Origin of the sequence: Aeromonas sp. Y318-1, from assembly GCF_027706125.1 — a bacterium.
GTDB classification, from domain to species: Bacteria; Pseudomonadota; Gammaproteobacteria; order Enterobacterales; family Aeromonadaceae; genus Aeromonas; species Aeromonas hydrophila.
On sequence record NZ_JAPDCM010000012.1, the window covers coordinates 115,344 to 173,014 of the forward strand.

The 57,671-nt window shown below is 62.8% G+C and carries 36 protein-coding genes and 1 tRNA gene (2 of these 37 cut by a window edge); 10 read left to right on the top strand and 27 right to left on the bottom strand.

What is annotated here, in order from left to right:
• The 18 genes from flhA to OKB87_RS17935 form a co-directional block, all read right to left on the bottom strand.
• On the bottom strand, window positions 1–1,818 hold the 5' portion of the coding sequence (gene flhA / locus OKB87_RS17850) for a flagellar biosynthesis protein FlhA (RefSeq protein ID WP_011705285.1). The gene continues 285 nt to the left of window position 1, outside the view; the window shows 1,818 of its 2,103 coding nt (coding positions 1–1,818); the start codon lies at window positions 1,816–1,818; the stop codon falls past the left edge of the window.
• Window positions 1,819–1,925: 107 nt separating this feature from the next.
• Window positions 1,926–3,056 carry a flagellar biosynthesis protein FlhB gene (gene flhB / locus OKB87_RS17855; RefSeq protein ID WP_270828176.1) on the bottom strand — a complete coding sequence of 377 codons (1,131 nt, stop codon included), beginning with the start codon at window positions 3,054–3,056 and terminating at the stop codon, window positions 1,926–1,928.
• A gap of 134 nt (window positions 3,057–3,190) precedes the next feature.
• Window positions 3,191–3,982: a flagellar biosynthetic protein FliR gene (gene fliR / locus OKB87_RS17860; RefSeq protein WP_270828178.1), complete on the bottom strand. Its 792-nt coding sequence runs from the start codon at window positions 3,980–3,982 to the stop codon at window positions 3,191–3,193.
• 67 nt (window positions 3,983–4,049) lie between these two features.
• Window positions 4,050–4,319, bottom strand: a complete 270-nt coding sequence (gene fliQ / locus OKB87_RS17865) for a flagellar biosynthesis protein FliQ (protein ID WP_011705282.1) — start codon at window positions 4,317–4,319, stop codon at window positions 4,050–4,052.
• Window positions 4,320–4,346: 27 nt separating this feature from the next.
• On the bottom strand, window positions 4,347–5,126 hold the full coding sequence (gene fliP / locus OKB87_RS17870) for a flagellar type III secretion system pore protein FliP (protein ID WP_016350054.1): 780 nt from the start codon (window positions 5,124–5,126) through the stop codon (window positions 4,347–4,349).
• A complete protein-coding gene (gene fliO / locus OKB87_RS17875; RefSeq protein ID WP_017778741.1) occupies window positions 5,113–5,496 on the bottom strand; it encodes a flagellar biosynthetic protein FliO in 384 nt (127 codons plus the stop codon). Before fliO ends, fliP begins: the two co-directional genes overlap by 14 nt.
• Window positions 5,493–5,885 carry a flagellar motor switch protein FliN gene (gene fliN, locus OKB87_RS17880; RefSeq protein WP_011705280.1) on the bottom strand — a complete coding sequence of 131 codons (393 nt, stop codon included), beginning with the start codon at window positions 5,883–5,885 and terminating at the stop codon, window positions 5,493–5,495. The genes fliO and fliN overlap by 4 nt, the downstream gene beginning before the upstream one ends.
• Window positions 5,886–5,936: 51 nt before the next feature.
• The gene (fliM, locus tag OKB87_RS17885; protein ID WP_270828179.1) at window positions 5,937–7,007 is read right to left on the bottom strand and encodes a flagellar motor switch protein FliM; all 1,071 of its coding nucleotides are present in this window, start codon (window positions 7,005–7,007) and stop codon (window positions 5,937–5,939) included.
• Between the two features lie 9 nt (window positions 7,008–7,016).
• Window positions 7,017–7,535 (bottom strand): flagellar basal body-associated protein FliL, encoded by a 519-nt coding sequence (gene fliL, locus OKB87_RS17890; protein WP_011705278.1) that lies wholly within the window; start codon window positions 7,533–7,535, stop codon window positions 7,017–7,019.
• A gap of 57 nt (window positions 7,536–7,592) precedes the next feature.
• Window positions 7,593–9,620 carry a flagellar hook-length control protein FliK gene (locus OKB87_RS17895; protein ID WP_270828180.1) on the bottom strand — a complete coding sequence of 676 codons (2,028 nt, stop codon included), beginning with the start codon at window positions 9,618–9,620 and terminating at the stop codon, window positions 7,593–7,595.
• 91 nt (window positions 9,621–9,711) lie between these two features.
• Window positions 9,712–10,152, bottom strand: coding sequence for a flagellar export protein FliJ (gene fliJ, locus OKB87_RS17900; RefSeq protein ID WP_011705276.1), 441 nt, complete (start codon window positions 10,150–10,152; stop codon window positions 9,712–9,714).
• A gap of 26 nt (window positions 10,153–10,178) precedes the next feature.
• A complete protein-coding gene (fliI, locus tag OKB87_RS17905) occupies window positions 10,179–11,510 on the bottom strand; it encodes a flagellar protein export ATPase FliI (RefSeq protein WP_011705275.1) in 1,332 nt (443 codons plus the stop codon).
• 72 nt (window positions 11,511–11,582) lie between these two features.
• Window positions 11,583–12,389, bottom strand: coding sequence for a flagellar assembly protein FliH (fliH, locus tag OKB87_RS17910; protein WP_270828181.1), 807 nt, complete (start codon window positions 12,387–12,389; stop codon window positions 11,583–11,585).
• Between the two features lie 64 nt (window positions 12,390–12,453).
• On the bottom strand, window positions 12,454–13,515 hold the full coding sequence (gene fliG / locus OKB87_RS17915; RefSeq protein ID WP_011705273.1) for a flagellar motor switch protein FliG: 1,062 nt from the start codon (window positions 13,513–13,515) through the stop codon (window positions 12,454–12,456).
• On the bottom strand, window positions 13,508–15,220 hold the full coding sequence (gene fliF, locus OKB87_RS17920) for a flagellar basal-body MS-ring/collar protein FliF (RefSeq protein ID WP_016350050.1): 1,713 nt from the start codon (window positions 15,218–15,220) through the stop codon (window positions 13,508–13,510). Before fliF ends, fliG begins: the two co-directional genes overlap by 8 nt.
• Before the next feature lie 57 nt (window positions 15,221–15,277).
• Complete coding sequence (fliE, locus tag OKB87_RS17925; RefSeq protein WP_011705271.1) at window positions 15,278–15,595, bottom strand: flagellar hook-basal body complex protein FliE; 318 nt, start codon at window positions 15,593–15,595, stop codon at window positions 15,278–15,280.
• 202 nt (window positions 15,596–15,797) lie between these two features.
• On the bottom strand, window positions 15,798–16,574 hold the full coding sequence (gene befA / locus OKB87_RS17930; protein ID WP_270828182.1) for a beta cell expansion factor BefA: 777 nt from the start codon (window positions 16,572–16,574) through the stop codon (window positions 15,798–15,800).
• A 226-nt stretch (window positions 16,575–16,800) separates the two neighbouring features.
• Complete coding sequence (locus OKB87_RS17935) at window positions 16,801–17,892, bottom strand: HD-GYP domain-containing protein (RefSeq protein ID WP_270828183.1); 1,092 nt, start codon at window positions 17,890–17,892, stop codon at window positions 16,801–16,803.
• Between the two features lie 270 nt (window positions 17,893–18,162).
• On the opposite strand from OKB87_RS17935, the gene rimO reads away from it, so the two are divergent.
• Complete coding sequence (rimO, locus tag OKB87_RS17940) at window positions 18,163–19,491, top strand: 30S ribosomal protein S12 methylthiotransferase RimO (RefSeq protein WP_011705268.1); 1,329 nt, start codon at window positions 18,163–18,165, stop codon at window positions 19,489–19,491.
• A 149-nt stretch (window positions 19,492–19,640) separates the two neighbouring features.
• Here rimO and rtxA read toward each other — a convergent pair whose 3' ends face one another.
• The 3 genes from rtxA to rtxH all read right to left on the bottom strand — a co-directional run bounded on the left by rtxA (window position 19,641) and on the right by rtxH (window position 34,608).
• The gene (gene rtxA, locus OKB87_RS17945) at window positions 19,641–33,710 is read right to left on the bottom strand and encodes an MARTX multifunctional-autoprocessing repeats-in-toxin holotoxin RtxA (protein ID WP_270828185.1); all 14,070 of its coding nucleotides are present in this window, start codon (window positions 33,708–33,710) and stop codon (window positions 19,641–19,643) included.
• Between the two features lie 17 nt (window positions 33,711–33,727).
• Window positions 33,728–34,123: a protein-lysine palmitoyltransferase gene (locus OKB87_RS17950; RefSeq protein WP_270828187.1), complete on the bottom strand. Its 396-nt coding sequence runs from the start codon at window positions 34,121–34,123 to the stop codon at window positions 33,728–33,730.
• An 86-nt stretch (window positions 34,124–34,209) separates the two neighbouring features.
• On the bottom strand, window positions 34,210–34,608 hold the full coding sequence (rtxH, locus tag OKB87_RS17955) for a protein RtxH (protein ID WP_076361215.1): 399 nt from the start codon (window positions 34,606–34,608) through the stop codon (window positions 34,210–34,212).
• Window positions 34,609–34,940: 332 nt separating this feature from the next.
• Here rtxH and OKB87_RS17960 point away from each other — a divergent pair, with 332 nt between their 5' ends.
• From OKB87_RS17960 to OKB87_RS17980, 5 genes are all read left to right on the top strand, one after another.
• Window positions 34,941–37,004, top strand: a complete 2,064-nt coding sequence (locus OKB87_RS17960) for a peptidase domain-containing ABC transporter (RefSeq protein WP_270828190.1) — start codon at window positions 34,941–34,943, stop codon at window positions 37,002–37,004.
• Entirely contained in the window at window positions 37,001–38,365 is a 1,365-nt protein-coding gene (locus OKB87_RS17965) for an HlyD family type I secretion periplasmic adaptor subunit (RefSeq protein ID WP_270828192.1), read from the top strand. The genes OKB87_RS17960 and OKB87_RS17965 overlap by 4 nt, the downstream gene beginning before the upstream one ends.
• Window positions 38,366–38,367: 2 nt before the next feature.
• Window positions 38,368–40,536: a type I secretion system permease/ATPase gene (locus OKB87_RS17970; protein ID WP_270828194.1), complete on the top strand. Its 2,169-nt coding sequence runs from the start codon at window positions 38,368–38,370 to the stop codon at window positions 40,534–40,536.
• A gap of 138 nt (window positions 40,537–40,674) precedes the next feature.
• On the top strand, window positions 40,675–41,349 hold the full coding sequence (locus tag OKB87_RS17975; protein WP_016350040.1) for a response regulator: 675 nt from the start codon (window positions 40,675–40,677) through the stop codon (window positions 41,347–41,349).
• Window positions 41,349–42,731 (top strand): ATP-binding protein, encoded by a 1,383-nt coding sequence (locus OKB87_RS17980; protein WP_016350039.1) that lies wholly within the window; start codon window positions 41,349–41,351, stop codon window positions 42,729–42,731. The genes OKB87_RS17975 and OKB87_RS17980 overlap by 1 nt, the downstream gene beginning before the upstream one ends.
• 302 nt (window positions 42,732–43,033) lie before the next feature.
• Here the strand turns inward: OKB87_RS17980 and glk are convergent, their stop codons facing one another.
• Window positions 43,034–44,002 carry a glucokinase gene (glk, locus tag OKB87_RS17985; RefSeq protein ID WP_270828195.1) on the bottom strand — a complete coding sequence of 323 codons (969 nt, stop codon included), beginning with the start codon at window positions 44,000–44,002 and terminating at the stop codon, window positions 43,034–43,036.
• Between the two features lie 349 nt (window positions 44,003–44,351).
• On the opposite strand from glk, the gene OKB87_RS17990 reads away from it, so the two are divergent.
• Together OKB87_RS17990 and pyk are read left to right on the top strand one after the other, a co-directional pair.
• A complete protein-coding gene (locus OKB87_RS17990; RefSeq protein ID WP_005298732.1) occupies window positions 44,352–45,206 on the top strand; it encodes a MurR/RpiR family transcriptional regulator in 855 nt (284 codons plus the stop codon).
• Window positions 45,207–45,369: 163 nt separating this feature from the next.
• Window positions 45,370–46,809 (top strand): pyruvate kinase, encoded by a 1,440-nt coding sequence (gene pyk / locus OKB87_RS17995; protein WP_060388857.1) that lies wholly within the window; start codon window positions 45,370–45,372, stop codon window positions 46,807–46,809.
• 66 nt (window positions 46,810–46,875) lie between these two features.
• On the opposite strand, the gene OKB87_RS18000 is transcribed toward pyk, so the two are convergent.
• The 4 genes from OKB87_RS18000 to OKB87_RS18015 form a co-directional block, all read right to left on the bottom strand.
• A complete protein-coding gene (locus tag OKB87_RS18000; RefSeq protein ID WP_017408448.1) occupies window positions 46,876–47,922 on the bottom strand; it encodes an efflux RND transporter periplasmic adaptor subunit in 1,047 nt (348 codons plus the stop codon).
• A gap of 15 nt (window positions 47,923–47,937) precedes the next feature.
• Window positions 47,938–51,000, bottom strand: a complete 3,063-nt coding sequence (locus OKB87_RS18005; RefSeq protein WP_270828196.1) for an efflux RND transporter permease subunit — start codon at window positions 50,998–51,000, stop codon at window positions 47,938–47,940.
• A gap of 170 nt (window positions 51,001–51,170) precedes the next feature.
• Window positions 51,171–53,495, bottom strand: a complete 2,325-nt coding sequence (locus OKB87_RS18010) for an acyl-CoA dehydrogenase (protein ID WP_270828197.1) — start codon at window positions 53,493–53,495, stop codon at window positions 51,171–51,173.
• Between the two features lie 48 nt (window positions 53,496–53,543).
• On the bottom strand, window positions 53,544–54,197 hold the full coding sequence (locus OKB87_RS18015) for a TetR/AcrR family transcriptional regulator (RefSeq protein ID WP_011705252.1): 654 nt from the start codon (window positions 54,195–54,197) through the stop codon (window positions 53,544–53,546).
• Window positions 54,198–54,683: 486 nt separating this feature from the next.
• Between OKB87_RS18015 and OKB87_RS18020 the strand changes: the two genes are divergently transcribed.
• Window positions 54,684–55,424: a phosphatase gene (locus tag OKB87_RS18020; protein ID WP_270828198.1), complete on the top strand. Its 741-nt coding sequence runs from the start codon at window positions 54,684–54,686 to the stop codon at window positions 55,422–55,424.
• 85 nt (window positions 55,425–55,509) lie between these two features.
• Window positions 55,510–55,585 (top strand) — tRNA-Thr (locus tag OKB87_RS18025).
• A gap of 116 nt (window positions 55,586–55,701) precedes the next feature.
• Here the strand turns inward: OKB87_RS18025 and OKB87_RS18030 are convergent.
• Window positions 55,702–57,671 carry the 3' portion of an FdhF/YdeP family oxidoreductase gene (locus tag OKB87_RS18030; protein WP_270828199.1) on the bottom strand. It continues 319 nt past the right edge of the window, so 1,970 of the gene's 2,289 nt are visible here — the last part of the coding sequence; its start codon lies beyond the right edge, outside the window; it ends in the stop codon at window positions 55,702–55,704.

Consider the following 57,671-nt stretch of genomic DNA (forward strand, 5'->3'; position numbering starts at 1 on the left):
CAAGGTGATCACCGGCAGTTCGGGATCCGGGCCGGCAATCTCCTGCACGATCAGCCGGCGCAGGGCGATACGGCAGGCCGCCGTCAGCACTTCCGGATCCTGGCTGCGCGGGGCATATTCCACCAGGGTCTGCAGGATAGTGCGCATATCGCGGATTGGCACGCCTTCATTAAGCAAATTCTGCAACACCTTCACCAGGTTACCCATGGTGATGACCTCAGGAACCAGCCCTTCCACCAGCTTGTTCTGGTGCTTCCCAATCATGTCGAGCAACTGTTGTACTTCGTCATGGCCCAGCAACAGGGCGGCATGGTTGGAGAGGATCTGGCTGAGGTGAGTGGCCACCACGGTCGCGGTATCCACCACCGTGTAGCCAAGGGTCTGCGCCTGGGAGACCTGCTCCTTGGCAACCCACACCGCCTCCAGCCCGAAAGCGGGATCCCGGGTCGCAACCCCCTGGATCTGGCCAAACACCTGGCCCGGATTGATGGCCATTTCCTTATCATGGTAAACATTGGCCTCGCCGGTACTGACTCCCATCAAGGTGATGCGATATTGGTTCGGGGCGAGATCCAGGTTGTCGCGGATATGTACCGCAGGCACCAGAAAACCCAGCTCCTGGGAGAGCTTCTTGCGCACCCCCTTGATCCGGTTGAGCAGCTCGCCGCCCTGGTTGCGATCCACCAGCGGGATGAGTTGATAACCCACCTCCAGCCCGATGATATCCACCGGCATCACGTCGTCCCAGCTCAGGTCTTTCTGCTCATGGGTCTGCTCCGTGCTCGCCGGCATCAGCTCGCCCTTGGCCGCCTTGGCCGCCAGCTGTTTCTCGCGGCGCAGCAGCCACCAGGCACCGGCAGCGGCGATGGCCCCCAGACTGAGGAACGCCAGATGGGGCATGCCGGGTACGCTGCCCATCATCAGCAGGATACCGGCCGAAATGATCAGGGCTTTGGGATTGTCGAACAACTGGCCCAGCACCGCGGTGCCCATGTCCTGATCCGTGTTCTGGCGGGTCACTATGATGGCGGCGGCGATGGAGAGCAGCAGCGACGGGATCTGGGCCACCAGACCGTCACCGATGGCGAGCAGGGTATAGATCTGGGCCGCTTCGCTGAAAGTGAGCTGGTGCTGCACCATGCCGATGATGAAGCCGCCCAGGATGTTGATGAAAAGGATCATGATCCCCGCCACCGCATCCCCTTTCACGAATTTCGAGGCACCGTCCATGGAACCGTAGAAGTCGGCTTCCTGGGTCACGTCCTGGCGGCGCTTCTTGGCCTCTTCCTGATTGATGAGACCGGCGTTCAAGTCCGCATCGATGGCCATCTGTTTGCCGGGCATGGCATCCAGGGTGAAGCGGGCGCTGACTTCTGAGATCCGGCCCGCACCCTTGGTGACCACCACGAAGTTGATGATCATCAGGATCATGAAGACGATGATACCGACCGTGTAGTTGCCGCCGATCACCACGTTGCCGAAGGCTTCGATCACGTGGCCGGCCGCCGCACTGCCGTTGTGGCCTTCCAGCAACACCACCCGGGTAGAGGCGACGTTGAGTGCCAGCCGCAGCAGGGTCGCTATCAGCAACACGGTCGGGAAGGCGGCAAATTCGAGCGGGCGGCGGGTGTAGACGGCTACCAGCAGCACCACGATGGAGAGCGCGATGTTGAAGGAAAACAGGATATCCAGCATCAGCGGCGGAATGGGCAGCACCACCATGCCAAGAGAGGCCAGCACCAGCAGCGGCGTCCCCAGGCCCTTGGTCAACAGCCACTTGTACTCTTTAATTCGGCCCAATGATGCCTGGAGTTTCATCGTTTTTCTCAATCTCAAACCGCTGATGCCAGATTAAAGCAAACATCAAGCCAATAATACAAGGCATTGAAATACAATGATTTTATTTTGACTGTGTCAGAAGTTTGTCATTTGCGGAATTCGGTTGGAATGGGCAGATCCTTGGCCAGCGGGTTGGGACGGCGACCACGGCCACGACGGAACTTCTTGAGCTGATAGACATAGGCCAGCACCTGGGCCACGGCGGCAAACAGCCCTTCCGGGATCTCGTGACCAATCTCGGTGGCGTGGTAGATGGCGCGGGTCAACGCCGGGGACGGCATCACAGGGATCTCGTACTCCCTGGCTATCTCTCTGATCTTCATCGCAATTTCATCGGTGCCCTTGGCCACTACCTTGGGCGCGCTGCCCGGCTTGGCCGTATCGTACTTGAGCGCCACCGAGTAGTGGGTCGGGTTGGTGATCACCACGTCCGCCTTGGGCACATCCCCCATCATGCGGCGCATCGCCATCTCCATCTGCAAGCGGCGGATCCGCCCCTTCACCTCGGGTTTGCCTTCGCTGTCCTTGAACTCGTCCTTGACCTCCTGCTTGGTCATCTTGAGCTGGCGCATGTGGTTCCACTGCTGGAACGGCACGTCGATGGCCACGATGGGAATGAGGGCGCAGCAGAGGATGATCAGCATCCACAGCAGCAGATCCAGCGCGTCTATGATGCCGCCTGGGTAGCCCTCGAGGGAGAGATTGAGCAGGTGGTTGAACTGGCTGGAGAGCATCCACCAGGCAAACAGGGAGATGAACACCACCTTGGCGATGGACTTGACCAGCTCGACCAGGGATTGCACCCCGAACATCCGCTTGATGCCGTTGAGCGGGCTCAGCTTGCTCCACTTGGGCAGCATGGCTTCGGAAGAGAAGTTCATGCCCCCCATCAGGGTGTTGCCGACGAAGGCGGCGATGGCCACCAGCATGAACAGCGGACCGAGGGGGTGCAGCAGCTCCCGCAGCAGGGCCGGCAACATGGTCATCATGGCATTGGGATCGAACGCCTGCTCCCGATCCAGGGTAAAGCCCATGGTGAGCACCTTGACCATGGCGCCAGCCAGGCTCTCCTTGACCATCAGCAGGCCAAACACGGCAGCCAGCAGGACGCTGGCGGTACCCAGCTCCTTGGATCGTGCAATCTGCCCTTTTTCCCGGGCTTGTTGCAGTCGTTTGCCCGTGGGTTGTTCGGTACGTTCCTGATCGGTATCAGCCATGCTGACCCCCGTACAGGTCGAGGCAATCAGGCATCAAAGCTGCCTGAACGCCGTTGTTGAGTAGCACGAAGCCAACAGAGCAGACCCAGGCGGTCTGCCCCGCGCAATGGAGCCCCCAGCCTGCCGCCGGCATCTTACTGGCCCCCCAGACACTGGGTGCCGATGAGGGTGCAGCTGGTCTCCTGCACCCGCTCCCACATGCTGTCGAAATGGCCGAGGAAACCACCTATGGTCAACCAGAGGATCAGCAGGCCCGACATCATGCTGACCGCAAAGCCGATGCTGAAGATGTTGAGCTGGGGTGCGGCACGGGTCATGACGCCGAAAGCAAAGTTGATGAGCAGCAGGGCGACGATGGCAGAGAGCGCCATCACCAGCGAGGCCTGATACATGACCCCGAGAAAACCGATCAGATCGCGAATGGAGGGCAGGCTGAGGCCGCTGTCCGAGACCGGCAGGGTATCAAAGCTCAGCACCACCATGCGCAGCATGATGAGGTGACCATCCACCGCCAGAAACACCAGGGTCGCCAGCATCAGGTAGAACTGGCCCACCACCGGTGCCGACTGGCCGTTCATGGGGTCCACCAGGGTGGCAAAACCCAGGCTGGTCTGCATGGCGATGATCTGGCCGGCCATCACGAAGCTCTCCATCAGGAACTGGGTCATGAGGCCGAGCGCGACCCCGATGAGCAACTGCTGGCCCAGCACCAGAAAACTGCCGACCGAGAACAGCTCGATCTTGGGCATGGGGGGAAGCAAAGGGGCAATCATCAGGGTCAGCGCCAGCGCCAGGCTGATGCGCACACGGGCCGGTGTCAGGCGGCTGCCAAACACCGCCATCACCATCAGCAGCCCGCTCACCCGCGCCAACGGCCAGACGATGGAAGACAACCACTCCATGATGAGAGCGATTGTGTAGGTCATCCGGGCACCTTGCGGGCCATCGAGGCCGGCAACGGGCGCAGAAGGGCGCCCTGCTCGAGCGGGCCCTTCATCCCACCACCTCCGGAATTTGGCTCACCATCAGCAGGAAGAAGTCCATCAGACTCTGCAAGCCCCAGTGCGCCCCCGCCCCCAGCGCAAACAGGGTGACGATGAGACGGGGCAAAAAGCTCAAGGTCTGTTCGTTGATGGAGGTGGCCGCCTGGAAGATGGCCACCAGCAGGCCCACGCAGAGGCTCGGCAGGATCACGGCACACACCATGATGGTGACCAGCCAGAGCGCCTCGCGAAACACGTCGATAAAGGTTTCAGGACTCATGCCGTTCGCTCCTTGCGTTGCTCGCCCTTAACCACCGGCGCCCAGCCCGAAGCTGTTGGCCAGGGATCCCAGGATCAGGTTCCAGCCATCCACCATGACGAACAACATCAGCTTGAATGGCAGGGAGACCAGCATCGGCGACAACATCATCATCCCCATCGCCATCAGGATACTGGCCACCACCAGGTCTATCACCAGGAACGGCAGAAACAGCATGAAGCCTATCTGGAACGCGGTCTTGAGCTCGCTGGTGACAAACGCCGGGATCAGCACCCGCAGCGGCACGTCGGCGGGCTTGTCCACCTGCACGTTCGCTATCTCCATGAAGGTGTTGAGATCCTTGATCCGGGTCTGGGCCAGCATGAACTGGTGGATGGGCAGTTCGGCCTTCTCCAGCGCCTCCTTGGCCTGGATGGTCTCGGCCAGATAGGGTTGCAGCGCCTCGTTGTTGATGCGATCCAGCACCGGCGACATGATGAAGAACGACATGAACAGGGCGATGCCGATCAACACCTGGTTGGAGGGGCTCTGCTGCAGGCCGATGGCCTGGCGCAGGATGCCGAGCACTATGATGATGCGGGTAAACGAAGTCATCATGATGACCATGGCCGGCAGGAAGGAGAGCGCCGTCATCAGCGCCAGCACCTGCAGGGTCAGGCTGTATTCCTGGCTGCCGTCCGCCATGGTCTTGATGGTGACTGCCGACATGCCGTCCTGGGCCAGCGCCAGCGGCGAGCAGAGGATCAGGAGGGATAACAGGCCGACCAGCAGCCCACCGTGCGGCCGTGAGCCGTTAGCTTTTTTCATGCTTGCCCATCAATTTGCCAAGCTGCTGGGAGAACGCCTGGGGCTGGCTCTCGTCCAGCGGCTCTTCCAGGCGATAGAGAAAGTTGACCTGCTGCGGCGTCACCCCGAGCAGCAGTTGCTGTTCGCCCACCTTGACCACCAGCAGCTTCTCCTTGTAGCCCACCGGCAGACTGGCGATGACTCGCATCTGACCGCCCCCCATGGCGGTGGCAATCTTGCTCTTCTTGAGCAGGAAACCGAGCACCAGGATGAGGCCGATGACCATCAGGCTGGAGAGCAGCCAGGAGGTGAGGCTGGGCGGATTGGCGCCCGCACCGGGTTCGGCCAGTGCGGGGAGGGACAACAGCAGTAACGGGAACGCGCGGATCATTTGAGCTTCTTGATCCTTTCGATCTGGCTGATGACGTCGGTCAGCCGGATGCCGAACTTGTCGTTCACCACCACTACCTCACCGTGGGCGATCAGGGTGCCGTTGACCAGTACGTCGAGCGGCTCACCCGCCACCCGATCCAGCTCCACCACCGAGCCCTGGTTGAGCTGCAGCAGGTTGCGGATGCTGATCTGACTGCGGCCCACTTCCATGGCGATGGTCACCGGAATATCCAGAATGGTATCCAGCTTGCGCCGCTCCTCGGCACTGATGGGGGCATCATCCTTGAGCTCTTCGAGGGGAGCGGGCTTGGCTTCGGCAGTCACCTGCTCTTCCAGCGCGGCTGCCCAGGCGTCCGCCATCAGATCCTCTTCATCAGTTCCGCTCATCTTGAATTCCTTATGCTGCTTTCTTGACGGCCTGCCAGCGCAGATCGCCGTTTATCGTTGTTGATCTTCGATGCTGCGCTCGAGCTCTTCCAGCTCGGCCTCACCATCGATGCGTACACCGCCCCGGGTCACCAGATGCATCTCGGTCTTGACCCCTTCCGGGCGCTTGAGTTTGTCGGTGATCTTGAGCGCCACATTGTCCTTGGTCCGCCCCATCTTGGCATGGAAGGTAGGCAAGTCCTCCACGAACACCAGCAGGTTCTCCGGCATCTCCACCGGGATGATGTCGCCAGGTTGCAGCTCCATCAGCTCGCGCAGGGTGAGCTCGGTCTCCAGCAACTTGGCCCGCAGCTCCACCTTGACGTCCATGATCTCGTCGCGCAGCGCCTTGCTCCAGCGCACGTCGGTGTCACCCTTGTCGCTCTGCACGCCGGCGTCCAGCAGCTCGCGGATAGGCTCCAACATGGAGTAGGGCATGGCCACGTGAAAGTCACCGCCACCACCATCCAGCTCGATGTGGAACGAGCTGACCACGATCACCTCGGTGGGGCTGACGATGTTGGCCATGGCCGGGTTCACCTCGGAGTCGAGATACTCGAAGCCCACGTCCATCACCGGCGCCCAGGCGTCCTTGTAATCCTCGAACACCAGCTTGAGCAGCATCTGGATGATGCGCCGCTCGGTGGGGGTGAACTCGCGCCCCTCGATCTTGGCGTGGTAGCGGCCGTCGCCACCGAAAAAGTTCTCCACCAGGATGAAGACCAGTCGCGCCTCCATGGTGATGAGCGCCGTCCCCTTGAGCGGACGGAAGCGCACCATGTTGAGACTCGTTGGCACGAACAGGGTGTGCACGTACTCGCCAAACTTGAGCATCTGCACGCCGTTGATGGAGACCTCGGCGGTGCGGCGCATCATGTTGAACAGGCTGATCCGCATGTGGCGGGCGAAACGCTCGTTCACCAGCTCCAGGGTCGGCATGCGACCACGGACGATGCGGTCCTGGGAGGAGAAGTCGAACTGGGCGACGCCGGGATCCCCCGCCGCGCCTATATCTTCCTCTTCGACATCATCGACCCCGTGCAAGAGGGCATCAATTTCGTCCTGACTTAACAGATCGCTCACGCTTCACCCTTATTGCATGACAAAGCCGGTAAACAGCACTTGTTCGATAACGGGGGAAGAGACCAGGTCATTGAGCACCCGACGGCACTCTTCCAGTGAATCCTTGCGCAGCTTCTCCTTGCCCTCGAAGGTCATCAGCTGCTCGCTGGTGGCCGCACTGAAGACCCGCAGCAGGGTGCCTTCGATGAGGGGGATATTCTGCTTAGCCAGCGTCTCGTCGGCGGTGCCGCGCACCATCAGCTGGATCTTGATCTGCACCAGCCGGTCACGCTGACCACCGGAGACGTTGAACACGAAGGGGCGCGGCATGCCCACGTAGAGCGAAGGCTGGGGTGCCGCCTCTTTGGGCTTAGCATCTTTGCCCTCCCCTGCGGCCTCGGCCGCCGGTTTGTCGCCGCCGGACAGCATGAACCAGGCACCGGCCCCACCGCCACCCAGCACAATCACGGCCAGGGCGATAATCATGATCAGCTTTTTTTTCTTGCCTGCCGCCGGGTCTTTCAGCGTCAGTTCGTTATCGTCTGCCATCCCTTGTCCACCCTAGTCTCAAACTTGTTCGATATCATAAACTTACTCGGGCTGGCATCAAGCATAGAAATCAATTCCGCTGTCGTTTGTCGATTCCGTCGACAAACGCATGCCGGCGCCCGTGACCTCTGCCTCAGTTTGGCCTGTTTCAGCAAAAGATCCGCTGCCTTTTTGGCCTTGCTGGCCCTGACCGGCAAACGCCGACTGGCCCTGTGACTGCTGCTGCGGCTGTTGTTGCACCAGGGTCTGGCCCAGCTGGATGCCCTGTCCGGCCAGCATATCACGCAGCCGGGGCATGGCCTGCTCCAGCATCTCCCGGGTCTGGCCGTGCTGCACCACGAAATGGACGTTGGCCTGGCTGTCTGCCCCCATCTGGATCTGGATCTTCATCTTGCCAAGGCCGAGGGGATCGAGCTGGATCTCCGCCTGCTGCAGCTTGTCCGCCAGCATCAGATTGACCTTCTGATGCAACTGGGCCGGCGCCTCCGGATCGGCCAGCTTGAGGTGGGGCAGGTTGGCGGGCTCGCGCCGCGCAGCCGCTTCGGTGGCCGCCGGCCGGTTGTCATGACCCACCGCCTGGGGCTGGCTGTTCTGCTGGACCTGCTGGCTGCGGCTGCTCTCCGGAGTGGTGGTCGTCTCGCTGCTCTCCTGGGCACCGCCACGAGCCAGCTCTGCCACCTTCTGCTTCACGTCGACTTTCACCTCGCTGCGGGCCCTGGGCGCGTCGCTGCGCTCGGTGGCTTCCATCTGCTTGAGCCCGGCTGACAGGCTGGCCAGGGACGCTTGCGGGCCCTGCGGCTCGCTGCTGGCCAGCACCTGTTGCGGCGCCACCAGCACGGGTTCGCTGGCAGGGGCGGTGGCCGGCGCCGGTGTGCCGCTGCTGGCGGCAGGAGCAGGCTGGCCCTCGGCCTTGGCGGCTACCGGCTTGGACTGCCCATCCCCCTCGGTGGTGGTCTGCGTCGGCGCCTTGTCAGCAGCGGCGCTGCTCGAGCCGCCATCGGTGCGGGTCACCCCCTCTTCAAACGCTCTGGCTGCGCCGGGCTGAGTGGCCACGGCCTGGTGGGTGGCCTGCAGCGGAGCGGTTTTTACCGACTCTTCCTTGCCCGCCATGGGCGGCACCACAGGCTTGGCCCCCTTGTCGGCGCCCTCCAGCTGGATCTTGGTGTCATTCTCACCCTGTTCGCTTAACGTGGCGGCGGGCACCTTGCTCAACAAGGCCGCCCGCTCGGCGGTGGAGAGCTCGTTTTTGCTCCCCTTGGTCTCTTTGCCATTGCTATCGGCCTGTTGGTCGGCATTGACACCGGCACCGCTCTCCTTGCCACCGCTCTCTTTCCCGGCTCCCTGCAGCTGAGCCGCCAGGGCGGCGTCATCCGTCATGACAGCATCCGGTTGCGCGGCTTTCGCATCAATCGGCACACTGGTTTCGCCCGTGAGCAAGCTGGCAGCCTGGCGGGCCAACGCGGCGGCACTGGTCGTCGCCCCCTGCTTGTCGCTGCTGCCGGCGAGCGGCTGGGTGAGGGTGGCCGATGCCTCGGCCGACTCGGCGTCCGCGTCTTTGTGCGGCAACATCTTGCCGTCCGTCTCGACGACGGGAGCCGTGGCGACCAGATTGATGGCCGGTGGGGCCACCAGGGAGGTGTCCTGTTTGAGGGCATCCTGCAGACGCTGCAAGAAATCGTTGGGGGCGAGAGCGGGGTCGGGCTCGCTTCCCTTCTGTGGTTTGTCGTCGGCGCCAGCGGCCTCTTCGGCCTCATTCGCCAAAGATTTGGCAGCCTCGCCCTTGGCGGTCGGCACCGGCTTGTTGCTCTCCAATGCACCAGCACTCCCCTGCTCAGCGCCGGGCCGCGCCGGAGCCTTGCTATCTGCGTTGGGGGCCTTGCCATCAGCGTTGGCAACCTTGCCATCGGCTTTGACATTGACCTTGTCAGCCTGCTGCACCCGGTTCATCACCTCGGAAAAGCCGACCTTGCCGTCGCTCTGCAGGGCCCCTTCACCGCCATCCTGGCTCGCCGTCAGCACAGCGCTCTTGTCGGCAGCGACAGCGGTCGGTGCGGCGGGAGAATTGGTTAACAGTGTCTGCATCATGGTGAAGATTCCTGGCGACATTCGGCTTCGGGTTTATCCTCAGCTCCCCGGGGGAAGTGAGGCGCACACGGGATGGCAAGAAGAAAGCAAGTTACAGGCCAGAATGGTGGAAACGGCGCAGCATGGCGTACTCGTCCAGCATCTTCTGCTCCTGACGCTGGGCTTTCTGCTGCTCCCGGCCCGCCTGCTTGGCCAGCAGCAACTCCACCGCCTTGCGCCGCTGCTGGGCGGCCAGCCACTCCTCGCGGCGCAGTTCCAGAGCCTGGCGTACCTGCAGCACCCCCTCGTACTGCTGGGTGGCTGCCTGCTCAAGCTTGTTGATGAAGGCGTGATACTGGCTGTTCTGCTGGGCACCTATGCCCTGCAGGCCGCGGTCGGTCCACTGCTGGTGGTAGATCTGGCGGTACTGGTTGAGCGCGTCCTGCTGCTCCATGAAGATCTTCAAGTCCTGCTGGGCCTTGGCCAGCGCCAGCGCCGCCTGCTGTTCGGCCTCCACCAGCCGCTCCGACAACATTACCAAGCCTTTACTCATGGGCACATCTCCCTCTTATCTTCTCGTCAACGCATCAGCGGCATGGCCACCAGCTGCAGGGCCTGCAGGCCCGCATCGTAGTGAATGACCTCGCGCATGCCTTGCTGCAAGAACTGATCCAGATAGGGTTTCTGGATGATGGCGCGGTCGATGCGGGGGTCCGAGCCCTGGCTGTAGGCACCGATGGTGATGAGATCGCGGTTCTGCTGGTAGAGGGAGTAGAACTGCTTGAGGGTGCGCGCCAGCTCCATGTGTTCCGGCGAGGTCACCATGGGCATTACCCGGCTGATGGACTTTTCGATGTCGATGGCCGGGTAGTGACCCGCATCGGCCAGCTCGCGCGACAGCACTATGTGGCCGTCGAGGATGGCCCGTGCCGCGTCGGCAATGGGATCTTGCAGATCGTCCCCTTCCGTCAGCACGGTGAAGAATGCCGTGATCGAGCCCTGGCCGTCGCTGCCGTTGCCGGCCCGCTCGACCAGTGCCGGCAATTTGGCGAACACCGAGGGTGGATAGCCCTTGGTGGCCGGCGGCTCGCCCACCGCCAGGGCGATCTCGCGCTGGGCCTGGGCGTAACGGGTGAGCGAGTCCATCAGCAGCAGCACGTTGAGCCCCTGATCGCGGAAATACTCGGCGATGGCCAGCGCCGTCTCGCACCCCTTGAGCCGCATCAGCGGCGAGGCATCGGCCGGCGCCGCCACCACCACGGAGCGGGCACGCCCCTCCTCCCCCAGGATCTCCTCGATGAACTCCTTCACCTCGCGGCCCCGTTCGCCGATGAGCCCCACCACCACCACATCGGCCACCGAGCCGCGGGTCATCATGCCGAGCAGCACGGATTTGCCGACGCCGGAGCCGGCGAACAGCCCCATCCGCTGGCCCTGCCCCACGGTCAGCACGGCGTTGATGGCGCGCACCCCCACGTCCATCGGTTGATGGATCGGGCGGCGGGAGAGCGGGTTGATGCGGTGCTGGGCAAACTGCACCGTCTGGGAAGAGAGGATGGGGCCAAGCCCGTCCAGCGGCTGGCCGATGCCGTCGATGACCCGGCCCAGCAGGTTCATGCCGACCGGGATGCCGTGCTCCTCGGTGATGGGCACTACCCTGGCACCGGGAATGACCCCCTTGAGCTGCTCGCTTGGCATCAGAAACAGCCGATCGCCGGAGAAGCCCACTACTTCGGCCTCCAGCGAGCCATCCTGGGTGTCGATGCGACAGAGCGCTCCGATGGCGGCGCGGCAGCCGATGGCTTCGAGGGTCAGCCCCACCACCCGGGTCAGCTTGCCGGCCACCGGCGGTTTGGGGGCGATATCGCGTACCCGATACCCTTGCAACCGATTGAGTAACGAGCCGCTCATCCGGCCTCCTGAGATATGACGTTGAATGGGTAGAGAAAGCAGACGGGCCGCACCCTGGCGGCCCGCACGCCCTTAGCCGCGGGCATCCTGCGATGCATTGTCGCGCAGGAAGTTGCGCAGCAGCTGATCGATGCGCCCCGCGAGGGTCAGATCGATGCTGGAGAGTTCGGTGGCCAGCTGCAGATCGCCGGGGGAGAGGGTGGGATCGCTTTGCAGCCGCCAGTGGCGCTTGACGCACTCCTCGGCACCGAACGCCTGCTCGACCCGGGCCAGATCGTCCGGGTGCAGCATCAGGGTGACCCCCAGTTCGGCGGCCGGCAACAGCGCCAGCCCCTGCTTGAGCGCTTCGAGCAACAGCCGGGGCGAGGTTTCAGCCTCGTGACGGATGAGGGCGCGGGCCAGCTGCATCACCAGGGCGATGAGCTGCTGCTCCACCGCACCGTCCAGCTCCTTGAGCGGGTTGGCGAGGCGATCGATCAGCCCCTGCCAGTGGCTCATCTGCTGATCCACCAGCTCGCGGCCGAGGGCCAGCCCCTCCTCCTTGCCCTGTTCCAACCCGGCGGCATGGCCCTGCTGCAGACCTTCCAGCTTGCCCTCTTCGAGCCCCTTGGCGTAACCGGCGTCACGCCCCTCGGCCATTCCCTCTTCCCAGGCGGCCTGGCGAATCGCTTCGAGCTCCTCGGCAGTGATGCTGGGGGCCGGCTCCTCCACCGGCTCTTCGACCGGGACCTCTTCTTCCTGCCGATACCAGTCCGGCGTCAGCCCGAGGGCATTGGTCTCCACTTCGGCCTCGACCTCCATCTCGGGCCAGCCCCAGGTCTGGACCTGGCTCTCATCCCCGTCGGGTCTGACATAACCGCGCAGCTTGTTGTTGTTCATCTGCCTGCCGCACTCCTTGCCATAATGCTGCCCGGTCTGCTATTCACGCCGACGTGACCGCTCATCAGAGGAACTCCTCGCCGCCACCGGCACCCAGCATGATCTCGCCGGCATCCGCCAGACGGCGGGCGATGGAGAGGATCTCCTTCTGGGCGGCTTCCACTTCGGAGACCCGGATCGGCCCCATGGCCTCCAGATCGTCCGCCAGCATCTCGGCGGCCCGCTTGGACATGTTCTTGAATACCTTCTCGCGCATCTGATCGTCGGAGCCCTTGAGCGCCCGTTGCAGCAGATCCCCCGGCACTTCCCGCAGCATGGTCTGGATGCCGCGATCGTCCACATCGATGAGGTTTTCGAACACGAACATCAAATCCTGGATCTGCTGGCTCATCTCCTCGTCCGACTCGCGGATGGAGTCCATCAGCTGGCCTTCGATGTTGGTGTCGAGGTAGTTCATGATGTTGGCTGCCGCCTTCAGGCCGCCCATCTTGGCTGCCTGGGCACCCGCCGCACCGGCGAACTGTTTCTCCATGATGTCGTTGAGCTCTTGCAGTGCCGCCGGTTGCACCTCTTCCAGGTTGGCGATACGCATCACCAGATCGAGGCGCACCTGCTCGGGGAACTGGCTCAGGATCTCGGCCGACTGCTCCGGCTCCAGATAGGAGAGGACGATGGTCTGGATCTGCGGGTGTTCGTTCTGGATGATGCTGGCCACCTGGCGGGCATCCATCCACTTGAGCGAGTCGAGGCCGCGGGCACCTGACCCCAGGATGATCTGGTCCACCAGGTTGCTGGCCTTGTCTTCGCCAAGGGCCGCCACCAGCGCCTTGCGCACGAAGTCTTCGCTGCCGATACCGATGTTGGTGTACTTCTGGATGTCGTCGATGAATTGACGGTGGACCGCCGCCACCCGGTCGTGACTGAAATCCGACATGGAGGCCATCGACATGCCGAGCCGCTGCACCTGCTTGGGCTCGAGATGGCGGAAGATCTGGGCGGCATCCTCTTCGTTGAGGCTCAGCATCAATACCGCCGCCATCTCCATCCCGCTCATCTGATCCAGGATCTGGCGCTGACTGTCGGTGATGTCATTGCCGGTGACCTGTGTCTTGTTTTCGTCAGCCATCTTTGTTCGCTACCCATTCTTTAATGACCTGTGCGGCCAGATCCGGTTCGTTCGCTACCAGCGCACGTACCGCCTTGAGCAAGTCCTCATCACGGTGCAGATCCGGCAGTTTCAGATGGCCGTCACGTACCCCGAACACCGGCTCGGATTCAGCCTGAGCCGCCAGCAGACTGAGCTCGTCATCCCCACCCAAGACGGTGTGGTTGTCGAAGTCCAGTTCCCCTTCCGGCTTGGCATCCGGATAGAGCAGGCGCTTGAGCATGGGCCGCACCACGGTGACGATCAACACTATGATGACCAGCACGGAGGCGGCAATGCGCACCGCACGCCAGAACCAGGGCTGCTCGTAGAGCGGCGCTTCGGCCACGCTCTCAAGCTCGGGCCGGTTGAACGGGATGGCGACCACCTCCAGAGTATCACCACGGGTCACATCAAAGCCAAGGCCACCGCTCAGCAGACGGCGCAGGGTATCGAGTTCGGGCTGGGTACGGGGCTCGCGGGTCACCTTGCCATCGGCAGCGGTAGACGCCTTGTAATCCACCGCTACCGAGACGGTCATGCGGCGAATGCCACCCATCTGGCGCCGGATATGGCTGACGGTGGTATCCAGTTCGAAGTTGCGGGTCGCCTCCTTGCGGGAGCGGCCAGAAGAAGACGCAGTGGTTTCGGCATTGGGGCCGGTCGCCTGCTGCGGAATGTTGGAGGCGGCAGGCGGCTGGTTGGAGAGGGCGCCGGGCACGCCGCCGTTGCTGCCATTGGCGCTGTTCTCTTCCATGGTCATTTCGGAGCGCACCGCCGGCAAGTCCGGGTTGTAGGTCTTGCGGGTCTGCTCCTGCTGGGAGAAGTCGAGGGAGAGATCGACCTCCGCCGTATAATTGTCGGCGCCGAGCACCGGGATCAGGATGGCGTCAATTTTTTGTTTGTATTCCAGTTCCTGCTTCTGCTGCATCGCAAACTCCTTGCGAGTCTGGGCAGAGACGGGATCCTGGGAGCCCGAGTTGAGCAGGCGGCCATTCTGGTCGGTCACGGTGACGCGAGTCGGCTCCAGACCGTGCACCGCGGAGGCGACCATGTCGACGATGGAGTCCACTTCACCCTGGCCGAGGGCATTGCCCTTGAGGCTCAGCACCACAGTGGCGCTCGGTTTGCGTTCGTTGCGGGCAAACACGTTGTCTTTCGGGATGGCCAGCAGCACCTGGGCCTTGGCCACGTTCTGGAACTGCTCGATGGCGCTGGCCAGCTGGCGCTCGCGGCTCAGCTTGAGGCGCTCGCTCTCCATGCGCTGGCTGACGCCAAAGCTGGAGTCCTTGAGCAGGATGTCTTCCCCGTCACTGGTGGTGTCGGTGGCGTTGGCCAGGCCGGCACGGGTCAGCGCCAGCCGGATGCTGGAGTAGTTCTCGGCACTGACCAGCACGCTCTTGCCATCAACCTGATAGGGGATCTTCTGCTGATCGAGGTAGTCGAGGGTCTTGACCAGCTCCTGGGTGGTGTAGGTGCCAAGGGGCCGCATGTCCGGCTCCTTGCCCCACAGCAGGATGAAAACGGCGATCGCCAGACAGATGGCCAACCCCAGGATCAGGGTGATCTGACGCAGCACATCCGTGTTGGACAGAAAGCCGAGTGCTGAACTCTTCTGCTCATTCTCATCGAGGGCGGCACTGCCCTCATCGTTCATCAGCAGTTCGCCGTTTTGGTCATTAGCCACGATTTATGTCCTTATTGCTGACATGTTCATGATGTTCAGTTGCCATGGTGAGCGCGCTTATACCGGCATGTTCATGATGGTCTTGTAGGCATCGACCATCTTGTTGCGTACCTGTACCGTCGCCTCGAAGGCGATGGAGGATTTCTGCCCGGCGATCATCACCTGGGACAAGTCGACCGAGTTGTCGCCCATGTCGAAACGGGTACGCAGATCGTTGGCGGCACCCTGCAACTCGTTGACGTTGCCAAGGGCCTGTTGCAGCAACTGGCCAAAGTCGGACGTGACCTGGCGGCCGGGCTGGGTCAGCGGCGTGGCGCCGGCTTCGACCTTGAGAGCCTGCATCTCTTGCATCAGGCTGCTTGCACTAATTTCCATATTCCATCCCCAGACAAATCATTGACGCTGTCAGGGTGCAAGCAATTAGGGTGCCAACAAGTAGAAAACCACCAGGCAAGCGGGATGAGAGGGGGTAAGCAGGCCGTAACAGGCGATGCGAGGGCAGATTATTTGCCAAGTAGCAGGCCTTCCCGTCAGCCAGCAAGATGCGGGCCGACGGAACAGGCCGGAAAGAGGGTGACTAGCGGGTCAGATCCTTGTCCACCCAGTACTTGGAGCCAGAGATGTTGGCATCGAGCAGCAAGCCTTTCTCGCCGATCTGGTAGATGGCCATGCCACCGTTGTACTTGGCGCTGAGCTCGGCGCTCTCCTTGCCCGCCACGGCCCCCATCTCGGAGGTGGCCTCCCAGCCTTGGCTCACGAAGGCATCGAACCTGGCCTTGTCTTCAAACAGGATCACCTGCTGATAGAACTTGCCACCGAGCCCGGCCGCGAGCCCGGCACCGAACATCTTCATGTAGGTGTGCTTGCCGCTGGTGCGATTGACCGCCACCCCTGCCCCCTGGTTGGTGTGCAACATCAGGGAGAACTTGCGCGAGTCGAACACCGCATAGCCATAAGCCTTGTCAAACAACAGCTTGGCCGAGGGTTGCTGGTTGAACAGCCGCACCAGGGCGGTGTCGGCCATGGTATCGAGGGCAAGCCGCGCCTCGTCGGCCGTCTTGGGCTCGAGCATCTCGTCGAGCTTCTTGTCGGCCACCGTCAGCCACTCCTTGCCTGTGGCCACGCTCTTGTCGGTCCAGGCGCCGGCGGTGTTGAACGCCTCCGAGCCCCACTGGGAAACCGATGCCCAGGTCGCCTTGGAGAAATCCGTGACGCTCTGCCACGCCTCCTTGCTGGTGTCGCTCACCGCGCTGCCGAGCTCGCTTGCGGCCGCCTTCACCTTGGCCCAGTCAGCCAGGCTGGGGGTCGACGCCAGCGCCATGGCCGTTGCTATCACCAGGAATCGAATCTTCATGCTGTGCTCCACCCTTTGTGATGAGTTGATGGTCACAGTAGCAGATCTGGCCAGAGCCGGATAAGCCCAAAGGCATGAGGAGGGTCAATCAGTGACGCTCATCATGATGGGCTTCGTCCGATTGACGGCCTCGACAGGGCTACGCCCGCCGCAGCTCTCACTCTATCTAGGGCAGAACAGCAACAGGGCAGAGCGGGAGGGCGAAAGTAATGACACGGCCCGCCGTCTAGCTGGCGGCGGGCTCTCGGTATTGCTGATGGATGGCGCGAAACGCCTCCTTGTTGCACAGCGCCGCGGCGACACAGGCGGGGTCGAACTGGCTGCCGGCGTGGGTTTCGAGGTAGGCAAAGGCCGCTTCGAACGTCCAGGCCTGCTTGTAGGGTCGCTCGCTGGTGAGCGCATCGAACACGTCGGCCACCGCGACGATGCGGGCCTCCAGCGGGATCGCCTCCCCCGCCAGCCCCTCCGGATAACCCTGCCCGTCGAAGCGCTCGTGGTGATAGGCGATGATGTTCTTGAGCATGTCGGTGTGATGGATGCCGTCGAGACCAAACTCGCTGATCATCAGGGCGATCATCTCCCGTCCCTTGAGCGGGTGGATCTTCATCACCCCGAACTCCTCTGGCGTCAGCTTGCCGGGTTTGAGCAAGATGGCGTCGGGCACCGCAATCTTGCCGATGTCGTGCAGCTCGGAGAAGAGATAGATGAACTCCACCTCTTCGTCGTTCAAGGGATAACGGGTGGCCACGGCGCGGGCGATGAGCCGTGAATAGGCCGACATCCGGTGCAGGTGATTGGCAGTCTCTTCATCCCGGTAGCGGCTGAACTCCCGCGCCGTGGTAAGCGCGCCGCTCAGGGTCTGAATCGAGAAAAACTCCACTGCTATGATGGCCGCCAGGATCTGGGCGTATGCCGCCAGTTCACCGCGGATGACGGGGTCGAAGTAGCCAGGCTCCCTGGCATCGCAAAACAGAAAACCGAACAGCTTGCTGTTGAACAACAGCGGCTCGGTGTAGCTGGATTCATAACCGGCCGCCAGCAGCTTGCGGCTGTGCTCGGAGGGGGAGCCCAGCAGCGAATCCAGCGTGTCGAGCACGCGGGGCTGTTTATGTTCGGCCAGATAGCGCAGGGAGGGGACGTCGCTCAGCTTGACCTCGTACTGCACCAGCGGGGAACTTCCCTCGGTGCTGTGGGCGAAGGTCTTGAGCCTGTCCGTGTGCTGGTCATAAATCGCGATGGCCACCCGGCTCAACTTGTCAAACCGCTGCCTGAGCGTGGCGTGCACGTTCTGCATTCTCTCGCCAAATGAGCTATCCATCCCGTCCTTCCTTCCAGTCTGCCTGCAGGGAGTATAGTGACACCCGTCTTCCCGCTCTCGCAAAATTGAGTTGAAACTCAACAGCCAGCGAACTGACGGGGCAAGGGTGCCGCCATCGGCCCGTATCGGCTCAAAACGGGCCGGCCTTGGCACAATCCTGCCTCACCGGAGATATTGTTCGATTCCGCCGTGCCGGCTGTATAGTTTTTGGTTAGCCATTCCGGTAAAATCCGCGCCCTAAAACTAGAGCCACCTAAGAGTGATTGAGCGATGTCCAACACAAAACAGGCCCCCAAAGTAGGATTCGTCTCCTTGGGTTGCCCCAAAAATCTGGTCGATTCCGAGCGCATCCTGACCCAGCTGCGTACCGAAGGGTACGACGTGGTGCCCAGCTATGACGATGCGGAAGTGGTGGTGGTCAACACCTGCGGCTTCATCGACAGCGCGGTACAGGAGTCCCTGGAAGCCATCGGCGAGGCCCTGGCCGAGAACGGCAAGGTGATCGTCACCGGCTGCCTCGGTGCCAAAGAGAACCAGATCCGCGAGATCCACCCCAAGGTGCTCGAGATCACCGGCCCTCACGCCTATGAAGAGGTGCTGGGCCACGTCCACAAATACGTCGAGAAGCCGACCCACAACCCCTTCACCAGCCTGGTGCCGGCCCAGGGCGTCAAGCTGACCCCCCGCCACTACGCCTATCTGAAGATTTCCGAAGGCTGCAACCACCGCTGCACCTTCTGCATCATCCCCTCCATGCGCGGGGATCTGGTGAGCCGTCCCATCGGCGAAGTGCTGGCCGAGGCCAAGCGCCTGAAAGAGGCCGGTGTGAAAGAGATCCTGGTGATCTCCCAGGACACCTCCGCCTACGGTGTCGACGTCAAGCACCGCACCGGTTTCTACGACGGCATGCCGGTCAAAACCAGCATGGTGGCCCTGTGCGAAGAGCTGGCCAAGCTCGGCATGTGGGTGCGCCTGCACTACGTCTACCCGTACCCGCACGTGGATGACGTCATCCCGCTGATGCGTGACGGCAAGGTACTGCCCTACCTCGACATCCCGCTGCAACACGCCAGCCCGCGCATCCTCAAGCTGATGAAGCGCCCGGGCACCGTCGAGCGCACCCTGGAGCGGATCCAGAAGTGGCGCGAGATCTGCCCCGAGATCACCCTGCGATCCACCTTCATCGTCGGCTTCCCCGGCGAAACCGAAGAAGAGTTCCAGATGCTGCTGGACTTCATCGACAAGGCAGAGCTGGATCGGGTCGGCTGCTTCAAATACAGCCCGGTCGAGGGTGCCAAGGCCAACGAGCTGCCGGACCCGGTACCGGAAGAAGTACAGGAAGAGCGCTTCCAGCGCTTCATGGAGCTGCAACAGCAGGTTTCCATCCGCAAGCTCGCCCGCAAGGTCGGCAAGGAGATGCTGGTGCTGATCGACGAAGTGGACGAAGAGGGTGCCACTGGCCGCTCCGCCGCCGATGCCCCCGAAATCGACGGCCTGGTCTACCTGAACGGTGAAACCGGCCTCAAGCCCGGCGACATGGTCAAGGTCCGCATCGATGAAGCGGACGAGTACGACCTGTGGGCCAGTCTCATCGACTGATCCCCGACAAGCGCCAACAAAAAAGCCAGTCAGTGACCCTGACTGGCTTTTTTGTTGGTGCCTGCGCCGCCCGCTTCGGGTGCGACAGGCATAAAAAAAACCTGCTCCGAAGAGCAGGTTTTTACCTTATGGGAGGGAAGTCAGGTTGCTCAGGCAACCCGGCCCTTGCCCTGGATCACATCACCCCAGGCCGACTGCACCAGGCTGTTGGCCTGGCTGTCGAGCCGGTTGAGCAGGCCCATGTCGCCCGCTTCGGGGGCGAAGCTGCTCATGGCCTGGATCAGGTTGTCCACCGCCTGATGGGAGAGCGCGCTGTAACTGCGCTCGCCGTCAGCCTGCTGCTCGCCAAGCCCGATCACCAGCTGGGCCCGGTTGTCGGCGAAGTAGTTGCTGAAGGTGGCACTGCCCAGCTGCTCGAACTTGCCCTGCTCGCTGGTGCCGTCGGTATGACGGTTGACCAGCAGTTGCAGATCGTAGCCGCTGCGCTTGAACCAGAGATCCCGCCAGCTGACATCGTTGAAGACGATGAAGTCCTCCTTGCCGATGTCCTGCACCAGGTTCTCTATCACGGCGCCACTGAACACGAAGCTGTCGACGCCGGTGCCACCGCTGAACTGGTTCTGATAACCCCCCAGCACCAGCAGGTCATCGCCGGCGCCGCCATTGAGCTGGCTGAACTTGGCGACCTGATCGGCGATCAACCGATCCCGGCCGTCACCACCCCGAATGGTGGCGTGATAGCCCATCAGCTTGACCTGGTTGTTGCCATGTTCGGCCAGCAGACGGTTGTGATTGCCAAACACCATGGCAAAGTCGTCGCCCTCACCGAGCCGGATCTGGTTGTGATGACCTATGGTCACCGTGAAATCCTGATCCGCGCCGGCGTCTATCTGGTTGTAGTTGCCGGAGGTCACCAGATAATCCTGGCCGGCGCCCCCTTCCACTATGCCCTCTTCCCCGAAGATGAAGGCCTGATCGTTGCCCTCCCCCATGAAGGCACGGTTGACACGACCGGCCAGCACGGCGACATCGTCACCCTGCCCGCCGAACATCATGTTCTCCCGACCCATCATGATCCCGGTGTCCTGACCGGCACCGCCGGTGAAGATGTTGGAGGTCCCGGTGGCGTAGAAGACATCGTCCCCGCGGCCACCCCAGAAGTTGTTGTTGTCGCCGAGGTAGGCCCCCAGATCCTTGCCGTCTCCCCCCCAGTTGAAGTTGTAGTTGCCAAGGGAGACATGCATGTCGCCATCCCCCTGCAGGTGACCACTGTTGCGCAGGAAGTCGAAGGTCTGCTCCTTCATGTTGAGCAGGTCTGCCGTCAGGTTCTGCTTGAGGTTGCTGGCAAGCGCCATCACCTCCGCCTGCTTGTCCCGGTTGAACAGGGTGGCAAACAGGTTGGGCAGACTCAGCGCATTGAAGCCGAAGGCCCGCTCCTCGGTGGCGGCCGGCAGCGCCGCCGGCTTGGCGTCGTTACCCTGCTGCACCGTCAAGGTAGCGGACTTGGCCTCCTCGGGGGCCTCATCCTGCAGGCCATGGCTGCGGGCAAAGCTGCTGAGAGCATCCTCCCCCAGATCCAGCCCGGCCTTGAGCTGATCGAGCCACTTGGCCGGATCGGTCAGGCTTTTGAGCTGATCGCCACCAAACTCGGCGATGACGCCCAGCATCTCCTGCAACATAGCCGGCGCATCGATGGCCGCCCCATCGCGGGCCACCAGCTCACCACGAGCGTTGTAATCCACGCCGAAGATGTCCGCCAGCGTGGTATCGGCCCCCACCCCAGCCAGGCGCCCCAGCAACCGGTTCTGCAGCTGACGTGGCAGATCGGTCGGGGTGAAGGTAAAGGTGGTTTTCGCCTGCCCGCTTGCGGTGAACTCCTGGGTCATCAGCCCGAACAGGGAGCCCAGGTTGGTGTCCAGGATGGCCTGGATGTTGTCACCGAACACGAAGTTCCAGTTGCCCGTGGTCACCTGGATGTCGGCCCCCTGACCGGCCACGGCGAAGTTGAAGACCAGCTTCTCGTTGGCCTGGCGCAGCTTGTCCGCCCGGCTCAACGGTCCCTGTTCGCCCTGGCCGCCGCCCGAGATCCGCTTGTTGAACTCCTTGTTGAGGGTTGCCTCCAGATCGCTCTTGAGCCCGCGGCTGCTGCGCTCATGGTCGCTGTCCAGACGCGTGAGCGAGCCGTATTCGACGCTGCTGGTCTGATCCAGACCGGCCATGTCGGCCACGAACTTGTTGGCACCTGCCAGGGTCCACTGCTCCCACTGGCTGGCCACCCAATCCGGCTTGGCACTGTCACCGGCGATCTGCTGGAGGGCACCGGCAATACGGGCCGCCCCGCCAAACGGGTTGACCAGCGGCGGAGTGGGGATGGATTTTTCCAGCATCACGATGAGATCGTTGCTGCGCCCCTGGTTGAAGCTGACGTTGCGTTGCCCCACGAACAGCTGGGCCCCTTCCAGCGCCCGGTAGCCGGCGATGTCGACGCTGTGTTTGCTGTCGCCATCCCCGATGTGCACCATGACGTTGTTGTCGCCGAAGGCCAGCGACTTCATGCCGCCCGTGCCCACTTTGACCCCCAGGTTGGTGGTCCCCCAGTTGAGGGCGGTGAACTCGCCATCCCCCACGTCGACCTGGATGTTGCCCGAGTAGCTGACCGCATTGTCGGCCTGGCTCGAGGCCGTTTCCGGCTGGCGCTGTTTGTCGGGTGCGACGAAGGTCTCGTCGTTGTCGGCAATGGCGCCCCGGGCACGGCTTTCGCCCTCGCCCTGGCCCACTTTCGCCAGATCGATATCCCCTTCTGCCACGCCGCCGCGTACCCGCTCGGTGTGCACCACAGGTTCGCCGGCGTCATCCAGGGTCAGCACCACCTTGTTGGCTGCCACCTTGCGGGCCCAGACATCCGCCTCATCGCGGGTATGCTTGCGCCCGCCCTGATCGACCGCCACCTCGCTGCTGCGGGCCGATACCTGGGTACGGATCCCCTCGCCATCCAGTGCCTGAATAAAGCGGCGGGCAAAACCGGTCTGCAGGTCGTCACTCACCAGAGAGCAACCTACCAGACTGATGTGGCTCGGCTTGGTGGTCACGCCAGCCTCTTGCTGCAGGCGATCGCCCAGGCGGCGCAGATGCCCGGCCAGCTCGTCGGCGCTGTAGCCGCTGAGACGACTGTTGTTCTGCCCGTCCGCATCGCGGCCATGGCCGACCACCTGCCAGCGGATATTGCCGGCCAGTTGCGCAGGGTCGCCATACACCACCCGATAGTTGCCATCCGCATCCAGCTGTACCACCAGACTGCGGTCGGGGTGCTTGCCGGCCAGGCTGGCCGCGGCCTTGGCGGCCACCTGATCATCTTCGGTCTGGATGATGATCTGGCTGGTGAAGCGGGTCTCGCCCCCTTCGCTGCCTGGCGCCACCTCAGGTCGCTGCCACTGCTCGACCCGCTGGTTGCGAACCGGCTGATCCGCACCATCCAGCGCCGCCGGCGGCGTCCACTTCCTGGCGACATCTGCGTACTCGACCCGCTGACTGACATCGTCCGCCTGCAGGTGGAAGCGATTGTCCGCATCCACCTTCAGGGCCGGCAGCCCCAGGCGATGGGTGATGCCGGGCACAAAGCCTTCGATCCCCTTGTGGGACGCCAGGTGCGCACTGCCGTAGATGGCGACGAATTTCTCACCAGCTGGCAGCTTGCCCAGTACGTCGACGGCGACATTGTTGGCTGCCCCAGCCCGGTACATCAGGCCGTGCTCGGTCCCGCCGATGACGGGTCTGGCGGTACTGCCATCGTCCAGCGCCACGATCCGCAGCCCCCGCTCCCGGGCCCGCTCGAACAGGGAAGGCTCCAGATGCTTGCTCTTGAGCATGGTCGCCAGCTCGGGAGACATTTTACCCCCCGCCAGATAACGGTCGATCAGCGGCTGCGCCAGCTCACCACGCAGATGCTCCAGGCCGATGACGGTCACGCCCTGGGCCTTGAGTGCATCCATCTGCTCATTGACGAACCGCAGGCCGTTGACGTCGCTGCCATGGGTTTCACCAATGAGCAAGCCATTACGGTTATCCAGCAGGCGTGCCAGTTGTCCGGCCAGCGTGCTATCCCCATCCAGCTGCGCGTTCAGCGTCCGCAGGGCGTCGTCACCATAGCGGGCATCCCAGGCAGCCACATCGGTCTGTTTGCTGCTGTGATAGATGTTTTCGATCTGCTCGATGCGGCGAGACTCCAGCTCACCGAGGTAACGTCGGTCACCGAACTTGTCCAGCATGATGTGCTCGGCAGAGAGCTCCGAACCGGGTGCAGCCTGCTTGGCAGCCTCCTTGATGAAGTAGACCGCCATCTGGGCGGACTGCTCCCCCGTCAGGTCCTGCAGCTCCTGATAGGAGTAACCCAGATGAAGCACCTTGCGGGTGTCGTCCAGCACGGCCCGGCTCAGCAGCCCTTTCCCCTGGGCCTCGGTCAACCACTTCTTCAGGTCACCATGGTGTTCGCCCAGCGCGATGTGGAAGCGGGCATCAAACGGCAAATCCGCCGGCACGGCCCCCTCATATCCAGCCTTGGCCGCCAGATAGGGGTCTTGCGTTGCCCAGCGCAACACCATCTGGGTGAGACCCGGATGTTGGCCCTGCACCTCTTCGGCGGCCTTGCCGATGACAATGGCAGCCAGGTCCGGGCGGGTCTTGGCCAGCGCCGTTACCTCGGCTTGCAGCGAGGCCATCTCACCGCGATAGAGATTGCCGTTAAGCTGACTCTGCAGCTTGCTCAGCGCCGGGTTTCTGCCAGAACCTTCGTGCTTGACCAGGTAGTCGTCGATCAGATTGTTCAACCGCAATGCGGCCTCTACCTTGGCCTGCCCGCTGGCACCGTGCAGCGTGGCGAGCTGATCCAGGATCTGCTGATAAGATTCGCCAATGGGTTTGGCAAAAACCTGGGCGGCTTTTTTCAGCTCATCCGGGCTGTAGAGATCGGCAAACAGCTTGGCTGTGTGCTCCGTCACCACCGTTTTGCCCGGCAGATCCGCCATCGGACTCTCGTCAAATACCGGCAACTGCAGGATCTCCTGCAAGGTGACCTTGTTGGCCAGATCCTTGGACGGCTTGAAGCGGGCGAGCTCAGCGCCGTTCATCTCGCTGACCCTAAAGAACAGCGGCTTGCCGTCCGGCCCCGGCTCGAGGTGGTAGCCGTTGGCCATGTCCAGCCCCTCTTTGCCGAAGAAGCGGGTCATGTAACGACTGAACTTCTCGGCGGAGGAGAATTCGACGATACCGGCATTGGGATCGTAGAAGCCATAGATCCGGCCAGACTCCCCCTGCTTGGCCCAGGCCGCCATGGCGTGGCCCGGTGCATCCAGCTCCAGCAACACGGGAGCATCACTGCCCTTGGCGGTCAGCTTGGTGAGCACGGTGTCGAGGGAGATGGCATTCTTGCCCTCCCACTTCTCCTTGACGATGTCGTACTTGATGCTGCGCAGGCTGTCGTAGTTGTAGGCGGCCGGCGTGTTGGTATGGATCTCCGCCAGGCTGCCCACCAGCTTGCGGGCATTCTCCAGCTCGGTTGCCGAGTAGCGATCCGGGTTGTTGATGACCGCCGCCGCGGAGTAGAGCTTCTCCATCATGCGCCGCGCCAGATCGGGCTGCCCCTCGCTCTCCAGCTGCTTGGCGACCAGCACCAGCTTGGAGAGGGGATCGCAACGACCACCGAAGCCGTCATCCGCCAGATTGAGCAGCAACAGCTGGGGAGCCAGATGTTCTCTGGCATGCGGATCCGTGCCACCTTGTGAGGCCACGTCGCGGAACAGACGGTTGGACTGCTCAATCCTGGGCTTGATGGTGCTCTTGAGCGCCCGGTTTTCGATCTCCCAGGCCAGCGCCCCCTGCTGCTGTGGCGTCAGGCTCGGCTGGACGAACAGGTCCACTAGCTGGGTCATACTCATGTCGGGCTGGAAGCCCTCGACCACCTTGCCGGCCAACCCTTGCTGATACCCGGCCAAGAAGGCCTTGGTGGTACGGATGTCTCTGGTCGCCCCGTTGCTGCCCACCTGTGGAGCGAGCGCCTCCTGATAGCGCTTGAGATCGCGCCTGATGGCCTCGATGCCCTTGAGTGGCGCCTCAATGTCTGCAGCCGGCGGCGTGCGGTTGAACAAGTCACCCACGATCTGCTCGGCGTACTGGCTCATCAGGCGGTTGCTGGCCAGATGGCCATAGAAGGTCTGCTCGCCACTGACCTGATAACCGGCCACCGCCAGCTTGGCCCGCAGTTTTTCCCCTTCGCTGCCGAGCCCTTCGTTATCGGTCAACAGCATGATGGGCGTGCTCTTGGGCAGGCCGTCGAGATTTTTCTCCACTGAGAAACGACCGTTGATCGCCTTGGCGATCGCCCCCACCAGACCACCCGGGTTGGGCAGCTCGTGGGCCGTGATAGCCTTGCTCATGCTGGGCATGGGGCGATCGAGCAGCAGCCCGCCCACCGGCTTGCCCTGCTCGGCGGCATAACGGGCCAGATCGGCGGCAATGGGGCCGCCCATGGAGTAGCCGTGGATCAGGATCTTGCCAGGCGCCACCCCACGCTCTTCCACCAGATAGCGGAACATGGTGCGGGCATCCTGGTAGACCCCCTGCTCACTGGGTCCGCCATCGCTGGCCCCATAACCACGCAAGTTGACCGCCAGCATGTCGACGCCCTGCTTCTGATAGTGGCTGCGAACCGCATCGGCCTGCTCCTCGGCGGAAGAACCCGACCCGTGCAGGAACAGCACCACCTCGGGCTTGCCATCCTGCGGCGTCCCTGGCCGCTCGACCCCCTTGTGCAGGTAACCGGACAGACGGCCGGCATCCCCTTGCAGGGTCACCTGCTCGGCCTCGCCCTTGCTCACCGCATGGTCGAGCAGTTGGCGGGTGATGTCGCCCACCTGGCGCCGCTCATCGCGGGTACCGTAGAGGTTGTCATTGAGGAAGCGGGTCAGCGGATTGAGTGGCTGCTTGTCCAGCGGGGCCGTATCGGCATTCGCCACGACCGGGCTCTGGTCTCCCGGTTTGTGGCCACCCAGGGCCTGCAGTCCGCTCGCCTCCTGCGCTTGATGCTCGGCGGTGAGCCGGCTCCATGCCTCGGCATGGTTGGCCATTACCCACTCGGCCTTGTGGTTGGCAGAGGCCACCTTCTTGGCATTCTTGACCGGCGGCAACCCCTGGCTCTCCCGATATGCCTGATACCAGCTGTCGAAGTCCGCGCTCTGCTCGACCAGATTGTTGACTGCCGCCACTATGGTGCGACGACTGACGGGGTCGAACTGGTCGAGGGTCTTCAGCTCCACCCTGGCGGTCGATTCCGACTTCGGCACAAACTGGCTCAGCTCGTTCGGCACCTGGCGGAACTCGAACAGGATGGCCGGCTCGGGGTGCTTGCTGTCCCCCGTGGTCGCATTGTTGATGCCATGCCCGGCCACTTCGCCACCAAACTTGAAGTAGTCATAGATGTTCTGTGCCAGCGCCGGTGAATAGGCCGACTTGAGGGTCGCCAGGATCTGCTCGGACACCAGCTTGCGGTCATGGGCACTGAGCAGGGCCAACATGGCCACCGGCTTGGTTCTCGGCAGGATTTCCCAGGCATTCTTGACCTTGGGATCGGTCAACCCCTGGGCGTTGGGCGTGATCCCCTCGGCCAGCGGATCCCAGTCATTGATGTGAATGCCGTATTCCCGGGCCAGATCGGCCGTCTTGCCATAAATGGAAGTGAGGTAGGCAAACACATTCTGTGCGGTGGCCGCATCCTCCCACTGCACATTGGCCGTGTTGGACAACAGCAGATCCTTCAGCTCGGGGTGATACCAGGGTGCGGACTCCAGCAGCCGGATCTCCTGGGAAGAGCCGCTACCAAACGCCTTGGCGCTGACCGCCACGGTCGCCTGCTGGCCGCTCGGCGTCATGCCGATGGTCTGCCCCTGACCGTCACGGGCGGCACCATTGCCGGCCGCGATCACGTGGTTGGCATTGGAAATGACCAGGGTGAAACGGCCATCCTCGCTCACGAGATCGGACAGTCTGGTGTGATTGGTCTGGCTGATGTGCTGGGTGAACTCTCTGGCAAGCCAGAGCATGGCCTCCTTGCGAGCTTCCACCGCCTGCTGATCCTGCATCTCGCTTGGATAGGTCACCAGCTCGATGGTGTGGGTCTGCCACTGGTTGATCCCTTTGACATCGCTGATCCCGGCGGGATTGGTGTACCCCCCCTGGTTCATGTCCTTGGTCAGCATGAACAGCGGGTTGCCTGCCGCATCGTGCACATAGCCAAACTTTTGTGCCGAGTTCTTCGGCAACGCCACCACCAGCCCAGTCAGCTCGTTCTCGATGCCGATGGAAGAGCCGTCGAAGTGGCTGCTGAACTCAGGCACGGCCTTGCTGCCCGTGCGGGGGCCATGCAGACCGGTGAGATCCACGGCCGCCGTGGCCAGCACCTCATGCTGCTGCGCCGGTTTGGTCGCCGTGGCTGTCGCCTGCACCTCCTCCTGCACCAGGCTCGGTGCTGAGGTCGGCGTTGGAGTCGGGGCCACCGGTTGACGGGAGCCGGCATTGATCTGCAGCCGGTTGACCGCCGCCAGCGCTCCGTCGAGGGCGGACTGCTCCTGCTCGCTCAGCCCGGTGGCGGTGTCGATGGCCGAAGGCGGAACTTCATCAGGAGCCGACAAGGTACCGACGGCGGGCACATCCAGCTCGCCGGTCTGCAACAGGGGCTGCCCGGTTGCCGTCGACGGGCCGGACTGAACGCCCTGGCGGGTCGGCTTGTCGCCGCTTTGCTTGAGGCTCGCCGCATTCTGTTTGGCCTGGTTGGCCTGCAAGCCGGCCTGACTGGCCGCCTGCTCGCCGGCGAGCTGTGCCTGGCTGGCACTCGCTTCGCCCTGCTGCTGCCGCGATGTCGCCTCCCCCTGGCGAACCAGCGCGTCGAGACGACGCTGTTCTGCCTGCGCAGCCCTGTGCTGGCCCGCCGCCTCGGCGTCACCCTGCAGCTGTTCGCTGCGCTGCTGACCCGTTTTGGACTTGGCCAGCGCGCTGTCTAGCTGCTGGTGCTGCGCCTCATGGCGAGATCTGGCCTCTGCGATCGCCGTGCCGGCCGTGTTGCCGGCATCGTCCAGATCTTCCTGGACCGTGCTCAGCAGGCGGTCGGCAAAGCCGGTGCGCCAGTGCTGGCCGGACAGCTCGCTCGCCGCGTCGGACGCTCTGACCTGCTCGAAGCGACGCGCCAGCGTATCGAGCTGCGCCGTCATCTCGCGGGATTCCGCCTCGATGGCGGCACGCTGATCCTGACCATTTTGCGCCAGCTTGTGCTGATCGGTGGCCTCCAGCTGGGCCTGGCTCCCGGCAATGGCGGCCAGCTGCTGCCCCTTCTCCTGCTCGAGTCGCTGCTTGTCGGCGTCGGCACTCGCCTGATCGCCTCTCGCCCGGGCCGCATTGTCGTCTTGCGCCAGCTGGGCGCTGACCTGGCCTATCTCGGCCTTGCCAGAGGCGGTGGCCTCCACGTTGTCGAGCAGGTAGCCAAGGCCGTTGCTCTCACCGGTACCGCGGAACGCCAGGGTATTGGTACCCTCTCTGGCCGTCAGCGTCAGCGCCTTGCTCTGCCAGCTGCTGGCATCCCCCTCGCTGGCAAACACCCGCTCGCCATTCCACAACACCTCGATGCCGTGTTGCAGGGAAATATTGGCCCGGCGGGCAAAATCAAATGTCAGGTTGACGGTCTCGCCCGCCTTGAGGCCGGCAAGATCCTGGGAAATCTGGGTATTGCGGTCAGTCGACAGTTCGCTGACCCGGGCACCGTGCCCGTCGGCAGCCAGCCCGTAGGTGGCGGCGGAAAAATCGGCCTCGATCCCGTCACCGGCATGCTGCCAGCCGTGGGCGCCCCGCTCGAAATCGCCGTTGACGATGAGGTTTTCACCGCCCCTTGCCAGGCCTTGCTCATCGAGCTGCAGCGCCTTGTCCATGGCCTGCTCGTCGCGCTCGCCGGCCTGGCTCACCTTGCCGGTCAGACTGCCGGCCAGGGAGGATTTCACCTCGCTGATCTCGTCCAGACCAAAGCCGCTCAGTCCCTGCACCTCGCCCAGGCTGGCCGCTTGCGGCGCCTTGAGCGGGCCCTCTTCGTCCCCCTGCACCAGATAGTTGATGGCCTGGTTGCCGGCGCTGCCGAGCAGGGTCTGCTTGATGTTGTCAAACAGGGTGCCGAGCTTGTTGCTGCTGGTGTTGCTGCTGGCGATGGCCAGGCTGTAGAAATCGCCATTGCCGATCTTGATGGCCACGTTGTGGCGGGCATAGGCCGCCGTGATGTCCAGTCCGTCACCGATCTGGACGTTGGCATTGCCCTTGCCCTTCATGACAGCGATGTTGAGGCCGTTCCCCACCTTGGTGTTGAGGTTGTAATCACCCCACGCCAGGTTGACGGTGGTGCCATCACCCACCTTGACGTTGTTGTTGAACTTGCCGTAGGCGGCCGTCACGCTCAGACCGTCCCCTACCGTGGTGGTCTGGTTGACCTCCCCTTTGGCGAGGGTAACCTGGATGCCGTCCCCCACCCGGGTGACGATATTGGCCTTGCCAAGCAGCGCCTGATAGCCATCGCCCTCCCCGACCTGGGTCACTATGTTCGCATCGCCCTTGGCCAGCACGACCTGACGACCATCCCCTACCTTGGTGATGACGTTGGCCTTGCCCCAGGCGCCGGTGTAGCCGTCGCCGTTGCCGACCTGGGTGACCAGGTTGGCCTCCCCTTGCAGCACGGCCACTTCACGCCCATCACCCACCTTGGTCAGCACATTGGCGCGGCCCTTGGCGAAGCTGTAACGATCGCCGTTGCCGACCTGGGTCAGCAGGTTGACGTCGCCCCAGGCGCCCTGTACCACCAGCCCGTCACCCACCTTGGTGATGAGGTTGGCGCGCCCCTTGGCCAGACCGATGGTGCTGCCGGCTCCGACGTGGGTCATCACGTTGCCCACCTCGGAGATGAGCAGACCCACGGTGGTGCCGTCACCTATCTTGGTCAGCAGGTTGCCCTTGCCCCACAGCACGCCGGCAGTGGTGCCATTACCCACGTGGGTCAGCACGTTGGCATCGGCCTTGGCGATGGCGCCGAGGAAGTCATCCCCCACCTTGGTGATGATGTTTGCCTTGCCCAGCGCCAGCACACCGGTCAGACCGCTGCCGACATGGGTCACTATGTTGGCCTTGCCGAACAGGGCTGCCAGCGTGGTGCCGTTGCCCACCTTGGTCATCACGTTCAGCTCGCCGGCAAACAACCCCAGGCTGGTGCCGTTGCCGATGTGGCTGTAGACGTTGGCCTTGCCGATCATCAGCGCGGCTGTCAGGCCATCCCCCACCTTGGTGAACAGGTTGGCCTGCCCCAGCATGGCGGCGAAAGTCTCGCCTGCACCGACGTGGGTGAAGACGTTGGCATTGCCCACCATGGCGGCCAGCGTCATGCCATTGCCCACCTTGGTCGCCAGGTTGCCCTGGGCCAGCATCAGCGCCACGGTCAGGCCGTCACCGATATGGGTGAAGACGTTGGCCTTGGCCACCATCAGCGCCAGTGCATTGCCATCGCCGACCTTGGTGAAGACGTTGGCCACCCCGCCCATCAGGGCCCAGGCATCGCCTTGGCCTATCTGGGTAAACAGGTTGCCGGCGCCGATCATGGCGGCAATCGCCGTGCCGTCGCCCACCTTGGTAAACAGGTTGCCAGCGGCCCCCATCACGCCCAAGGTGTCGCCGTTGCCGACATGGGTCAGCACGTTGGCGCCCCCCAGCATCACCGCAGAGAGATCGCCATCACCGACCCGGGTCAGCACGTTGGCAGCCCCCAGCAACAGCGCCTGGGTATCCCCCTGACCAATCTGGGTCAACACGTTGGCGCCGCCTCCCAGAATCGCCTGCACCTTGCCGTTGCCCTTCTTGGTCAGCACGTTGGCACCGCCCAGCAGCACGGCGCGGGTGTCGGCAGTCTCCTCGCCCTGAGTGACGTGAGTCAGCACGTTGGCGCCGCCCAGCAGGCCGGCGGTCAGTTGACCCGCACCCAGCTTGGTCAGCACATTGGCCCCACCCACCGACAGGGCGTCGAGCCGGCCGTTGCCGACCTGGGTCAGCAGGTTGAAGCCGCCCCCCGCCAGCCACAGGCCCTGGCCGTCGCCCAGCTGGGTATGGGTGTTGTAACCGCCCAGCATGACCACCTGGCTGTCGCCACGACCCTGCTGTACCGAGATGTTGCCATAGGCCAGCAGACGGGCCAGGTACTCGCCGTCACCGCTGCGCACCAGCACGTTGGCCGCACCGGCTGCATAGACATCCATCCGACCCTGGGCGCCCTGATGAACCAGCACGTTGGCCAGGCCCGCCCCACGGAACACCAGGTCGCCGCGCTGGCCGCGCTTGATCAGCACGTTGGCCGCACCGGCGCCGTTGAAGTGGATGTTGCCCTCGGTCACATCGGACTCGATGACGTTGCCGCCACCGGCGCCGTCAAAGAAGATGTCGCCCTTGCTCTTGCCGCCACTTTGCTGGCGGGGCAGCAACAGCTGGCTGGAGAACTCGCGGGTAGCCGGCAGTCGATCCGACACGGCTGTGACGGTATCGAGCTGGTAGCGCACCTCGCTCAGGGAGTACGCCCCTGTCCCCATGGAGGTGAAGCCGGTACGCTCCGAAATGACCTGATTGGCCAGCCCCGCCAGGTGGTTGCCCTCCTTGTACCAAGCCTTGGCCAGGTACTTGAGTGCCCCGGTCTCCCGATCATTGGCCAGCTCCACCACCACTATCTTGGTGTAGGGACCAAGCTGCTTGGCAAACACATAGGTGTTGGCTTGTACCTGGGATTTCACCGCGTTTACGTCAACCTTGGTGCCATCCCGATAAACGGCGTAGCCGCTCATCTTGGCGCTGGAGAGCGTCACGTCGGTAGCCGACACGTTCACCCCGCCACCGTAGTTGATCCAGCTGTTCTCGGTCAGATCCGCTTCCACCGCCTCCAGCTTGATGCGCTGGCGCCGCTCGAACACCAGATCGCTCAGCCGATAGGCGCCGTCGGTTTGCGTCGAGACGAAGCTGTTGCCCGCATCAATTTGACGAGCGGCCAAGCCATCGAGGTGGTTCCCCTCCTTGTACCAGGAGGTGGCGTGATAGCGCAGGGCACCATTCGCGCCATCGTTGGAGAGCTCTACCCGGTTGACCTTGGTGTACATGCCGTCAAAGAAGGCAAACAGGTAGGTATTGGGCTGCAGGCTGGACTTGATGGCCGTGACGGCCTGGGACTGGTTGATCCAGCTGCCGCCCATGGTGGCGGTGGTCAATGCGATCTCGTCGGCACGGGCGCCGGCGAAGGGGGAGCTGTCGCTGTCCGAGCCCTTGCGGGAGAGATGGTTGTAACCCCCCGCCCCCTTGAAGTGGATGTTGCCCTCGGCCACGTCCGACAGCAGCCGGTTGTAGCCGCCAGCCCCGTTGAAGCGGATGTCGCCACGGGTCTGCAGGTACTCATCCTGCTCGTTGCGCAAACGGGAGAGCTCGTTCCAGCCGCCGGCCCCGTTGAAGCTGATATCCCCCTCGCGCCCCTTGCGAAACACCTTGTTGTAGGCACCGGCGCCGTTCAGGGTGACGTTGCCGGACTCCACCTGGGAGCTGATGATGTTGGCCGCACCGGCCCCCGAGAAGTGGATGTTGCCCTGCGAGCCCTGATACTGGCTGTGCCAGGTGCGGTCCAGCTTGTTGGCCGCCCCGGCGCCGCTGTAGCTCAGATCGCCGCGGTCGGTCTGGTGCCAGAGCTTGTTGTAGCCACCGGCCCCTTCGAAGCTGACGTTGCCGCTGATCCCCTTGCGGGTCAGGAAGTTGGCCAGCGCCGCTCCCTGATAGCGGATGTCACCGTCACGCCCCTGATGATCGATGTTGGTCGCACCGCTGGCGCCGGCAAAGTGGACGTTGCCGGACTGGGACTTGCTGATGTCGGCATAGCCCGCCGCCCCCTTGACGGTCAGGTTGCCGGAGTCGTCAACCACCTTGAGGTAGGCGGCACCGCCATAGACGCTGTCGTTGCCCGTACCGGTATAGACGGTGGCACCGATGGAACCGACCCTGATGGTGTCGTCACCACCATAGGCGCGGATGACACCGCCAAAGCCATAGGCATCGATCTCATTGTTTCCGTCATCTGCCGTGTAATTACCGGTAAAGAAGTACTCAATACTTCTCCATACACTCTTTCCCATGTATTAACTCATTATGATTAAATGGAAAACCACTGCACCCTGCGCACACAATGGCCAAGCTCGGCATGAACATGACCGCGCACTGTGCAGACCCGCTGCCCTTTCCATGGCAAGAATATCCGGCGACGCAGATCGCTCACCACGGCGCGGGCGTGTCCGTATGGCGCTATCATCTCCGGAATAAAAATGTGGTCGCCGGATTGCCAATCCTCACGGATCAGCTCCCGCTCGGCGGCCAGCAAGGTGTCACGAATGGATAAAGAGACAAACGCCCAGTTGCAAAATGCAACCGGGCGTCCGCGTGAGTCTTCGTAATAGCAGAACTGGTTCAATTCAAATGCTGGCAATATACGTTGCTGCCACTCGGCGACGGAATAACGCCGGTGCAGGGAGGAGTGCTGACTGAGCAGCATGACACCTCCCAACATATGTTGTTTTTGTTGCCAGTTAGGTTCCGTTGGTTGCAATACCAAGTGCATTGACTCCCCACACCGGAAACTTATTTCTTCTTGCGCGGCGCAGCCTGTGCAGTGGCGGCAGGAGCGGTTTCCTGTGCGTCGGCAGGGGCGGCCGGGATCAGGCCAGCGGCAATCAGCTTGTCGAATTCGGCCGCCATGCGCGGATCTTCAAGCATGTTTTTTATCATTGAAACCATATACATAAAGCCAGCTGCCGGCATGTGCACCGTCTGTTTCAGCGCCAACTCATTGTCGCTTTCAGCCATGACGCCCTGCGCCATCTTGAGCGGATCCTGGCCGACGAAATAGAGGGAGAAAATCCCCTTGTTGTAGTTGACGCTGGATACTGTCTGTACAAACTGCTCTGTCATATAAATTCCATTATCAATAAATATAAGGTAAAACAAAAAACAAAAATCCCACCAAAGATAAATCAACATGGTGCTAACATTTCATTTTTCGCTATATTTACCATATTTGAAAATATTATTTGATTCAATTAAACAATGATTCAAAAATAGAGTAATTACGTCAAAATAAATATCAACAAACTCATTAAGGTTAATAATGAGGCCACACTTGAGATTACCTTTAGATATATTGACTCAGTGAATTTATTATTGATTTTGTCAGCTAATATAATATTTGACAGATAATTATCGGCTCGTTAGTATGCGCGCCCTGCCTGTAACAGGTCACCTTGCCCCATATAAACAGGAGGGGTTTAAACGCGGCAACGGGGTATATTATGACTGCGCATGACGAGTCTGTTTTGGCATGCTTGAAGATTATTACCGGATTATTGGGCTGTCCCCCTAAAGATATAGATATCACGCCAGACGAACCCTTTGATATTATTGTTGATAGGCTGCAGCAGCAGACCGACAGCCGGATCCGCCAACGTCACATTGCTCCCCGCAAACTCGCCAAACAGACGCTCCCCCTGGTCCTGCTCAGTGACAACGGCAACCCCTGCGTCCTGGCCCAGCGGCAGGGGGAGCAGGCCCTGATCCTGGACCCCGCCGTCGGCAACCCGCAGGTCATCGACCAGCAGGCGCTGCTGACTCGCTGGAACGGACGAGTCTATCAAGTACGCAGACAGCAGAGCCGCTTTGACATCCGCTGGTTCATCCCGGCCTTCCTGCAGCAAAAACGGCTGCTGGGGGAGATATTGCTCTTTTCGCTGGTCTTGCAGCTCCTGGCTCTCATCTCCCCGCTCTTTTTTCAGGTCGTCATGGACAAGGTGCTGGTGCATCAGGCCTGGTCGACGCTGGATGTGCTGGTGTTCGGGCTGCTGATCACCGCCCTGGTGGAGGTCTGTCTGCGCGGATTGCGGGAGTACCAGTACGCCCACACCGCCAACCGGATCGACATCCAGCTCGGCCTGCGCATGGTGCAGCACCTGTTTGCCCTGCCCCTGCTCTATTTCAAGAGCCGCCAGGTGGGGGCCATCGTGACCCGGGTGCAGGAGCTCAATACCATCCGCGAGTTCCTGACTGGCACCATGTTCACCCTGACGGTGGACGTGCTGTTCATGTTCGTCTTCCTGGCGGTCATGGCCAGCCTCTCCGGCATGCTGACCCTGGTGATCCTGCTCTCCATCCCCGCCTATGTACTGATCGCCTGGTGGATCACGCCGCGCATGCAGCAGGCGGTCGAACAGCAGTTTGGCCACGCCGCCGCCAACACCGCCTTCTTGAACGAGACGGTCGCCGGCGCCGAGACCCTCAAGAGCCTGGCGCTGGAACAGCGCTTCGTGCGGCGCTGGGATGAGCAGACCAGCCAGATGGTGACCGCCGGTTACCGGGTTCAACAGCTCAACAACGCCTCCCAGCACGGCGTTATGTGGCTGCAAAAACTGGTGAGCGCCGGCGTGCTCTGGCTCGGCGCGAGCGAGGTGATCAGCCTGCAACTCACCATCGGCCAGCTCATCGCCTTCAATATGATGGCCGGCCACGTGGCCCAGCCCCTGTCACGGCTGGTCGAGCTGTGGGGCCAGTTCATCCAGACCCGGATCGCGGTGGACAAATTGGGTGACATGCTCAACCTGCCCCCCGAGCACCAGCGTGACGGCGCGGGTCAGGTGAGTGCCGGCGCCATTTTGCTGGAGCGGGTGCGGTTTCGCTATCAGCCGGACGCCCCCCTCATCATCGATGATCTCTCCCTGACCATAGCGGCCGGCGAAACGCTCGGGGTGGTCGGCGGCTCAGGCTCGGGCAAGAGCACCCTGGCCAGGCTGCTGCTGCGCCTCTACCAACCCGAACAGGGCGAGATCTTCATCGACGGCCAGCCCATCCGCCAGCTCCCCCTCCACCACCTGCGCCAGCAGATGGGGGTGGTGCTGCAGGAGAACCACCTGTTCAACAAATCGGTACGGGACAACATCGCCCAGTCGATGCCCCATGCCAGCCTGGACCAGATCATCCAGGCCGCCACCCTGGCCGGGGCCCACGACTTCATTCTGCGGCTGCCTCTTGGCTATGACACAGTGCTGGCGGAGGGGGGCAGCTCGCTCTCCGGCGGCCAGCGCCAGCGCATCGCCATCGCCCGCACCCTGCTGGCCGACCCCAGGATCCTCATCTTCGACGAGGCCACCAGCGCCCTCGACGATGAGTCCCAGGCGCTGATCCAGCGCAACATGCGCCAGATCGCCTGTGGCCGAACCGTCATCACCATCGCCCACCGTCTCTCCACCGTGCGCCAGTGCGACCGCATCATCGTCCTGCAGCGCGGCAAGATCGTCGAACAGGGCGATCACGCCAGCCTGCTGGCGCGAGGAGAACACTACGCCCGGCTGTGGCGACTGCAGCAGGACTTGCACGAGGAGACCCCATGAATCTGCGTACCTGGCTGGCCCGCTTTCGCCAACCCCGTCCACCCCGGCAGGCGGATACCCACTACGGCTTTCTGCCGGCCCACCTGGCGCTGGCCGAGACGCCTCCCTCCCCCTTTGCCCGCATCACGGCGCTGACCCTCAGCGCCGGCGTGCTGCTGACCCTGCTGTGGGCCTGCTGGGGCGAGCTCGACATCCAGGCCACCGCCAGCGGCCGCCTGCTGGTGCTTGGCCGCAGCCAGATGATCCAGTCCTACGAGCAGGCCAGGGTGGTGAGCATCCACGTGGAAGATGGTCAGGCGGTTGCCGCCGATGCGCCGCTGCTGACCCTCAATACGCTGGGGGTCAGCCAGGATCTGAGCCGCTTGCGCCAGCAGCAGGCGTTCCAGTACCAGACGTTGATCCGCTACCAGTCGCTCTATCGTGACCAGGCCCCCGACCAGCATCCGGACTATGTCAGGCTCACGCCGGAGCAGCAGCAGGCGCTGGTGGAAAACTACCAGAGCGAACTGCACGAATTTCACAGCACCCTCGGCAACCTGCAGGCCGAGCTCGGGGTCAACCAGGCCAACCAGGCCGCCAGACGGGGCGACATGGCATCTCTCACCACCCTGCTGGCCAACATCCGCCCTCGCCTGCAGGCCCGTCAGACCCTGAGCCAATCCCAGGCCATCTCCCGGGTGGAGTATCTGGAGCAGGAAAAAGAGCTGCTGGAAACCCAGCGCCAGCTCGCCCAGCAGCGGGCCGAGCTCGAGGTGCTGCAATCCCAGCAGCAGAGCCTGCAGGAGCGGCTGGCCGGCTTCAAGGCACAGAAGCAGCGAGAGTGGATCGAGAAACGCCAGCAGGCCAGGCTGCAGCTGACCACCATCGAGCAGGAGCTCGCCAAGCTGCGCGAGCGAGAGCACCTGGAGGTGATCCGCGCCCCCGTGGCCGGCACGGTGCAGCAGCTGGCCATTCACACTCAGGGCGCCGTGGTGCAGCCGGCCCAGCAGTTGCTGGTGATCGTGCCCAACGAAGGGGTGCAGCTCGCCGAGGTGAAGATCCTCAACAAGGACATCGGCTTCGTGCACGAGGGGCAGGCGGTGAGCATCAAGGTGGATGCCTTCCCCTACACCCGCTACGGCACCATAGATGGCAAGCTGGTGAGTGTGTCGCGCGACGCCACCGCCGATGAGCAGCTGGGGCTGGTCTTTGCCGCCAGGGTCAAGCTGAGCCAGGGCGAGATGCTGATCGACCAGCAGCCCGTCAAGCTCACCCCCGGTATGTCGGTGGTGGTGGAGATCAAGACCGACCGCCGCCGGGTCATCGACTATCTGCTGAGCCCCATTCGCGAGTATCAGGCCGAGGCGCTGCGGGAGCGATGACGATGCAGCAGACCCACGCCGCCGACAGCGCCCCTGTCGCCCCTGTCGCCAATGGCGCCCTCGCCGCCCTCACCCACGCAGCGCACCAGCTGATGCTGACGGCCGATGCCGAACAGCTTGCCCACGCCCTTGGTTGCGATCTGGCACCGCCCGATCTGACGGTGCGGGAAGCCGCCGCCCACCTCGGTCTGCGCAGCGCCCTGTCGCAGGGACCGGGCTGCCCGCTCGCGGCGCTGCCGCTGCCGGCCTTGCTCAAGCGGGATGGCCGCTGGTACACCATCACCGCCATCACGCCAGAGGGCTGGCAGCTGTTTGATCCCGCCAGCGGCAGCAGCGGGCTGCAGCCGCTTCCGAGCCAGGCCGAGGCGGCGCAGTGGCACTTTCTGTTGCTGGCCCAGCAGGATCTCACCCCGGCCGAGGTCAAATTCGGGCTGAGCTGGTTCAGCCCGGCGGTGCTGCGCCAGCAGAAACAGCTGCGGGACGTCTTCTGTTTCGCCATCCTGCTGCAGCTCATCGCCCTCGCCAGCCCGCTGCTGTTCGAGAACATCATCGACAAGGTGTTGGTGGGGCGCAGCCTAGGCAGCCTGCACGTGCTGGCCCTGGCCATGGTGGCACTGGCCTGCGCCGAGCCGCTCTACGGCTTTCTGCGCGGCCAGGTGTTCGGTCACCTGGCCAACCAGGTCAATGCCGAGCTCTCCGGCAAGCTCTATCGCCATCTGGTCGGCCTGCCCATCGGCTATTTCAAGGCCCGCCAGACCGGCCAGATCATCGCCCGGGTCAAGGAGATGGCCCAGATCCGCCAGTTCCTCACCGGCTCGACCCTGATGCTGGTGCTGGATCTACTGTTCATCCTGCTGTTCGTCGGGGTCATGTTTCACTACGCCCCGCGCCTGACCGCCTGCGTGCTCGGCTCGCTGCTGATCTACTTCCTGCTCTGGCTGCTGATAGGGCCGCTGGTGCGCAGAAAGGTCGAGGCGGAGTATCAGGCGGATGCCGATGCCACCAGCTTTCTGACCGAGGCGGTCACCGGTATCGAAACCATCAAGACCACGGCTACTGAACGCCGCTTCTACCAGGAGTGGCAGCGTCTGCTGGCACGCCAGCTCAGACGGGGCTTTCAGGCCAAGAAGGTGGGGTTGGCGGCCGGCCAGGGCATCGATCTGGTGCAAAAGCTCACCGCTGCCCTGCTGCTCTGGCTCGGGGTCGGCGAGGTACTGAACGGCCGCATGAGCCCGGGGGAGCTGGTCGCCTTCAACATGCTGGCCGGCCACGTCACTCAGCCGGTGCTGCGCCTGGCCCAGGTGTGGCAGGATTTTCAGCACACCCTGATTGCCCTGCGCAGGGTCGGCGACATCCTCGACGAGGCGCCTGAGCATGGCAACAACGGGCTCGCCTCCGTGCCCGCCCTCCAGGGTGCCATCGAGTTTCGCCACATCCGCTTTCGTTACCAGCCGGATGCCCCCGAGGTGCTGGCCAACCTCTCCCTCACCATTGAGCCGGGGCAGTTCATCGGCATCACGGGTCCGTCCGGCTGCGGCAAGAGCACCCTGACCCGTTTGCTGCAGCGGCTCTATGTGCCCCAGCACGGTCAGGTACTGGTGGACAACATGGATCTCGCCATCGCCGACCCCGTCTCCCTGCGCCGCAACATGAGCGTGGTGCTGCAGGAGAGCGTGCTGTTCTCCGGCACCATCGCCGACAACATCCGCATCTGCCGCCCCGATGCCAGCCAGGCCGAGCTGGAGCAGGCGGCGCAGCTGGCCGGTGCCCTCGCCTTCATTCGCGAGCTGCCCCAGGGCTTCGAGCAACAGGTGGGAGAGAAGGGAGCCCGCTTGTCGGGCGGGCAGCGCCAGCGCATTGCCCTGGCCCGCGCCCTGCTGGTCAACCCCAGGATCCTGCTGCTCGACGAGGCCACCTCGGCCCTCGACTATGAGTCGGAAGCGGCCATCATGGCCAACATGGCGGCCATCCGCCGCGGCCGCACCCTCATCAGCATCGCCCATCGCCTCAATACCCTGCGCGAGGCGGACCGCATCCTGGTGATGGAGGCAGGGCAGATAGTGGAGTCGGGCAGCCATGATGAACTGCTGGCCCGCGAGGGGCTCTATGCCAGGCTGTGGCGTCAGCAGACCGGTGCTGAGGCGAGTCAGACCCTGGCGCACACAGGCTAGGGGGCGGCTAATGATGGGGTGGTGAGTAATGGCGGGCTGATTCAGTCCCGATACAGCCAGGGCTGTTAGGATCCGGATTGACTCTCCCCGTCATAAGCCCTCTAATTGACAGCCTGGATCCCCATGATCGCGCACCTTATGAAAATATTGTTGGTCGAAGACGACAAGCTGCTCAATCACCACCTCAGCACCCTGCTGACCGAAGCCCAGAATCAGGTACACAGCACCGACAGTGCCCAGGTGGCACTGCATTACGCCGCCGACTATCCCATCGACGTGGCCATCATCGATCTGGGCCTGCCGGACATGGACGGCCTGCAACTCATCCGCCAGCTGCGCGAGCAGCAGATCCCCTTCCCCATCATCGTATTGACCGCCCGCGGCAACTGGCAGGACAAAGTAGAGGGGCTGGAAGCCGGGGCGGACGACTACCTGGTCAAGCCGTTCCAGAAGGACGAGCTGCTGGCCCGCCTCAACGCCCTGGTGCGCCGCAGCGCCGGCTTTATCTCCCCCAGGGTCAAGGCCGGCGACTACGAGCTGGACCTCTCCCGCAAGGAGCTGACCATCGCCGGCACCCCGGTGGTGCTCACCAGCTTTGAATACCTGATCCTCGAATACCTGATGCGCAACGCCCGCCAGGTGGTCTCCAAGCAACAGCTGCTGGACCAGCTCTATGGCGACGGTGAAGGAGACCCCAACACCATCGAGGTGATGGTGAGCCGGCTGCGCAAGAAGCTGGATCCGGAGGGGACCATCCAGCCCATCTCCACCATCCGCCGCCAGGGTTACATCTTCAACCTGTCGTGCAACTGATGGACGTTCGTCTGCTGCGCCCCATGCGCTTCATCCGCCGCTCGCTGCACATCAAGCTGATGCTGAGCGCCATGCTGGTCATCGCGCTCATCATGGCCTTCTCGGTCTACATCCTCTATCTGGGTCACACCGAAGAGCAGGCCCAGAAGGCCAGTACCCGCATGCAGGAGAACCTCTCCAAGCTGTTCTCCTCCAAGCTGCCGGATGCCCATGCCACCACGGATCTGGGCCGGATCACCCCGGATGCCGTCGACCCCAATCTGGATACCCTGATCTGCCGGGCCGACGGCCAGCTGAGCTGGTCCAGCATGCACATGCCGGAGGTGATCCAGGCCAGGGACACCATCTGCCAGGATCTGATGAAATATCTGGGCGGGCTGGATCAGGACTACTTCTTCAAACGTCACACCATCAAGAACGGCGAGAGCTACTTCATCTACAGCCTGCGCTTTTTGCGCAATCACGGCGACGGCCCCACCACCTATTACGTGGTGATGGTCGACTCGGCCAAGCGCTACCTGGCCCAGACCCGTGATTACCTCTACCAGTGCATCCGCCAGGCCCTGCTCGCCTACTCCCTGCTCGGCGCCTTGCTGCTGCTCACCAGCTTCTGGAGCCTGGGATCCTTGCGCACCATGGCGCGCCAGATGGACGAGATCCGGGCCGGCAAGCGAGAGGCACTCTCCAACGACTATGAGCGGGAACTGACGCCGCTGACCGAGTCGGTCAACCAGCTGCTGGAGAACGAACGCCAGCAGACCCAGCGCTACCAGCACGCCCTCAACGATCTGGCCCACAGCCTGAAAACCCGGCTGGCGCTGATCCAGATGACGGCGCAGGAGGTCAAGCTGGGGCGCGACATCCACGACAATATCAATGAGCAGATCCTGACCATGGATCAGATCATCCAGTACCAGCTGCGCCGTGCCGTCACCGGCCGCAAGCGCCTCGCCAGCAAGGGCACCGAGCCGGTGCCCCTCATCGAGAAGCTGCTGGCCAGCCTCGCCAAGGTCTATCGCCACAAGAAGCTGCAGACCCGCTTCAAGTTCGATGACGACGTCTTCTTCGCCGGCGAGCAGGGGGACTTGATGGAGCTGATGGGCAACCTGCTCGACAACGCCTTCAAGTTCGCCATCAGCGAGATCAAGGTGACGGTGAGCCGCCGGCTCGACCGGCTGCGGATCGAGATCGAGGACGACGGCCCCGGCATCGACCCCGGCAAGTCGCAGCAGATCTTCCAGCGCGGAGTGCGCGCCGACAGCTCCCCCGGCCAGGGCATCGGGCTGGCGGTGGTCACCGAAATCGTGCACAGCTACGGCGGCCAGATCATGGTGGATGAGTCCCCGCTCGGGGGCGCCCGCTTCACCCTCGACCTGCCCTGAGCCCATCCCTGCCAATGCACTGCGCCTGCCACCCGGCAGGCGCAGTGCATTGCGGCGCAGGCCCATCCTTTCGCAAAGGACGGCATCCCCATCCAGTCTGCAAACTGCAGGCATAAAAAAACCGGCCGCGAGGGCCGGTGAAACAGTTCAGGCTTGTCAGGTGACAAACGCACCCAGCGGATGAAGACAAGTCCCAACTCCTTATGGAGCCCTGCCTTCTTGAGTACGTGTTGACACTCTACGCCATGGTCACTGAATCAAGGCTGAACCATGGCCGATCCATCCCCCGGCAAGCCGCCTGCTTATAGCTTGATGCCGAGCGACTGGCGCAGATAGGCGCCGGCACCGAGCAGACCCGGCCCCTCGTGGGTGATGAGGAAAACGGGGATATCCTTGAGGTAGGATTTGAAACGCCCCTTGTCTTCGAAGGCCACCCGAAAGCCCGAGCCGATGAAGAACTCCTGAAAGCGCGGCACGATGCCGCCGGCGATGTAGACGCCGCCGAAGGTGCCCATGTTGAGCGCCAGGTTGCCGGCAAAGCGGCCCATCAGCACGCAGAACAGGCTCAAGGTACGGCGGCAATCCAGGCTCTCGCCCGCCAGCGCACGCTCGGTGATGTCCTTGGGTTCGAACGCCTGCGGCTCGCGGCCGTCGGATTTCACCAGCCCACGGTAGATGTTGACGAGGCCGGGACCGGAGAGCAGCCGCTCGGCCGAGACGTGGCCCAGCTCGGCGCGCATCACCTGCAGCACCGCATCCTCTTCTTCGCTGTTGGCGGCAAAGTCCACGTGGCCACCCTCGCCTGGCAGACTCAGCCACTGCTCGCCGGTGTGCACCAGGTGGGCGACGCCAAGGCCGGTGCCGGCCCCGTAGATGGCAATGGGCTTGCCGGCCACCGGCGCCGCGCCCCCCAGCTGGATGCAGTCAGCCGCGTCCAGCACCGGCACCGCCATGGAGACAGCGGTAAAATCGTTGATCACCTGCAACCGGCTCAGGCCCAGATTGGCCTGCATCTCGCTGATGGAAAACTCCCAGCTGTGGTTGGTCATGGCGACCCAGTCGCCATTGATGGGGCAGGCGATGGCGATGCAGGCTTCGCCCACCTGCACCTTGTGCTCATCCAGATAGAGGCGAACCACGGCTTCCAGACTGGGATGGGCCAGCCCGGAATAGGTCTTGGCCTGGGAAATGGTGCCGGTTGCCAGCTCGCACAGGGCCAACCGGGCATTGGTGCCGCCTACGTCGCCGACCAGCGCATGGGTATGCTGCATAAAACAACTCCTTCGTTACTGGGGTCGGGGCGGCCGTTACCGTCCCGCACTTATTATTTGGTGCCAATTCTACCCGAGCCCCTCCCCTTGCGGCGCGTTTGATGGGTGCAACTGTGCGCCCGCTCACAGTGTTGTTGCTTTGCAACATTTGTAAGCGCTTTCACGGAATGACTGGAAGTTTGTAACCAAAACAACGAAATAATTAGACATGAGTCATACTTTGCAGGGCCGAGATTAGTTTCGATAAGAGCTTGTCTTGTATAGTCATCAAGTTGATTGGAAACCTGCTTAGCCATGAATTTAGTGCAAAGACACTGAAGCTAAATTACAAAAACGCCTGGTGGTGATGATGAATACCCTTGATAAAATTACTAATAATTTGGAAAGTTTCAGTAAATCAGAGCGTAAAGTCGCCGAGGTCATCCTGGCCTCCCCGCAGACGGCCATCCACTCCAGTATCGCCACCCTCGCCAAGATGGCTGACGTCAGCGAGCCGACCGTCAACCGTTTCTGCCGCCGTCTCGATACCAAAGGCTTTCCCGATTTCAAACTGCATCTGGCCCAGAGCCTGGCCAACGGCACGCCCTATGTGAACCGCCACGTGGAGGCGGAAGACGGGCCCGATACCTATACCGCCAAGATCTTCGAATCCACCATGGCCTGCCTCGATGCCGCCAAGAACAGCCTGGACATCTCCGCCATCAATCGCTGCGTCGATATCCTGACCCAGTCCAAGAAGATCAGCTTCTTTGGCCTTGGGGCCTCCTCCGCCGTCGCCCGCGATGCCCAGAACAAGTTCTTCCGCTTCAACATCCCGGTGGTGAGCTTCGATGACATCGTCATGATGCGCATGAGCTGCATCAACAGCAGCGAAGGGGACGTGGTGGTGCTCATCTCCCACACCGGTCGCACCAAGGCGCTGGTGGAGATTGCCGCATTGGCCCGCGAGAACGACGCCACCGTCATCGGCATGACCGCCAAGGACTCCCCGCTGGCGCGCGAGTGCAACCTGGTGCTCTCCATGGACGTGCCGGAAGACACCGACGTCTACATGCCGATGGCGTCGCGCATCGCCCAGCTCGCCCTGGTGGACGTGCTGGCGACCGGTTTCACCCTGCGCCGCGGCATGAAATTTCGCGAAAACCTGAAGAAAGTCAAAGAAGGTTTGCGCGAATCCCGCTTTGATACACCCCACTCTTCGTAAGCAGCGGGGGCCTCGGCCCCCGGCTGTCTCTGCCACCTTCCTTGGTGTAGTATTGTAATTTAGTAACAAAAGCCACCCAGATGGCTTGCAAGCGGGTGCAATGGGTCATGCGCTTGACGGGGCAGTATCTCAAGTCATATCAACTTCAAAACTGGAGTCTTTCATGCCAAGACGTACAAAGATTGTAACCACACTCGGTCCGGCCACCGATCGCGAAGGGATCCTCGAGGGGATCATCCGTGCCGGTGCCGACATGGTGCGGATGAACTTCTCCCACGGCACTGCTGAAGACCACATCCTGCGCGCCAACCAGGTGCGTGACATCGCCGCCAAGCTGGGTCGTCACGTCGCCATCATGGGTGACCTGCAGGGCCCCAAGATCCGCGTTTCCACCTTCAAGGACGGCAAGATCTATCTGGCCGTCGGCGACAAGTTCATCCTCGATGCCGCCCTCGGCAAGGGTGAAGGCTGCCAGGAGCAGGTCGGCATCGACTACAAGAGCCTGCCGAGCGACGTGATCGCCGGCGACATCCTGCTGCTGGACGACGGTCGCGTGCAGCTGAAGGTGGAGCAGGTCGAAGGCACTCGCATCCACACCACGGTCACCGTGGCCGGTCCGCTCTCCAACAACAAGGGCATCAACAAGAAGGGTGGCGGCCTCTCCGCCCCGGCCCTGACCGAAAAGGACAAGGAAGACATCAAGACCGCCGCCCGCATGAACGTGGACTACCTGGCCGTCTCCTTCCCCCGTTGCGGCGATGACCTGCGCTACGCCCGCGAGCTGGCCCGCGAAGCTGGCTCCAACGCCAAGATCGTGGCCAAGGTCGAGCGCGCCGAAACCGTCGCCACCGACGAGGCGATGGAAGACATCATCCTCGGCTCCGATGCCGTCATGGTGGCCCGTGGTGACTTGGGCGTCGAAATCGGCGATCCCGAGCTGGTCGGCGTGCAGAAGAAGCTCATTCGTCACTCCCGTCGTCTGAACCGCGTCGTCATCACCGCCACCCAGATGATGGAGTCGATGATCAACGCGCCGCTGCCGACCCGCGCCGAAGTGATGGACGTGGCCAACGCCGTGCTGGACGGCACCGATGCGGTGATGCTCTCCGCTGAGACCGCCGCCGGTCAGTTCCCCATCGAAACTGTCACCTCCATGGCCAGCGTCTGCGTCGGTGCCGAGAAGCATCCGAGCCTGAACGTCTCCAACCACCGCATGAGCTACACCTTCACTTCGGTGGAAGAGGCCGTCGCCATGTCCACCATGTATGCGGCCAACCACCTGGAAGGGGTCAAGGCGATCGTGGCGCTGACCGAATCGGGCACCACCCCGCTGCTGATGTCCCGCATCAGTTCCGGCCTGCCGATCTTCGCCATGTCACCGCACAACAAGACCCTGGCCTGGACCAACCTCTACCGCGGCGTCACCCCTGTGCTGTTCGACGGCGACGAGACCAAGCCGGTCTACGAGGTATGCCGCGACGCGCTGGACGTGCTCAAGGCCAAGGGGCTGCTGCAAAGCGGCGACATGGTGTTGCTGACCCACGGCGACAAGATGGAAACCGTCGGCAGTACCAACACCTGCAAGGTGATGATGGTCGAGTAATCGCCCTTCACCGGCACCAAAAACGGCTCCCGCGGGAGCCGTTTTTTTTATGGCGAAACCGCCGCCTCAGCCGCGAAACAATTCGACCTTGTCGCCATCCTGCAGGCTGCCGGCGCCACGCACCACCACTCTGTCCCCCTGCTTGAGCGCTCCGCTCACCGCCACCTGCCGGCTGTCGCCAAACAGCACGGTCACCGGCACCCGGTTTACCGTCAGCTCCTCGCCGCGCTGCTCCACCTGATAGACCACGCTCCCCTCGGTGTTGAGCACCAGGGCATCGCGCGGCAGCAGCATGGTCTGCTGCTCCGCCAGCGGCAGCGCCACCCGCACCGGCGAACCGATGATGAAGCGGCCCGCTTCGGGCTTGAGGCGCAGCTCGATGAGGCGTGACTTGGGATCGGCGCTCGCCGCCCGCTGGTAATAGACACCGTGGCCGCTGAGCTGCTCCCCTTCCACCCGCAGCCGGGTCTGGGGCGCCAACTGGCCGGCCCAGACGATGGGGGCCTGCAGCCGGATGTCGGGCTGATCGGGGTTGACCAGCTCCAGCGCCTGCTCACCGGCATCCACGTGCTCCCCCGGCTGGATGAAGTGGTTGTTCACCACCCCGTCGAACGGCGCGAAGATGTGGCTTCTGCGCAGCTGCTCCTCAATCTGGCGCACCTGTACCCGCGCCAGCCGCTCGGCCAGTTCAGCCTGCTCCACGTCGTAGCGCGCCTTGTCATACTGGCTCTGGGAGGTGCTCTTCTGGCGATGCAGCGTCGCCAGCCGGCCAAACTCGGCGCGGGCGAAGCGCACATTGCTCTCCCACTTGGCCTGCTCGGCCTGGGCCTGCTCCAGCGAGAGCCGCAGCGCCGCACTGTCGAGGCGCAGCAGCTCATCCCCCTTGCTGACCCGGCTGCCGAACTCGGCGATCCACTCCACCCGGCCGCTCACCTCGGCGCTGAGCGCCGCCTGCTGGCGGCTCGCCACCGTGCCGCTGACCCAGATGCTGGCCGCCGCCTCCCCCCGGGTCACGTCCGCCAGGGTCACCATCTTGCCCTGAGCCAGCGCGGGGAACACGCCCCCCGCCAGCAGCGCCGCGCCCACTACCATCCTTGTAAAACCGTGTGTCATCGATGAGCTCCTTGCTCAGGCCCGCTGGCGCAGGGCGAGCGGTGATTCGACCCGCTCTCCCAGTCGCAGGAAGGCGGGCAACAGGATCAGGGTAAACAGGGTGCTGCAGCTCATGCCGCCGACAATGACGGTAGCCAGCCCCCGGTAGATTTCACTGCCCTCGCTCGGGCTCAGCATCAGCGGCAGCATGCCGAAGATGCTGGTGAGGCTGGTCATCGCGATGGGCCGCATCCGGCTTTGCAGGGCATCGGCCACCGCCAGCTGGCGGCTCATTCCCTCCCGCTCCGCGGTGCGGGTCTGATGCACCAGCAGGATGGCGTTGTTGACCACCAATCCCAGCAAAATGACGAAGCCGATGATGGTCAGCAGATCCATCGGCAGCGGCACCAGCAGGCCGCTCAGGTGCAGCGCCAGCACGCCGCCGACGGTGGCAAGCGGCAGGGTCAGCAGCACCAGCACGGCATCCTTGAGGGAGGCAAACACCCCCCACAACAGGATCAGCAGGATCATCACCGCAAACAGAAAGATGGCCCCCAGGTTGCCGAGTGCCTGCTGCAGGCTGTCGGCATTGCCGGAGACCCGCAGCTCGCCACCGGCGGGCAGCAGTGGCCGGATGGCGGCAAAGCTTTTGCTCTGCAGGGTATCGAGCACCTGCTCCATGCTCATCCCCGCCGGGGGCGAGATCTGCAGGCTGATGCTGCGCCGGCCGTCGGCCCGAAAGATGCTGGCCGGCCCCATGTCGTGCTCCACCCGCAGCAGCTCGCCGAGCGGCACGATGCGCCCGGACGGGGTCGCCAGCGGCACCGCCTTGAGCTCGTCCGGGTTGGCCGAGGTCTGCCCCATCAGCATGATGTCGAGCCGCTCCTCCCCGTCGAAATACTCGCCGACCCGCAGCCCGTCGCCGAAGGTCTGGATGATGGCGGGCATGGGCGTGCGATCCCAGCCCACCTCGGCGAGGCGCCTGTCCTGCGGCACCAGCCGCAGCTCGGGGGCGGTGAAATCGAGATCCGGCTGCGGCCTCACCTGGGCGCCCGGCAGATCCTGCTTGACGATGGCCATGGCGGCCCGCGCCGCCTGGTAGAGCCCGGCCAGATCGCCCCCCTGCAGCAGCAGGGAGATGCCGTTCTCGCTGTCAAAGCCGCCAAACAGCGACCCCTGACCGCCAAACACCTGGGTGTCGGGGATCCCCACCAGCAGCTGCTTCATCAACAGCTGCTCCAGCACCTTGATCTGCTCCTCCTCTTTCGGCCGCACCCCGATCTGGGCGCCGCCCGGATAGCGCAGGATGTAGTAATTCTTGAGGGCCGGCTCCCGCTCCCCCTTCATGTAGGGGGCGAGGCGGGCGATCAGGGTGTCGATCACCTCCTCGCGCTGGGCCTGCAGGTTGAAACCCGGGGTGAAGTTCATCCAGACATCCACCGCATCGCGCTTCACGTCCGGCAGATAGTCCATCTTCGGCAACAGGGCCCAGGTGGCCAGCGCCGGCAGGCTCATCATCAGGGTGATGACGGTCCAGCGCTGGCGGGAGGTGCCGGTCCAGCGGATCACCCGTCGGGTGGTGCCCTGCCACAGCCCCTCATAGGGATCGATCAGCCGCTCACGTCCCATCCAGCGCGCCGCCACCGCCGGCAGCACGGTGACCGCCACCAGCATGGAGACGGTCACCGCGCAGGCGATGGTCAGCGCCAGATCGGCAAACAGCTGACCCTCCACGTCGTTGAGCAGCAGCACCGGCAGGAAGATGGCGACCGTGGTCAGGGTGGAGGCCACCAGCGCGGTCCACACCCGGCTGGTGCCTTCCAGCGCAGCCTCCGCCTTGCTCAGATCCCCCCGCTCGTGGCGCCGGTAGATGCTCTCCAGCACCACGATGGCGGCATCGAGCACCATGCCCACCGCAAAGGCGATCCCCGCCAGCGAGATGACGTTGAGGGTCCGCCCCAGCACCTTGAGCAGGCAGAAGGTGAGCATGATGCTGATGGGAATGGCGATCGCAATCATCAGGGTCGCCTTGAGCTGGCGCAGAAAGACCCAGAGGATGGCGCAGGAGAGCAACACGCCGAGCCCCAGGTTGGCGGTCACCATGCCCACCGCCCGGTTGATGTAGAGGGAGGCGTCGAACGACTGCTCCATGTGCAGCCCGACCGGCTCCAACACCTCGCGGTTGAGCTCGCCCACCTTGAGCTTGATCGCCTCCAGCGCCGCCAGGGCGTTGGCACCGCTCTCCTTGAAGATCTGGGCCGCGATGGCGGTGTTGCCGTTCTGGATGCGCAGCACCGGGTTCTCCTCCCGAGCCAGCCGCACCTCGGCCACGTCCCTCAGGTAGATGGGCAGGCCGTCACGCCAGTCCACCACCTTGTCCCCCAGGGTCGCCACGTCGTAGCGGCCGGCAAAGCGCAGCTTGTACTCCCAGCGGCCAATGTCGAGGGTGCCGGCGGAGACGTCCCAGCCGGTGCTGGCCCGGCTGGCCAGTACCGGGATCTCCACCCCCAGCTCGGCGGCGCGGTAAGGGTCGAAACGGATCTGGATCTGGCGCTCATTGATCCCCTCGATGTCGACCGTCGACACCCCGGGGATGCGTTCCAGCTCCGGCTTGACCCGCGCCTCGATCAGCGCCTGGTGATCGTCGATCTGCCCCTTGGCACCGGGCAGCTGCTGGATGAAAAAGAAGGTGAGGGTGTCGTTGCTGCTGTAGTTGTTGACGTAGGGGCCGCCAATCTTGTCCGGCAGGCCGGAGACCCGGTTCAGGCGGGAGATGACGTCGAGCTGGGCCCGCTGCATGTCGGTGCCGAGGGCAAACTCCAGGTCGATTTCGGTGAAACCGGGGAAGCTGTTGCTGGTGAGGTTCTTGAGCCCCAGCACCCCCTGCATCTCCTGCTCGATGGGGTCGGTTATCTCCGACTCCATCTCCTGGGGTGAGGCCGAGCGCCAGTCCACCGAGATATTGAGGTGCGGGCGATCGATGTCGGGAAACAGCTGGATCGGCAGCCCCCGGATGCTGAGCAGGCCTAGCAGAAAAATCAGCACGATCGAAACCGCCACCCAGATGGGGCGTTCGATCGCCGTTTTGGCGAGATTCATTCACTCTTCCTGAGTTTGTTGTTGTTGGCCATTCCGCTGGCCTTGCTTCCTGCCCCAAGGGTGAGGGGCCATTGCATTAAACTGGAATTAATCGAGGTTGTAAATGCAGGGTTAACAAACAAAAAAACCGGCCATGATGGCCGGTTTCAGGTTCAGGAGTGAGTGCTCTCTCAGGCGGCGTGTACCACCTGATTTTGCTGGGATAACCCCTCCAGCTCGCCCGGGGCGAAGTTGTCCACCTGGATCGCCTCGTAGCGCAGGGCATCGGCGGCCAGCAGCTTGTCCGCCTCGTCCTTGCTCAGGATGGATTGAGACAGGGCAGCGGCAACCAGCTCCGGCAGCGCCAGTTTGCGAGGCAGTTTGCCCTCTTTCTGGGCCTGCACCAGCTTCTTCTCGTAGGGCTGCACCGAGACCATGGCCTGGAAGGCGCGCTCCATCAGACCGACCGGATCCGCCTCGTCTTTGCCGACGTAGCAAAGCGCGGTCAGACGGTCGCGGAATTCGCCCGGCTTCATCATGGCCAGACAGATGGCGTGGCAACGATCGTCGGCCGGCATCTGGTAACCGACACCAAATGGGAACACCACGCGCTTGAGCACGGCACCCACCACCTTGTTCGGGAAGTTCTGGAAGAAGCCCTCGAACGCCTTGCCAATCAGGTAGAGGTTGCGCTCCACCGCGTACTGCACGAACGGCAGATCGGAGACCATGCGGCCCTGATCCTCGTAGTGCTTGAGGGTGGCGGAGGCCAGGTAGAGGTGGCTCAGCACGTCACCCAGACGGGCGGAGATCATCTCCTTGCGCTTGAGATCGCCACCCAGCATCAGCATGGAGACGTCGGCGCACAGCGCCAGCCCTTTACTCATGCGAGAGAGCTGCTTGTAGTAGCGGGCAGTTTCGCCAGCCACCGGCGCGCTGTTGAACTGGCCCAGGGTCAGCCCCTGGAGCAGGGAACCGAAGAAGTTGCCGGCACCAAAGGCGATGTGCTTCAGCAGCAGGGCGTCAAACTTCTCAAGACCGCGCTCCACATCGGTGTCGGCCGCCGCTTCCAGCTCGGCAAACACGTACGGGTGGCAGCGGGTGGCACCCTGCCCGAAGATCATCAGGTTGCGGGTCAGGATGTTGGCCCCTTCCACCGTGATGGCCACCGGAATGCCCATGTAGGCGTAGCCGGTGTAGTTCTTGGGACCGAGTTGGATGGCACGACCGGCGTGGATATCCATGGAGTCATCCATGATCTGGCGCGCCATTTCGGTCATGTGGTACTTGGAGATCGCGGTGACGATGGCCGGTGCCTGACCCAAGTCCAGCGAACCTGCGGTCATGCGGCGGGCCCCCTCCAGCTGATAGGTGAGGCCGCCGATGCGAGCCAGCGCTTCCTGCACCCCTTCAAACTTGCCGATGGACATGCCGAACTGTTTGCGCACGTAGGAGTAAGCGCCCACGGTGCGGCTCGCCATGTGACCACAAGCGGTACCCAGGGCTGGCAGCGAGATGCCGCGCCCGGCGGAGAGGCACTCCACCAGCATGCGCCAGCCGCGACCGGCGTAATCCGGGCCGCCGATGATCCAGTCCAGCGGAATGAACACATCTTTACCGAAAGTCGGGCCGTTCAGGAACGCCAGACCCATGGGGTAGTGGCGATCGCCGACGCGCACGCCGGGGTGGCTGGTGGGGATGAGCGCGCAGGTGATGCCCAGCTCTTCCTTGTCACCCAGCAGTTTTTCCGGGTCATAGAGTTTGAACGCCAGCCCCAGCACGGTGGCACGGGGGGCCAGGGTAATGTAGCGCTTGTTCCAGTTGAGGCGAATACCCAGCACCTCTTCACCCTTGTGCATCCCCTTGCAGACGATCCCCTTGTCCGGGATGGCGCCGGCATCGGAGCCCGCTTCCGGCCCGGTCAGGGCGAAGCAGGGTACCTCTTTGCCATTGGCCAGCCCCGGCAGCCAGAAGTCCTTCTGGGCCTGGGTGCCGTAGTGCATCAGCAGCTCGCCCGGACCAAGGGAGTTCGGCACCATGACGGTGACCGCCACGCTCAGGCTCTTGGTGGCGATGCGGGTGACGATGGTGGAGTTGGCAATCGCCGAGAATTCACGGCCGCCGTAGGATTTCGGGATGATCAGGGAGAAGAAGCCTTCCTTCTTCAGATAGTCCCAGACCGGCTCCGGCAGGTCTTTGGTTTCGTTGACGATCTTGAAGTCGTCGACCATGGCGAGCAGGGTTTCGACCTGGTTGTCGATAAAGGCCTGCTCCTCGGCGGTCAGCTCGGCTTTACCGTAACCGTGCAGTTTTTTCCAGTCGGGGTTGCCGCGAAACAGCTCCCCATCCCACCAGACGGAGCCGGCTTCCATGGCCTCCCGCTCGGTGGCAGACAAGGGCGGCAGTATCTTCTTGAAGATGCCGAACACCGGGCGGGTGACCACCTTTTTACGGATGGAGGGCACGCCGAGCACGACGGCTATCGCCAGCACCAGCAGGATAAGCAATGTGATCATACTCAAGTTCCTTCTATTTCACTGTTTCCGTTGATTTATTGTTGGTTGTTACACGGCCAGGGAGAGCCTGGTCGACTCCACGGGCGCCCCGACACCGGACGCCAGATAAGGAATGACGTTGCGTACCAGCCCCTCCACATCGAGCTGCTGGCCGAAATCGGCCTGGGCGATGTCGCGCAGCGCATCGGCCGAGGCCATGGTGAACACGACGGTGCCCAGGGTGAAGTGCAGCCGCCAGAACAGATCCGCCGGCGACAAGGCCGGGTTGGCCTTCGAGATGGCCTGGGTGATCCTCTGCAAAATGGGGCCGTAGTGGGCAGTGATGAAGCGGCGCAAGTGGCCCTGGCTGTCGATGTAGCCGCGCCCCAGCAGCTGCATGAAGATGGCCGGGCCGTTGGTGCGCACCGCCACCAGCTTCATCAGCGGGTCGACGAAGCTCTCGAACACCTGCAGCAGGGTCAGCTGCTCCTGCGCCATCAGGGTATGCAGGCGTGCATCCAGCTCGGGCATGAACAGGCTCAGATAGCGATCGAGCACCGCCTGGATCAGCTCCTTCTTGGAGCCGAAGTGGTAGTTCACCGAGGCCAGATTGACATCGGCCTCGCTGGTGATCAGACGCAAAGAGGTATCGGCGAACCCCCGTTCGGCAAACAACACCTCGGCGGCATCGAGAATGCGGTTTTTGGTATCGATTTTACTCACAGGACACCTCACTTAAACGAATGTTTAAAAAGTACGTTTCACAACCTTTTGTGTCAAGAGAATGTGAACAGGTGTTAGTGAAATGTTTTTGTTGAAAATGGGGAACAAAGCGGGAACTTCACGGACGAATCGGACTCTATACCTATGCCACTGCAATTAAACATTAAGTCTCGCCCAACCTGCTCCATGCTAGTTGGGCATTTTTTTGCCCGGTAACCGCGCCGCGCACTGGCAAACAGGCAAACAGGCAAACAGGCAAAAAAAAAACCGTCGCAGGGCGCGACGGCGGGGAAAAGAGGTTGCACCATCCTGATCCAACCCATCGATGCGAGTTCAGGCTTTCATCGATGACGCCATCATGGCGGCCAAGCGTGTTCAAACTTTGTCAGCCAGACCCCAATTTGTGACAAAGTATGACAAGCCACGACATGGTCTCGACCCGCCGCCTTTGCTATGCTGGCGCCTTACGCCAGAGGGGAAGATAAGATGAAGTACACGGTCGATACCCACACCCACACCGTCGCCAGCACCCACGCCTACAGCACCATTCACGACTACCTGCCCATCGCCAAGGCAAAGGGGATCAAGCTGTTCGCCACCACGGATCATGGCCCCGACATGGCCGATGCCCCTCACTTCTGGCACTTCGTCAATCTGCACGTGTTGCCACGGGTGGTCGACGGGGTCGGCATCCTGCGCGGCATCGAAGCAAACATCAAGAACATCGATGGCGAGATCGACTTCCCCGAGCGCTACGAATCGCGGCTCGACATGATCATGGCAGGCTTTCACGAGCCGGTGTTCCCCCCCTGCGACCAGGCCACCCACACCCAGGCCATGATCAACGCCATCAAGAGCGGCCGGGTCGACATGATAAGCCACCCCGGCAATCCCGCCTTCCCCATCGACATCCAGGCCGTGGTCAAGGCGGCGGCAGAGTATAGGGTGGCGCTGGAGCTCAACAACTCCTCCTTCAGCCACTCCCGCCCGGGCAGTGAAGGCAACTGCCGCGCCATCGTCGAGGCGGCGCGGGACATGGGTGCCTACCTCACCTTCGGCTCCGACTCCCACGTGGCCTTCAGCCTCGGGGATTTCGAGCACTGCCACCGACTGGTCACCGAGGCCGGCTTCCCGGTAGAGCGGATCCTGGCGCGCTCCCCCCGTGCGTTGCTCGATTTTCTCGAAAGCCGTGGCCGGGCCCATATTCCGGAGTTCGCCGACCTCTGATATTGACCGTAACTACATGAGCTCACTCATAAAACTGAGTGCAGCTCATTGACTTGCCCCACTGTTTTCGGGAATCTAGTGGCAAGCCGGTATAGCTCAGTTGGTAGAGCAGCGCATTCGTAATGCGAAGGTCGGGGGTTCGACTCCTCTTACCGGCACCAATCACGCAAACAACAACGCCGCATATCTTATGCGGCGTTGTTGTTTATAGGATGTCCGGGCTCTGCTGCATTGGGCTGGCAGGCTTGAACCGGCTCAAGCCTGCAAACCTCCCAGTTCATAGCAGCAACAGATTGTCCTGCCGATTGGAAGTAGTCACCAGCACCGGGATGGACTTGGAGGTCGGGGTAAACGAGCCCGCCCCTATGCTGTCGATGGGCACCAGCGGGTTGGTTTCCGGATAGTAGGCCGCGATGTTGCCACGCGGGATCTCGTAGATCACCACCACAAAACCGGTCACGCTACGCTCGCGCCCGTCGTTGCAGATGGCCGCCATGTCGACCCGATCCCCTTCGGCAAAGCCAAGCTGGCGAGCATCCGCCTCGTTCATGAACACCACGTTGCGCTGGCCCTTGATGCCGCGATAGCGGTCATCCATGCCATAGATGGTGGTGTTGTATTGATCGTGAGAGCGCAGGCTCTGCAGCAGCAGTACCGGCTGATCCACCATCTGCTCGGCATGGCGGGTACACTCCGGCAACACCGATTGCGGCAGGGTGCTGGCACGAAACTCGGCACTGCCGCTGGCGGTATTCCAGGTCAGCAGCGCTGCGGAGTTATCGAGATGAAAACCGCACGGCTGCTGGATGCGGGCATTGAAATCGGCAAAACTGGCGATGGTCTGCTCGATGAGATCGCGGATGCGGCCATAGTCATCGCGCAGGGCCAGCCAGTCGACTCGCTCGCTGCCCACGGTGGCATGAGCCATCCGCGCCACAATATCAGTCTCGGAGAGGCAGAGCGGCGACACCGGCTCGGCCGCGCCGGTCGAGGCGTGCACCATGCTGAAGGTATCCTCCACCGTGATCTTCTGGTTGCCGCTGCGCTGGATATCGATCTCGGTGCGACCAAGACAGGGCAGGATCAACGCAGCCTTGCCCACCTGCAGATGGCTGCGGTTGAGCTTGGTGCTGATCTGCACGTTGAGCTCGGCCTTTTTCATCGCCCCGTAGGTGAAGTCGGTATCGGGCGCCGCTGCCGCTAGGTTGCCACCCAGGCAGATGAGCACCTTGCTCTTGCCCTCGTCCAGCGCCTTGAGCGCCTCGTAAACGTTGTGACCACGGGCCCGCGGCAGGCTTACCTGCAGGTGACGCTCAAGCCGGTCGATAAAAGCGGCGGTGGGCTTTTCGTTGATCCCCATGGTGCGGTTGCCCTGCACGTTGCTGTGACCCCGTACCGGACAGAGCCCCGCCCCCGGCTTGCCAATCTGGCCGCGCATCAGGTGCAGGTTGACGATTTCACGGATGGTATCGACCGAGTGCAGATGCTGGGTGACCCCCATGGCCCAGCAGCTGATGATGCGCTGGCTGGCGGCAAAGACCTTAGCTGCCTGCACGATATCGGCGCGAGTCAGGCCGGACTGCTGCTCGATCGCCGCCCAGTCGGTGGCACGCACCTGCGCCTCGTACTCGGTAAAGTGGCGGGTGTGGCGGGCGATAAAGTCGCGATCCACCGCCTCTGGCGCCTCTTCCAGGATGTACTTGGCCATGCCACGGATGGCGGCCATGTCACCCCCCAGTTTCGGCGTCAGGTACTGGTGGCTGATGGTGGTGGCCGCCGGGGTCAGCAGCTCGAGCGGGCTCTGTGGACTGGCGAAGCGCTCCAGCGCCACCTCTTTCAAGTTGTTGAAGCTGACGATCTTGCAGCCGCCGCGCGCCGCCTGGCGCAGGGCATTCATCATGCGCGGATGGTTGGTGCCCGGATTTTGGCCATAGACGAACACCGCATCGGCCTTGTCGAAGTCATCCAGCACCACAGTCCCCTTGCCGATACCGACCGACTGGATCAGCGCCACCCCGCTCGCCTCGTGGCACATGTTGGAGCAGTCGGGGAAGTTGTTGGTACCAAACAGGCGGCCAAACAGCTGATAAAGATAAGAAACCTCGTTGCTGGCACGCCCCGAGGTGTAGAACTCTACCTCGTCCGGGCTATTCAGCCCCTTGAGGGTGTCGGCAATCAGGGCGAAGGCATCGTCCCAGCTTGTTGGCTCGTAGTGATCGGTCACCGGGTTGTAGCGCATCGGCTCGG

What these genes read in the sequence shown, in the direction of transcription:
- flhB (WP_270828176.1), bottom strand. Translation starts at nt 3,056, where the DNA reads ATGGCTGATACCGATCAGGAACGTACCGAACAACCCACGGGCAAACGA.
- fliR (WP_270828178.1), bottom strand. Translation starts at nt 3,982, where the DNA reads ATGACCTACACAATCGCTCTCATCATGGAGTGGTTGTCTTCCATCGTC.
- fliQ (WP_011705282.1), bottom strand. Translation starts at nt 4,319, where the DNA reads ATGAGTCCTGAAACCTTTATCGACGTGTTTCGCGAGGCGCTCTGGCTG.
- fliP (WP_016350054.1), bottom strand. Translation starts at nt 5,126, where the DNA reads ATGAAAAAAGCTAACGGCTCACGGCCGCACGGTGGGCTGCTGGTCGGC.
- fliO (WP_017778741.1), bottom strand. Translation starts at nt 5,496, where the DNA reads ATGATCCGCGCGTTCCCGTTACTGCTGTTGTCCCTCCCCGCACTGGCC.
- fliN (WP_011705280.1), bottom strand. Translation starts at nt 5,885, where the DNA reads ATGAGCGGAACTGATGAAGAGGATCTGATGGCGGACGCCTGGGCAGCC.
- fliL (WP_011705278.1), bottom strand. Translation starts at nt 7,535, where the DNA reads ATGGCAGACGATAACGAACTGACGCTGAAAGACCCGGCGGCAGGCAAG.
- OKB87_RS17895 (WP_270828180.1), bottom strand. Translation starts at nt 9,620, where the DNA reads ATGATGCAGACACTGTTAACCAATTCTCCCGCCGCACCGACCGCTGTC.
- fliJ (WP_011705276.1), bottom strand. Translation starts at nt 10,152, where the DNA reads ATGAGTAAAGGCTTGGTAATGTTGTCGGAGCGGCTGGTGGAGGCCGAA.
- fliI (WP_011705275.1), bottom strand. Translation starts at nt 11,510, where the DNA reads ATGAGCGGCTCGTTACTCAATCGGTTGCAAGGGTATCGGGTACGCGAT.
- fliH (WP_270828181.1), bottom strand. Translation starts at nt 12,389, where the DNA reads ATGAACAACAACAAGCTGCGCGGTTATGTCAGACCCGACGGGGATGAG.
- fliG (WP_011705273.1), bottom strand. Translation starts at nt 13,515, where the DNA reads ATGGCTGACGAAAACAAGACACAGGTCACCGGCAATGACATCACCGAC.
- fliE (WP_011705271.1), bottom strand. Translation starts at nt 15,595, where the DNA reads ATGGAAATTAGTGCAAGCAGCCTGATGCAAGAGATGCAGGCTCTCAAG.
- befA (WP_270828182.1), bottom strand. Translation starts at nt 16,574, where the DNA reads ATGAAGATTCGATTCCTGGTGATAGCAACGGCCATGGCGCTGGCGTCG.
- OKB87_RS17935 (WP_270828183.1), bottom strand. Translation starts at nt 17,892, where the DNA reads ATGGATAGCTCATTTGGCGAGAGAATGCAGAACGTGCACGCCACGCTC.
- rimO (WP_011705268.1), top strand. Translation starts at nt 18,163, where the DNA reads ATGTCCAACACAAAACAGGCCCCCAAAGTAGGATTCGTCTCCTTGGGT.
- rtxA (WP_270828185.1), bottom strand. Translation starts at nt 33,710, where the DNA reads ATGGGAAAGAGTGTATGGAGAAGTATTGAGTACTTCTTTACCGGTAAT.
- OKB87_RS17950 (WP_270828187.1), bottom strand. Translation starts at nt 34,123, where the DNA reads ATGCTGCTCAGTCAGCACTCCTCCCTGCACCGGCGTTATTCCGTCGCC.
- rtxH (WP_076361215.1), bottom strand. Translation starts at nt 34,608, where the DNA reads ATGTTGATTTATCTTTGGTGGGATTTTTGTTTTTTGTTTTACCTTATA.
- OKB87_RS17965 (WP_270828192.1), top strand. Translation starts at nt 37,001, where the DNA reads ATGAATCTGCGTACCTGGCTGGCCCGCTTTCGCCAACCCCGTCCACCC.
- OKB87_RS17970 (WP_270828194.1), top strand. Translation starts at nt 38,368, where the DNA reads ATGCAGCAGACCCACGCCGCCGACAGCGCCCCTGTCGCCCCTGTCGCC.
- OKB87_RS17975 (WP_016350040.1), top strand. Translation starts at nt 40,675, where the DNA reads ATGAAAATATTGTTGGTCGAAGACGACAAGCTGCTCAATCACCACCTC.
- OKB87_RS17980 (WP_016350039.1), top strand. Translation starts at nt 41,349, where the DNA reads ATGGACGTTCGTCTGCTGCGCCCCATGCGCTTCATCCGCCGCTCGCTG.
- glk (WP_270828195.1), bottom strand. Translation starts at nt 44,002, where the DNA reads ATGCAGCATACCCATGCGCTGGTCGGCGACGTAGGCGGCACCAATGCC.
- OKB87_RS17990 (WP_005298732.1), top strand. Translation starts at nt 44,352, where the DNA reads ATGAATACCCTTGATAAAATTACTAATAATTTGGAAAGTTTCAGTAAA.
- pyk (WP_060388857.1), top strand. Translation starts at nt 45,370, where the DNA reads ATGCCAAGACGTACAAAGATTGTAACCACACTCGGTCCGGCCACCGAT.
- OKB87_RS18000 (WP_017408448.1), bottom strand. Translation starts at nt 47,922, where the DNA reads ATGACACACGGTTTTACAAGGATGGTAGTGGGCGCGGCGCTGCTGGCG.
- OKB87_RS18005 (WP_270828196.1), bottom strand. Translation starts at nt 51,000, where the DNA reads ATGAATCTCGCCAAAACGGCGATCGAACGCCCCATCTGGGTGGCGGTT.
- OKB87_RS18010 (WP_270828197.1), bottom strand. Translation starts at nt 53,495, where the DNA reads ATGATCACATTGCTTATCCTGCTGGTGCTGGCGATAGCCGTCGTGCTC.
- OKB87_RS18020 (WP_270828198.1), top strand. Translation starts at nt 54,684, where the DNA reads ATGAAGTACACGGTCGATACCCACACCCACACCGTCGCCAGCACCCAC.